The sequence below is a fragment of the Streptomyces sp. NBC_00989 genome (genome assembly GCF_045162655.1).
Taxonomy (GTDB): Bacteria; Actinomycetota; Actinomycetes; order Streptomycetales; family Streptomycetaceae; genus Streptomyces.
In genome coordinates, this window is the sequence record NZ_CP108728.1 from 8923052 (window position 1) to 8980064 (window position 57013).

Here is a 57013-nt window from a genome sequence, read left to right on the forward strand (position 1 = left end):
GACCTCCTCCTCCCGCTCGCCTACGCCCAGGGCGCGGGCCTGCCCTGGGCGGGCGTGTGGCCCCGGCTCGCCTCCGCGCTGACGGGCCGGGACTACCGCGACGACGACATCGTGTGGCTGCGCAAGGCGGCCGGCTCGTACGTCGTCGAGGGCATCGAGAGCGGCGGCTCGGTGTACCGCGTCTACCACCGGGCGCTCGTCGAGTACCTGCGGGAGGGCAGCGACACCGAGACCGTCCAGCGGACCGTGACCGAGGTACTGCGGGACGTCGAACACCCCTACGTCCGCAGGTACTTGGCGCTGCACGCGGCCGAAGGCGCGGTGCTGGACCCGCTGGTGCAGGACGCGGAGTTCGTACTCGGCGCGGAACCGGGCCAGTTGCTGGCCGGCCTGCCGGGGCTGCGCACCGCGGAGGGACGGCGGGCCGGGCAGGCGGTGCGGGACCTGGAGGAGGTGCTGCGGAAGCGGGAGGGGAGCGGCGCGGACCCCGAGGCGCGGGCCCGGCTGCGGCTCGCGGCGGTGTGCCGCAAGGCGGCCACGCTGGCCGACTCCTGCGATATGGGGGAGGGGGAACTGCCCTGGCGGGCGCGGTGGGCGGCGTGGAATCCGCACGAGGGAGCGCGGCGCTACGAGGGCATGACGATCGGGCTCGCGGACGGGCTCGTCGTCCCCGACGTCCGGGGCGCCTGGTACCTCGATCTCACGTCCCGGTTCGGGTCGCGCTGGCAGGACCTGCACGACGGCGGAACCCGGCGGGCGAACCAGCAGACGGTGTGGTGGTACCGCGACTCTCTGACCGCCGTGCCCCAACTGTCCGGAATGGCGGCCGCGTTGTGGGCCGATGGGCATGTCGGGCTCGGGTACCGGCTCGTGAAGACGGAGCATCAGGCGCGCCTGCTCCACCTCTGGTCGGGCATGCGGCGCCAGACCTGGGTGCTCCAGCCCAGCCCCGCCGTCGACCCGCCCAACATGTGGCGCGCCCCCGAATCGGCCGTACAGCTCGTCCTGCTCGGCGGAGCGGACGGCGAGCCGCTCGCCGCCGTACTGCGCCTCCCGCGCGGCCGGCTCCTCGTCTACCGGCTCGGCTCCACCCGGCTCTACCCGCCGCTCACCCGCCGCCAGCGCCGGCCCCTGTGGCGCGGTGAGGCCGAGAAGTGGGCGGAGCGCGCCGACCTGCTCGCGTCCGACCTCGAACTGATCCTGACCCCGGACGACACCGGAACCCGTGTCACCTCGTGCGCGGCCCCCTCCGGGCTGGGCGAGTGGCGGCTCCTGCTGGGCCACGAGGACGGGCGCGTCACCCAATTCGCCCCCCTCACCGGTGAGTTCGAGGACGAGGTGACCACCGGTCACGACGGCTCCGTGACCCATGTCGACCTGGTGACCGACCATCCGCAGGGCAGGTTCGTCGTCACCGCCGGCACGGACCGCTCCGTCCGGCTGTCCTCCCTGACCCGGGGCGTGCCCGTACGGACCCTCCTGGCGGCGGACTCCGCCGTCGTCTCCCTCGCGGTGCGCCGGGTCGGACGGCAGTGGATCGTCGCCGTGGCGACCGTCGACGGACAACTGCATCGCGTGGACCTCGACAGCGGCCGTCCGGTCGGCCTGCCGCTGCGCGTCGAGCGGGGCAGCTCCGTCCGGCTGGAGGTCTTCTCCCTGGGGCCGACGGCCTGTGTGTCCGTCCAGGGTTCCGCGCACGGACTCCAGGTGTACGACCTGGTGACCGGCGACCGGGTCGGCGGCCAGGTCTTCCACCATGCCGCCTCGACGGTCCGCGCGGTGGGCGGCACGGTCTGCGTGGGCGGCTCGGACGGGAACATCCGGTTCTGGCCCACCCCCGACGCGGCCGACTCCGTGCACGTCACCGCACACCAGCGGCGCGTCCTCGCGCTGGGGGAGATCCGCGGTCCCTCGGGCCGCCCCGCCGTCGTCAGCGTCGGCGAGGACCACGAGATCCGCTGCTGGGACCTGGCCCGCCCGCACGAACTGTGGCGCCGCCCGGCACCCGACCCGGGCCCCTGGCAGGTGCCGCTGATCGCCTGCGCCACGACCGGCCGCACCGCCGACGGCCGCGACTACGTGGTCACCGGTGAACACGGCGGACGCGTCACCGTCCTCGTACTGCGGGACGGGCTGCCGGTCGCGGAACAGGAGTTCACCGTCCCCGACATCGTCACCGCGCTGACCACGGGACGCGTCCGAGGGCGGGACGTCCTCGTCGTCGGCACCGACTCCGGCCGCGTCGCCTGCTGGGACGTGGGCGCGGCCCGCATGTTCGTCTACGGCCCGCTCCCCGCCACCCCGGTGTGGACCGGCGCCCTCGCCCTGGCCCCCGACGGTTCCGGGCGCCTGGCCGTCGGCGGCACCGACGGCTCGGTACGCGAGTGGTCGCTGCCGACCTGCCGCCCCCTGACACCGGCCCGCCGCGCGCACCGGGGCCCCGTGAGCGCGCTGGCGTACACCGCGACCGGCCTCGTCGGCTACGGCACCGACACCCGCCTCGTCTCCTACGGCGATGGGTGGGAGCGCCGGATGCCACAGCCCGGCGGCTCGCTGCACGCGACCGGCGCGGGACTCCTGTGCGGGGACGACAGCGGTGACGTCTGGCTGGTGCGGGACACACCGGACGGCCGGAAGGTCACGGAGGCGGTCGACCGGGTGCGGCCCGTGACCGCCGTCGCGGCCGTACTCCTCGACGACGGACTCGCCGTGGCGGCCGCCGGCAGTGACGGCTCCCTCCGGGCCTGGGACGGCGCGCGGGGCACACCGCTGCGCCGGCTGAACCCGGTCGGCCAGGGCGACGCGGCCCAACTGGCCGCCGTGGCCTGGCGTTCTCCCGGCCGGGACGTACGGCCCCGGCTGTTCGCGCGCGGCACGAACGGCCTCCTGCAGTACTGGGACTTCGGCACGGGCGACCCGGTCCGCTCGACGGGCCTGCCGCTGGTCACGCCCGCCCCGCACCACCACGAGGCCGTGCGCCTCGCCGTACTGCCCGACGAGGCAGGGGCGCAGTCCCTGCTGTCACTCGCCGTGTGGGACGAGCAGCATCCCGACGCCACCGGCGGCTACCGGCGCGGGCGGCTCTCCGTCCACGATGTGGCCGAGGGGTCGTTCCTCGACCTGCCGTGCTCCGCCCCCGGCGACGACAGCACGGAGTTCCAGGAGGTCCGCGCGGTCCGCTGCGCCGGCCGGGTGCTGGTCTTCGTGCCGTTCCGGGACGACGTGGTCCGCGTGCTCGACACCACGACCGGACACTGGGCGTCGCTGTGGCTGCGTGACGACTACCTCGTGGACGTCTTCGCCCTGCCCACGCTGGACGACGACGAACTGCTGCTCGTCGGGGGGTACCGCACCAGAATCATCCGCTGGGAGACCCTCCGCCCCCTCTTCACGACGGAGGGGCACCCCGCCCGGCACCGCTCGCCGGGGCGCCGCCGCCTCCCGCACCGCCGCCCCGCCCGCGAACCGGAGGCCGTCCACCAGCACGGGTGGCAGGTAATCGCCGACCGCGCCGCCCTGCTCTCCGGAGGGGACACCTACGCCGTGGCCGGCGACACCGATCTCGCCGTCGTGGGCGCGCGCACCGGCGAGGTCCACCGCGCGCTCGAACTGCCCTCGCCCTGCACCGCCCTCACGGCCGGCCCCCGAGGCGAACTGATCGTCGGCACCCGCAACGGCCTGATCCTCTTCGACTGACTCGGGCTCTCCACCCGGTGATCCCGCGCAGGTTTCCGACGCGACCCCCGTCTCCCCCTCGCCACCCTCCATACCGCTCGGTATGCTCGCCGTCAGAGGCAACGAAGCCCTTGGGAGGCCCCGTGTCCCGCACCGCCCCGCGTATCTGCCCCCTGTGCGAAGCCACCTGCGGGCTGACGCTGACCATCGAGGGCACCCGGGTGACCGGCGCCCGAGGTGATCGCGACGACGTGTTCAGCCGGGGGTTCATCTGTCCCAAGGGCGCCTCCTTCGGCGCTGTCGACAGTGACCCCGACCGGCTGCGCGGCCCCCTCGTGCGCCGGGACGGCGAGCTGCGCGAGGCCACCTGGGAGGAGGCGTTCGACGCGGTCGCGGCAGGCCTGCGCCCGGTCGTCGAGCGGTACGGCCCGCACGCCGTCGGTGTCGTCCTCGGCAACCCCAACGTGCACACGATGGCCGGCGCCCTCTACCCGACCGTCCTGCTCGGCACCCTCGGCACCCGCAGCGTCTTCACCGCGTCCACGGTCGACCAGATGCCCAAACACGTCTCCTGCGGCCTGCTCTACGGCGACGCCAACGCGATCCCGGTACCGGACCTCGACCACACCGACCATCTGCTCCTCATCGGCGCCAACCCCCTTGAGTCCAACGGGAGTCTGTGCACCGCCCCCGACTTCCCCGGCAAGCTCAAGGCGCTCAAGGCCCGCGGCGGCACCCTCACCGTGATCGACCCGCGCCGCACCCGCACCGCCAAACTCGCCGACCGCCACATCGCGGTCCGCCCCGGCGGCGACGCCCTGCTCCTCGCCGCGATGACGTACGTCCTCTTCGACGAACACCTCGTGGACCTGGGGGAGTTGGCCCCGCACGTGGAGGGCGTCGAGGAACTCCGCTCGGCCGTACGGGACTTCACCCCCGAGGCTGTCGCGGGCGCCTGTGACGTGGACGCCGACGAGATCCGTACCCTCGCCCGCGAGCTCGCCGCGGCCCCAACTGCCGCCGTGTACGGCCGTATCGGCAGCTGTACCGTCCCGCACGGCACCCTGGCCAGCTGGCTCGTCGATGTCCTCAACATCCTCACCGGCAACCTCGACCGGCCCGGCGGTGCCCTCTTCCCGCAGGCCGCCACCGACCGGACACCCCGGCCCGCCGGACCCGGCCGCGGGTTCGCGCTCGGGCGCTGGCGCTCGCGGGTGAGCCAACACCCGGAGGCGAAGGGCGAGTTGCCGCTCTCCGCGCTCGCCGAGGAGATCGACACCGCGACCGCCGAGGGCGAACCGATCCGCGCGCTGATCGCCGTCGCCGCCAACCCCGTGCTCTCCGCACCGGACGGCGCCCGCCTCGACAAGGCCCTCGACTCACTGGACTTCATGGTGAGCGTCGACCCGTACCTCAACGAGACCGCGCGCCACGCAGACGTGGTCCTGCCGCCGCCCCCGCCGTCCCAAAGCCCGCACCACGACTTCGCGTTCAACACCCTCGCCGTCCGCAACCAGGTCCGCTACACCCGCCCCGCGATCCCGCTGGAGCCCGGCCGGATGGCCGAGACCGAGATCCTGGCCCGGCTGATCCTCGCCGCGAGCGGCATGCACGGCACCGACCCGGCCGCCGTCGACGCGATGGTCATCGACCAGGCCCTCGGCAAGGCCGTCACGGACCCCAACTCGCCCGTCCACGGCCGCGATCCGCACGAGGTCGCCGCCCAACTCACCGGTGACACCGGCCCCGAGCGACGGCTGGACATGATGCTGCGCCTGGGCCCGTACGGCGACGGCTTCGGCGTACGACCCGACGGGCTGTCGTTGGAGAAACTCCTCGCACACCCGCACGGCATCGACCTGGGCCCGCTCGCCTCCCGCCTGCCGCAGCCGCTCAAGACCCGCAGCGGAAAGATCGAACTGCTGCCGCAGCCGATCGTCGACGACCTGCCCCGGCTCCGGCAGGCGATGAGCGACCGAGCCGACGGGCTCGTCCTCGTCGGCCGCCGCCATCTGCGCTCCAACAACAGCTGGATGCACAACGTGCCCGCCCTCACCGGCGGCACCAACCGCTGCACCCTGCACATCCACCCCGACGACGCCGAGCGCCTCGGCGTGGTCGACGGAGCGCCGGTCCGGGTGAAGGGCGCCGGGGGAGAGGTGACCGCCCCCGCCGAGATCACGGACGGACTGCGGCGCGGCGTCGTGAGCCTTCCGCACGGCTGGGGACACGACCGTCCCGGCACCCGGCTCAGCCACGCCGCCACCGATCCGGGCGTCAACGTGAACCAGCTGCTCGACGGCAGTCAGCTCGACCCGCTGTCGGGCAACGCGGTGCTCAACGGAGTGCCCGTGGAGGTCGCCGCACTCACCACACCGCTGTGACCTGGACTTCTGCGCTTATTGCTCGCGCGTCAACATCTTGTTAACGCAGCTTTGCGCGACCTAACGTCGTCGGACCGCCGTCCCTGGTGGGAGTTCAAAGGCGAACGTTAGGTGTTCCACTCATGCTGACCATCCTCGGCTTCACCATGATCGCGACCTTCCTGGTCCTGATCATGCTGAAGAAGATGTCGCCGATCGCGGCGCTCGTGCTGATACCGGCGCTGTTCTGCGTCTTCGTCGGAAAGGGCGGCAAGCTCGGCGACTACGTCATCGACGGCGTCACCAGCCTCGCGCCCACCGCGGCGATGCTCATGTTCGCGATCGTCTACTTCGGTGTGATGATCGACGTGGGTCTCTTCGACCCGATCGTGCGAGGGATCCTCAAGTTCTGCAAGGCGGATCCGCTGCGCATCGTCGTCGGTACGGCGGTCCTCGCCGCGATCGTCTCCCTGGACGGCGACGGCTCGACCACCTTCATGATCACGGTCTCGGCGATGTACCCGCTGTACAAACGCCTGAAGATGAGTCTGGTCGTGATGACGGGTGTCGCCGCGATGGCCAACGGCGTGATGAACACGCTCCCTTGAGGCGGCCCCACCGCCCGCGCCGCGACCGCCCTCAAGGTCAGCGCCAGCGACATCTTCGTCCCGATGATCCCGGCGCTCGCCGTGGGCATGCTGGCGGTCCTCGTCCTCTCGTACGTCCTCGGCCGCCGCGAGCGCAAGCGGCTCGGCGTGCTGACGCTGGACGAGGTGCTGGTGGAGGAGCCGCAGACCGAGACGGTGCTCGTCGGTACCGGCGCCGGGGACGGCGACAAGCAGGCGCGGAACGGCGGTTCGGGTTCCGGAACCGACGCGGACGCCGAACTCCCCGACGAGGACGAGGGGTTCCAGGGCCTCGACCCCGACCGCCCCACCCTGCGTCCCAAGCTCTACTGGTTCAACGCGCTCCTCACGGTCACCCTGCTCACCGCCATGATCATGGAGTGGCTGCCGATCCCGGTCCTCTTCCTGCTCGGCGCCGCCCTCGCCCTGACCGTCAACTTCCCCCACATGCCCGACCAGAAGGCCCGCCTCGGCGCCCACGCGGAGAACGTCCTCAACGTCTCCGGCATGGTCTTCGCCGCCGCCGTCTTCACCGGCGTGCTCCAGGGCACCGGCATGGTCGACCACATGGCCACCTGGCTGGTCGACAACATCCCCGACGGCATGGGCCCGCACATGGCCTTCGTCACCGGCGTGCTCAGCATCCCGCTCACGTACTTCATGTCGAACGACGGCTTCTACTTCGGCATCGTCCCGGTGCTCGCCGAGGCCGGAAACGCCCACGGCGTCTCGACCCTGGAGATCGCCCGCGCCTCGCTCGTCGGCCAACCGCTGCACATGTCCAGCCCGTTGGTGCCCGCCGTGTACGTCCTGGTCGGCATGGCCAAGGTCGAGTTCGGCGACCACACCAGGTTCGTCGTCAAGTGGGCCGCCCTGACATCGCTCGTCGTCCTCGGGGCAGGAATCCTCTTCGGCATCATCTGACCCGGCATCATCCGACCCACGGGACAAGGGACTTCGTCATGGCGCCCGGCAGGAACCGCGGCTGGCTGCTCCGCCTCGTCATCGCCTTCAGCTTCACGCAGGGGGCGGTGTCGATGGCCCGCCCCGCCGTGTCCTACCGGGCCCTCGCGCTCGGCGCGGACGAGCGGGCGATCGGCGTCATCGCGGGCGTGTACGCGCTGCTCCCGCTGTTCGCCGCCGTACCGCTCGGCCGCCGCACCGACCACGGCCGCTGCGCGCCCCTGCTGCCCGTCGGCGTGGTCCTGATCTCCGGCGGCTGCGCACTGAGCGGACTGGCCGACTCCCTCTGGGCGATGGCGATGTGGAGCGGGGTGATGGGCCTGGGCCACCTCTGCTTCGTGATCGGCGCCCAGTCGCTCGTCGCCCGCCAGTCCGCCCCGCACGAACAGGACCGCAACTTCGGCCACTTCACCATCGGCGCCTCTCTCGGCCAGCTTATCGGTCCCATCGCCGCGGGCGCCCTGATCGGCGGCTCCGACATGGCGGGCACCAGCGCGCTCGCCCTCCTCGTCGCGGGCGCGGGCGCCGCCGTGTCGTTCACGTCGCTGTGGCGCATCGAGGATCGTACGACCGTCAAGTCCCGTACGGAACAAGGCGACCGCGTGCCCATGCGCGGCATCCTGGGCGCCCGGGGCGTACCCGCCGGTATCTTCATCAGCCTCTCCGTGCTGTCCGCGACCGACATCCTCACCGCCTACCTCCCGGTGGTCGGCGAGCACCGGGGCATCGCGCCCTCCGTGATCGGCGTCCTGCTCAGCATCCGCGCGGCGGCCACCATCGCGTGCCGCCTGGTCCTGACCCCGCTGCTCCAACTGCTAGGCCGGGCCGCGCTGTTGACCGCGACCTGTCTTCTGGCGGGCGTCCTGTGCGCGGGCATCGCACTGCCGCTCCCGGTCTGGGCCATCGGCCTGATGCTCGCGATCCTGGGCTTCTGCCTGGGAGTCGGCCAGCCCCTCTCCATGACGACGGTCGTCCAGGCCGCCCCCGACGACGCCCGCTCCACCGCCCTCGCCCTACGGCTCACCGGCAACCGCCTCGGCCAGGTCGCCGCGCCCGCCGGCGCCGGTCTCGTCGCCGGAGTCGCGGGCGTGGCCGCGCCGTTCGTGATGCTCGGCGCGCTGCTGGTGCTGTCGGCGGGGGTCGCGCTGCGCTCACCGGGCGGATCGTCCGAGGGGCGGGCGGCTTCCGGCGGGGTGCGGCGGGCCGGTCCGACCTTGAGCCGGAAGAGCGATATCTAGGGATATCTGACGGCGCGTACGGCGCTGCGCGCACGTTCGACGGGCCGGACGTGAAAGGGAATCAGGTTAAGGAGTAATTCGTACGATAATCACCTGATTCGGAGGGTCGTTCATGCCGACCTCATTCCTGCCCCGTAGAGCCGCCGCCTGGGCGGTTCTCGCCGCCGCGGCGACCGTCGTCTGCGGTGCGCCCGCCGCCGTCGCCGCCCCCGGTGACAACGGAGACGTCAAGATCCACGAGGTGGGCACGCCCTTCACCGACCAGCGCAACCAGCCGAAGGTCTGCGACTTCTACCTCGACGCGTTCAACTTCGACACGGTCCAAGAGGTCACCTGGTCCATCGAGACCCAGCCGTCGATCCCGGGCGGCGCGACCCGTTCCGGCTCCATCACGCTCACGACCGGAACCGGCCACACCATGCCCGTCGCGCAGTTGCCGAACGGCATGTACAAGCTGACCTGGAACTTCGTCGGCGAGAACGGCGCGGGCAAGCACAAGGTCTTCCAGGTCGACTGCCCGTCGTCGCCCGGCGGCACCACCGGCGGCCCGGGCGGCACCGGTGGAGGTACGGGCGGAGGCACGGGCGGTCCCAACGGCGGTCCGCCCGCCGGTGGCGGCGGGCTGGCCCGGGACGCGGCCCTGTCCCCGCTCGCGGGTGCCGCGGCGGTGGGCCTGACCGCGGTCGGCGGGGTGGTCTGGTTCCGGCTGCGTCGCCGTCCCCACGGCGCGTCCTGAGCGGATGCGATGAACTCCAGCAACGCCCCGCGCCCCACGGGGGCGCGGGGCGCTGACACCGTCCGCCGACCCCTCACGGACGGTCAGGGGCCCCCTGGTCGTACCGCCCGCAGGGCGCCGGCCCGCGCTGCCGCCCGCGTGGTGCGGAGCAGCCGACCCTGGCATCGGACGCGCGCCTACCGGCTCACGCGGACCCTCGTGCTGGCCGTCGTGGTGATGGTCGGCGGTGCCCGGTGCGCCGGCGGCGCGGACACCTCCGACCCGGTCCGGGCGGCTCCGTCGGCCAAGGACACCTCCGGTCCGGCCCGGGCTGCTCCGGCGACCCCGGACCACCGCACGGACGCGCGCGGCGGCCAACCGCCGTCCCCCGCACACCCCGTGGCCCGCCGCGGTGGACCGACACCCCCGCCTTCGGCACACCCCGTCGCCCGCCCCGTCCGCCCTGCACCCCCACCCCGCCCCCACACCCTCCCGCGCTCCCGCGCGACCGTCCTCGCCATCCCTTATCTCGACGTCGACGCCCCGGTCATGCCCCTCCGCCTCGGCCACGACCGCCGGATGCCCGCGCCACCCGACGACGACCCGAAACGGGTGGGCTGGTACGCGGACGGGCCCTCCCCGGGCGAGCAGGGCACCGCCGTCGCCGTCGGACACCTCGACACCATGACCGGTCCCGCCGTCTTCGCCGGCCTCGACGAACTGAAGCCCGGCCGCCTGATCGAGGTCGGACGTGCCGACGGCCGGACCGCCGTCTACGCGGTCGACGCGGTGAAGACGTACGAGAAGGCGCACTTCCCCGACCGGGAGGTGTACGGAGCCCGGGGCCGCCCCGAGTTGCGGCTCATCACCTGCGGTGGCAGCTACGACCGCAGGACCGGCTACGCGAGCAACACCGTCGTCTTCGCCCATCTCGCCGAGATCCGGGAGCGCGCCCGAACTGGCTGAAGATGACCGTCCGTTTTCTCACCACCCGGACCGACACGCCCGATCCCGTCCGGTCTCTTCCCCCGGGTGCGCACATTCCGTTAGCTTCCGTGACTCACAAGCCTCGTACGACCCGTACGAGGTGTCCGGATCGCGGAGCACCATCGCCCAAGTGAGCCCCCGGGGGCACTCGTCATGACACGCGCCATCTCCCTGCACGACGTGAGCAAGGCCTACGCGCGAGGCGTCCGGGTGGTGGACCGGCTGTCGCTGGACATCGCGCCGGGGGAGTTCCTCGTCCTGCTCGGGCCGTCCGGGTGCGGCAAGTCGACCGTGCTGAGAATGATCGCCGGCCTGGAGCAGATCGACGAGGGCGTGTTGAGACTCGACGGCGAGTACTCCAACGAACTCGCGCCGTCCGAACGGGACATGGCGATGGTGTTCCAGAACTTCGCCCTCTACCCGAGCATGACCAGCCGCGACAACATCGGCTTCCCGCTGCGCATCGAGACCCCCGGCGAGGACCCGCGCGCCCGCGTGGACGCCACCGCCCGCATGCTGGGCATCGAGGACCTCCTGGAACGCTTCCCCAGCCAGCTCTCCGGCGGCGAACGCCAGCGCGTCGCCATGGGCCGGGCCATCGCCCGCCACCCCTCCGCGTTCCTCATGGACGAACCGCTCTCCAACCTCGACGCGAAACTCCGCAACCACCTGCGCGCCGAAATCTCCTCCCTCACCCGCAAGTTGGGCGTCACCACGGTCTACGTCACCCACGACCAGGCCGAGGCCATGTCGCTCGGCGACCGGGTCGCCGTCCTGCGCGGCGGAGTCCTCCAGCAGGTCGGCACCCCACGCTCGGTGTACGCGCTGCCCCGCAACGTCTTCGTCGCCGCCTTCATCGGCACCCCGCGCATCAACCTCCTGCGCGGCCTGGTCCGGGCCCCGTTGGACGGCGCGATGACCATCAGCCTCGGCAAGCAGTACCTCCGGCTGCCCGAACCCCTGTGCCTGGACCACCAGTTGCTCCGCGTCCAGCAGGGCCGCGAGGTCATCGTCGGCCTGCGCTCCGAGGCCGTGCGCATAGCCAAGCCCGCCGCCGCCCGCGCCGGCGAGGTGGCCATCAGCGGCCTCGTCGAGCACGTCGAGTTCCAGGGCCACGAGGTCCTCGTCCACTTCAACACCGGCTCCCGGCCCGCCGTCGTGCCGGAGTTGGAGGCCCCGCGCCCCGCCCGGCCGGTCCGCCGCCGCCGGCGCGACGGCGGTGTCCTGGACCGGCTGCGTGGACGCGCGGGCGCGCTGCGCACCGGACCGGTCGTCACCCTGGACCACGCGGCCGACGCCGAAACCGACCTCGTACCGCCCGAGGGCCGCCTCCCCGGCGACCTCGTCGTCCGCACCACCCCCGACATCGAACTCCGCCACGGCATGCAGGTCCCGCTCCTCGTCGACATCGCCCACCTGTTCGTCTTCGACCAGCACGGCGAACGGATCTCCCCGGCCCCGGCGCGGCTGCCCGACCTGGACGAGTGACGCCCGGTACGGATAGGTGCATGAACGTGCACTTCACCCGAAACCGGGCAGCCCTCGTGATCGCCGGCCTCCTCCTGACCGCGGCCGCCCCCACCGCCTACGCGAGCCTCGACACGGAAACCGCTCCCGCGCCGACGCGCGGAACGCCGTACGTCGAGACGCAGCTCTTCTTCGGCACCGAGCGGCCGGACGGTGGACCGGCCGTCAGCGACCGGCAGTTCATGGCCTTCGTCGACAAGGAGGTCACGCCGGACTTTCCGGACGGGCTCACCGTGCAGGACGGGCGCGGGCAGTGGCGGGACGCGAACGGTCGGATCGAGAAGGAGCGGTCGTACGAACTGATCCTGCTGTACCCGGTGACGGCGGCGGGTGCGAACGACCGGAAGATCGAGGAGGTCCGGCGGGCGTACGAGAAGGCCTTCGGGCAGGAGGCGGTGGGGCGGGTGGACGACCGGACCCGGGCCGATTTCTGAGGTGCCCGCACCCAGGCGTCCGCGGTCTCCGCGCGTCTGTGACCGAGGGTCCCTGGCGCCGGAAAACTAACATCGCTAGTTTGTGGGGCGGACGACGTAGTCACGCCCGGGAGGCAGCACGATGAAGGCACACGACGGCATGTACATCGACGGCGCCTGGCGCCCCGCCGCGAGCGGGGAGACCATCGACGTGGTGAACCCGGTCGACGAGCAGGTGATCGACCGCGTCCCGGCCGGCACCGCCGCCGACGTCGACACCGCCGTACGAGCCGCCCGTGCCGCCCTCCCGGGCTGGGCCGCGACCCCGCCCGCGGAACGGGCCGCCCGACTCGCCGCGCTGCGGGACGTGTTGGTGACCCGCAAGGACGAGATCGCCGAGACGGTCACCGCCGAACTGGGCTCGCCGCTCGCCTTCTCGCAGGCCGTCCACGCGGGCGTACCGATCGCGGTCGCGGGCTCCTACGCCGAACTCGCCGCGAGCCACGCCTTCGAGGAGAAGGTCGGCAACTCGACGGTCTACCAGGAACCCATCGGCGTGGTCGGCGCGATCACCCCCTGGAACTACCCCCTCCACCAGATCGTCGCCAAGGTCGCCCCCGCCATCGCGGCGGGCTGCACGGTGGTGCTCAAACCCGCCGAAGACACCCCGCTCACCGCCCAGTTGTTCGCCGAGGCCGTCGACGAGGCGGGCATCCCGGCCGGTGTCTTCAACCTCGTCACCGGCCTCGGCCCGATCGCGGGCCAGGCCCTCGCCGAGCACCCGGGCGTCGACCTCGTCTCCTTCACCGGCTCCACGGCCGTGGGCCGCCAGATCGGCGCCACGGCAGGCGCCGCCGTGAAGAAGGTCGCCCTGGAGCTGGGCGGCAAGTCCGCCAACGTCATCCTCCCGAGCGCCGACCTCGCCAAGGCCGTCAACGTCGGCGTCGCCAACGTGATGTCCAACTCCGGCCAGACATGCAGCGCCTGGACCCGCATGCTGGTCCACCGCGACCAGTACGACGAGGCCGTGGAACTGGCCGCGACCGCCGCCGCCAAGTACGGCGACCGCATCGGCCCGGTCGTGAACGCCAAACAGCGGGCGAGGGTGCGGAGTTACATCGAGCAGGGGGTCGCGGAGGGCGCGAGGCTGGTGGCGGGCGGCCCCGAATCCCCATCCACGCAGGGCTACTTCATCACCCCGACCGTCTTCGCCGACGTCACGCCCGACATGACGATCGCCCAGGAGGAGATCTTCGGCCCGGTCCTCTCCATCCTCCGCTACGACGACGAGGACGACGCCGTCCGCATCGCCAACGGCACGGTCTACGGCCTCGCGGGCGCGGTGTGGGCCGGCGAGGAGGCCGAAGCGGTCGCGTTCGCGCGGAGGTTGGAGACCGGGCAGGTGGACATCAACGGCGGACGGTTCAACCCCCGTGCCCCGTTCGGGGGTTACAAGCAGTCGGGCGTGGGCCGGGAACTCGGCGCGCACGGGCTGTCCGAGTACCTCCAGACCAAGTCCCTTCAGTTCTAGACCCCTCAGGAGGCCTCACATGGTTCGCGCCGCCGTACTGCCCGCCGTGGGCGCTCCGCTGGAGATCGCCGAGATCGACCTCCCGGACCCCGGCCCCGGCCAGGTCCGCATCCGCCTCGCCGCCGCCGGGGTCTGCCACTCCGATCTGTCCCTGACCAACGGCACCATGCGGGTGCCGGTCCCGGCGGTCCTCGGCCACGAGGGCGCGGGCACGGTCGTAGCCGTAGGAGAGGGCGTCACCCACGTCTCGCCCGGCGCCCCGGTCATCCTCAACTGGGCCCCGTCCTGCGGTACTTGCCACGCCTGCACGCTGGGCGAGGTCTGGCTCTGCGCCAACGCCCTCAACGGCGCCGCCGACGTCTACGCCCACCGCGGCTCCGACGGCAGCGACCTCCACCCCGGCCTGAACGTGGCCGCGTTCGCCGAGGAGACGGTCGTAGCGGCGTCCTGTGTCCTGCCCCTCCCGGAGGGCATCCCCCTCACCGACGCGGCCCTCCTCGGCTGCGCGGTCCTCACCGGCTACGGCGCGATCCACCACTCGGCGCGGGTCCGGGAGGGCGAGACGGTCGCGGTGTTCGGCGTCGGGGGAGTCGGCCTGGCCACCCTCCAGTCGGCCCGGATCGCGGGCGCCACGACGATCGTCGCCGTCGACGTCTCCCCGGAGAAGGAGGCGTTGGCCCGCGCGGCCGGGGCGACGGACTACGTGGTCGCCTCCGAGAACACGGCCCGGGAGATCCGCGCCCTCACGGGAAAGCAGGGCGTCGACGTAGCCGTGGAGTGCGTGGGCCGCGCGGTCACCATCCGCACCGCCTGGGAGTCCACCCGCCGAGGCGGCCGCACCACGGTCGTCGGCATCGGCGGCAAGGACCAGCAGGTCACCTTCAACGCCCTCGAACTCTTCCACTGGGGACGGACGTTGAGCGGCTGCGTCTACGGCAACTCCGACCCGGCGAAGGACGTGCCGGTGCTCGCCGAACACGTCCGGGCCGGACGCCTGGACCTGGGCGCGCTGGTGACGGAACGGATCGCGCTGGACGGGATCCCGGCGGCGTTCGAGAACATGGTGGCGGGGAAGGGCGGCCGGGCGCTGGTCATCTTCTGAGGGCGGCCGGGGCGCCGGTCACTTCCTGACCGGCGCTTCCTCGGGCGGCTCCGCCACGACCACCGGAGTCGCCCCCGCACCCTTCTCCGCACCCGTCCCCACCGCCCGCGCCCGGGACCGCGACACCGCCACGCCCGCCAGACACAGCACCCCGCCCGCCAGCGTGAGCAGCCCCGGCACCTCGCCGAGCACCAGCCACGACATCAGGACGACCAGCGCGGGCACCGCGTACGTGGTCGCGCCCATCTTGCTGGCGGTCGTCCGGGCGAGGGCGTAGGCCCAGGTGGTGAAGGCGAGGGCGGTCGGGAAGACGCCCAGGTAGACCATGTTGAGGGTGGCGGAGACGGGCGCGTCGCCGGCCTGCTCGACAAGCTGCCCGGCGAACGGCAGACACAGCACCGCCCCGACGAGACACCCGAACGTCGTCACCTGGAGCGCGCTCGCCCGGGCGAGGGCCGGTTTCTGGGCGACGACCCCACCGGCGTACGCGACCGCCGCGAGCAGACACAGCGCCACACCGAGTACGGACGAACCGCCGTCGCCCGACATCGACAGCCCCACGGTCACCGCACCGGCGAACGACACCGCCATCCCCGCGAGCAGCCGCGGCGGCATCGCGTCACCGAGCAGCCGGGAGCCGAGCAGGGCGATGAGGATCGGCCCGATGTTCACGACGAGGGCGGCGGTACCGGCGTCGACCTGCTGCTCGCCCCAGTTCAGGACGACCATGTAGAACCCGAACCACAGCACGCCCGAGATGGCGATCCCCCGCCAGGCGGACCGCGGCGGCACCCCTTCCCGCCGCACGAGGGCGATCACGCCCAGCGCCAGCGCCCCGCTCGCCAGCCGCCCCAGCGCCAGCGCGCCCGGCGAGTAGGCGGACCCCGCACTCCGGATGGACACGAACGCGGAGGCCCACAGCAGGACGGTGACGACAGCGGCTGCGGCGGCTGCCCGTTCGGTACGGAGGAGGGGTTTCGTCATGTCCCGAGGCTAGGCGGCGACGGGTGCGCGGAGCCAGCGGAAATCGGACGCCACGTTCGGGGTGCCGGAAAAATGCCTACGGGGTTAGATTTATTGCCAATGAGGCTTGACGTCGGCTCGGTCGGCGCGGCAGAGTCCGGCACACGTGCCGACAGCCCGACAGGTGAGGACGGTCCGATGAGCCACCACTCCGTACCGAGGCAAGTGCACCGCCTGTGGTCGACCGAGCACGAGCCCGTGCTGGAGGTCGAGGACGGCGACACCGTGTCGTTCGACCTCACCGAGGCCACGGACGGACAGTTCGACACGACGTCGACCGTCGGGGCGGTAGCCGGCTTCGACTGGGACCGCGTCTACCCACTCGCCGGCCCGATCATGGTCAGGGGCGCAGAACCGGGCGATGTCCTGGAGGTGGAGTTCCTGGAACTCCGGTCGGTCGACTGGGGCTGGACGGCCGTACTCCCCGGACTCGGCCTGCTCACCGAGGACTTCCCCGACGCACACCTCCACCTCTGGGACCTGACCACCGGAGACACGACCAACTTCCTGGACGTGGCGGACATCCCGATCCGCCCCTTCTGCGGGGTAGCTGGGGTCTGCCCGGACGTCACCGAACCCCAAAGCGTCCTGCCCCCGGGCCACTTCGGCGGCAACGTCGACTGCAAGGACCTGGTCGTCGGCACCAAGCTCTACCTCCCGGTCCAGGTCCCCGGTGCCCGCCTCAGCCTCGGCGATCCCCATGCGGCCCAGGGCGACGGCGAGTTGTGCGTCAGCGCGATCGAGGCGTCCCTGTCGGGCGCGGCCCGCATCCGCCTGCACAAGGACCGGCGAATACCGGCGCCCCAATTCGAGACGACGGGCCCCCTCCGCCCGGACACCGACCGGGCCGGCCATTACGCCACGATGGGCGTGGCCCCCGACCTCATGCGGGCGGCCCAGGACGCGACCCGAGCCATGATCGACCACCTCGGCACCCGCTACGGCCTCGCCCCGATCGACGCCTACGTCCTGTGCAGCGTCGCCGTAGACCTGAGAATCACCGAGGTGGTGGACGCCCCCAACTGGATAGTCACGGCCCAGCTACCCAAGGCGATCCTCCGCGCACGATGAAAACAAGGGGCGCGTTACTTTTTTTAGGGGCGCGGGGCTGTGTCTATTTGCGGCTCCGTCGCGTGCGCGACCAGCCGCGACGGGCCGCCACGAGACAGACGACGGAACCTAACCGGCACGCCGCATCCCCTCGAACTGCCCGGCCAACCCATCCAGCAACGCGGCAAGCCCCACCTCGAACGCCCGCTCGTCGACCTTCTCCTGCTGCTCGGCAAGAAGATGCGCCTGCCCAAGATGCGGATAGTCAGCGGGGTCGTACGCACTCTCGTCGTCCACGAACCCCCCAGCGAACGACCCCAACGCGGACCCCATGATGAAGTACCGCATCAACGCCCCGATGGACGTGGCCTGAGCCGCAGGCCACCCCGCGTCAATCATCGCGCCGTACACGGCATCGGCAAGCCGCAACCCGGCCGGACGGCGTCCCGGCCCGGTCGCGAGCACCGGCACGATGTTCGGATGGTCACGGAGCGCGGACCGGTACGACACGGCCCAGTCATGCAGCGCCGTACGCCAGTCCCGTCCGTCCGAGAACATCGACAGATCGACCTGCGCGCTCACCGAGTCCGCGACGGCCTCCAGAATCTGGTCCTTCGTGCGGAAGTGGTTGTAGAGCGAGGGTCCGCTCACCCCCAGCTCCGCGGCGAGCCGACGCGTGGAGACGGCCGCCAACCCCTCCGCGTCCACCAGCACGCGGGCCGTCTCGACGATCCGGTCGGTGCTGAGGAGGGGCTTGCGCGGTCGGGCCATGGCGCACATAGTAGGGCTGCGAGAGTCAAACTAGCAGTGCTAATTTAAATGTGCAGCAATCGCTGTACGGCCTTTCACTTGGGGTGACGCGCGATGAACCTGGGACTGAGCGAGGAGCAGGAGGCCGTACGGCGGCTCGCCAAGGACTTCGTGGACCGCGAGATCGCCCCGCACGTGATCGCCTGGGACCGGGCCGAAGAGGTCGACCGCTCGATCGTGAAGAAGCTCGGCCAGGTCGGCTTCCTGGGACTGACCATCGACGAGGAGTACGGCGGCTCGGGCGGCGACCATCTCGCGTACTGCCTGGTCACCGAGGAACTCGGGCGCGGGGACTCCTCCGTGCGCGGGATCGTGTCCGTGTCGCTGGGGCTCGTCGCCAAGTCGATCGCCGGCTGGGGGAGTGAGGAGCAGAAGCGCCGCTGGCTGCCGGGGCTCACCTCCGGCGAGTACGTGGGCTGCTTCGGGCTCACCGAACCCGGCACCGGTTCCGACGCCGGCAACCTCACCACCCGTGCGGTCCGCGACGGCGACGACTACGTCGTCAACGGCACCAAGATGTTCATCACGAACGGCAGTTGGGCCGACGTCGTACTCCTCTTCGCGCGCTCGACCGACGCCCCGGGACACAAGGGCGTTTCCGCCTTCCTCGTGCCGACCGACACCCCAGGCCTGACCCGCCGCACCATCCACGGCAAGCTCGGTCTGCGCGGTCAGGCCACCGCCGAACTCGTCCTGGAGGACGTCCGTGTCCCCGCCTCCGCGATGCTCGCCCCCGAGGGCAAGGGTTTCGCGGTCGCCATGTCGGCGCTGGCGAAGGGGCGGATGTCGGTCGCGGCGGGCTGCGTCGGCATCGCTCAGGCCGCGCTCGACGTGGCCGTCCGCTACGCCGGTGAGCGCGAGCAGTTCGGCAAGCCCATCGCGCAGCACCAGCTCGTCCAGGAACTGATCAGCGACATCGCCGTCGACGTGGACGCGGCCCGCCTGCTGACCTGGCGGGTCGCCGACCTGATCGACCGGGGCCTGCCCTTCGCCACCGAGTCCTCCAAGGCCAAGCTTTTCGCCTCGGAGGCGGCCGTCCGCGCCGCGAACAACGCGCTCCAGGTTTTCGGCGGCTACGGCTACATCGACGAGTACCCGGCGGGCAAGCTGCTGCGCGACGCCCGCGTGATGACCCTCTACGAGGGCACCAGCCAGATCCAGAAACTGCTCATCGGGCGGGCGCTGACGGGCGTTTCGGCGTTCTGAGACGGGGGTCCCTCCCGGAGAAGGTCCTTTCTGAGTACGTGAGTTGAGTATCCGCGCGGATGTGGCGAGGCCCACGTCCGCCGCATCGTGGACCCATGAGTGACACACCGGTCAAGCAGCAGACCACGGCCGCCTATCACGGCCAGGCCGTCGCCTCTTTCGCGATCGCCCTGGCGGCGACCGCCATCGGCATCTTCCAGCTCGACGCCGACACCTGGGTACGGGCCTTTCTCGGCATCGCCGTCCTCTACTTGGTCACCTCCGCCTTCACGCTCGCCAAGGTGGTCCGCGACCGCCAGGAGGTCGGCCAGATCGTCAGCCGGGTCGACCAGGCCAGGCTGGAGAAGCTCCTCGCCGAGCACGACCCCTTCGAAAAGCTCTGAGCGGGCAGACTAAGCGCTCGCTCAGGTTCGGCGGTATGGTGGAGCCCATGCCATCGAGGGGCATCGAGAGGGGTTCACGAGCGATGAGTACGGCGGAGGAGACCACCGCGGGCGACCCGCAGGCCTGGGCGGAGGTCACGCCCGACGCGGCCCGGCGACTGCTGATCGCCGCAGTGGAGGCCTTCGCCGAGCGCGGCTACCACGCGACGACCACCCGGGACATCGCAGGCCGTGCCGGGATGAGCCCGGCCGCGCTCTACATCCACTACAAGACCAAGGAAGAGCTGCTCCACCGCATCAGCAGGATCGGCCACGAGAAGGCCCTGGACATCCTGCGCACGGCGGCGGGGCGCGAGGGCAGCGCCGCCGAGCGGCTCGCCGACGCCGTCAGCTCCTTCGTGCGCTGGCACGCGGGCGGGCGCACCACCGCGCGGGTCGTGCAGTACGAACTGGACTCGCTCGGCCCGGACGCCCGCGCCGAGATCCTCGCGCTGCGCCGGCAGGTCGACGCCGAGGTGCGCGGGATCGTCGAGGACGGGGTCGCGGACGGCTCCTTCGACGTGCCGGACGTGAAGGGCACGACCCTCGCGATCCTGTCGCTGTGCATCGACGTGGCCCGCTGGTTCAGCCTCGACGGCCCCCGGACGCCCGACGAGGTCGGTGCGCTGTACGCCGACCTCGTGCTGCGGATGGTGGGGTCCAAGTAGCCGTAGAACCAGGGGTGTTGGTTCTACGGCAACGGCGTCAGAGGTGTCAGAGGTAGTAGCGGGACACCGACTCGGCCACGCACACCGGCTTGTCGCCGCCCTCGCGCTCCACGGTGAAGGCGACTGTCACCTGGACGCCGCCCGGTACGTCGTCGACGCCGGAGATCTTCGCGGTGGCGCGCAGCCGGGAGTCGACCGGCACCGGGGCGGGGAAACGGACCTTGTTCGTCCCGTAGTTGACGCCCATCTTCACGCCCTCGACCTTGATCAGCTGCGGTCCGAAGAGCGGGAGCAGCGACAGGGTGAGGTAGCCGTGCGCGATGGTCGTCTTGAACGGTCCGGCCGCTGCCTTCTCCGGGTCGATGTGGATCCACTGGTGGTCGCCCGTCGCGTCCGCGAACAGGTCGATCCGCTTCTGGTCGATCTCCAGCCAGTCGGTGTGCCCCAACTGCTCACCGACCGCCGCCCGCAGGTCGTCGACGGAGGTGAAGATCCTCGGCTCTGCCATGTCCTGTCCCGGCCTCTCGCGTCATCCAGCGTCATCGCATACCTAAGCAACTGCTTAGCATGGTCGGATGCGGGGCCGCTGTCAACGGACCGCGGGTGTGACGCGATGGGTAGGCTCTGACAGGTGCCTCAGATCCCCGAGAAGATCCACGAGCTGACGGTCGGCCAACTCGCCGCACGCAGCGGAGCCGCCGTCTCCGCCCTGCACTTCTACGAGGCCAAGGGCCTGATCGGCAGCAGCCGCACCACGGGCAACCAGCGCCGGTACACCCGCGACACCCTGCGCCGGGTCGCCTTCGTGCGGGCCGCCCAGCGCGTCGGCATCCCGCTGGCCACCATCCGCGAGGCGCTCGCCGAACTCCCCGAGGAGCGCACCCCGACCCGCGAGGACTGGGCCCGCCTCTCCGAGGCCTGGCGCTCCGAACTCGACGAACGCATCAAGCAGCTCAACCGCCTCCGCGACCACCTCACCGACTGCATCGGCTGCGGCTGTCTGTCCCTGTCGGCCTGCGTCCTGTCCAACCCGGACGACGTGGTCGGCGAACGCGGCGCGGGTTCACGCCTGATGACGGAGCCGAGGGAACGCGCGCCCCGGGGCAGGTGGACGGGCGCCGGCCCCGAGGCGCGCGGCTGAGGGCGACGCGGTGGGGCGTCACTCGTACTCGGTGCCGCCCTTCCGCGTCAGATACGCCGGGCTGACGGCCTTGGCGATCGCCCGTCCACCGGTCACCGCGCTGTACCGCTCCGTCGCCGGACGGATCACGACCCCCTCCCGCAGATGCAGCCCCCGCCCCGACAGGGTCTCCCGCCCGCTCGCGACCTCCAGCACCCGCTCGATGTCGTACGGCCCCTCGTACAGCCGTGGCACCAACGGCAGCTCCCCGTCGAGCAGTTCGGCCAGTTCGGCCGCTTCCAGCCAGCGGACGACACCGTCGATCTCCGCGGACACGTCGAACACGGCGTACCCGAGCGTCTCGCGGCGCCCGTCCGCGCCGTACGTCAGGTCCTGCACGCCCGCGCCGTACACCTCGCCGAAGATCCCGACCCGGCGCGCGCCGAGCCGCTCGGCGAGCCGGGCGGCGGCCTCGGGGACACCGTGGCCGCGGACGGCCCGCCAGTACAGATTGCGCGGATCCTCTTTCAGGGCGAGGGACTTGGCGCCGAAGCCCTTCGAGGAGACCTGTACGCGACCACCCTCGGCCTCGGCCTCGCCCTCGTTCTCGTTGTCGGCGAAGTAGGTCAACAGGCAGGCGGAGCCGTGCAGTTTCTCGGTCAGGACCACAGCCTCGCCCGGTTCGAAGATGCCGGGAAACCGCTGGATGTTCTCGATGTCGACCCAGGGCAGCAGATCGGGCGCGGACTCGACGTCACCGTTCATCGTGGGCGGGATCGGCGGCACCCACTTGACGATGCCGAGCCGCTCCGCGAAGTCGGTACCGTCCAGGGCGGCCCGGGCCAGATCGACGTCCGCGAGGGCCTCCGGCCGGCACACGATGCCCTGCGACAGCTCACCGCGCAGCCGCACCGCCCTGACCCGGTCCGCGTTGCTCCCCGCGAGGCGCCCGGTGAGGCCCAACTCCTCGATCAGTCCGGCCGGGAGCACGGACTGCTCGGGGATGTAGACGGCGGTCTCACCGGTGCGGAACGCGCCCTTGGCGACGACGGCTCGATACAGGCCGACCTGGGCCAGTTCGAGGGCGTCGGCGTTCGGGTGTTCATGGACGGTCAGCACTTCGGCGGTGACGCGCAGCGTCGACATCGGGACTCCTCGGGTTCCTCAGTTGGGTTTCATCGCCCTCAACTGTCCTGATGGGAAAGGGGTGGAGCGACCGATTATGCGGCTGCTAGCTTCGGGATCCATGCCCCTGTCGCCGGCGCTCACCACCGCCCTCGCTGATATCGACACGGTTTTCAACGGTTTCGCGAGTCCGGGGGAGACCGGCTGCGGCTTCTGTCACGTGCCCGAGGAGACCGCGTATCTGCGCACGCCGTACACCCGCGTGCCGCTGGACGTGGTGCGGTACTACCTCTTCGAGGTGCCCGACCACTTCGAGGACCACCCGGCCGCGATGCGACGCCTGCTGCCGCAGGCCGCACGGGCGATGGCCGAGGGCACCCTGGGCTCGATCGGCTACGGCGCCCATGGGCTGAGCCGGGTGGACTGGCGTTCCTGGCCGGCCGACCAGGCCACCGCGATCGAGGACTTCCTGCACGCCTGGTGGCAGGACACCCTCACCTTGCCCGAGCCGCCCTACGCCATCGACGACACCTTCGAGACCTGCGTCACGATCGCCGGAACCGTGACTCCGTTCCTGGACGGGTGGGTCCGGAACCCCGTCGCGGACGCACACCTGGCGCGCTGCGCCGTCACCTGGCTCTACGACCTGCTGTCCGACTCCTCCCCGTTCTGGTGGTGGTCCGACGAGGGCGAGGACTCCGGCGTGGCGGATCTCCGCATCTGGCTGTCCGGCCCCGGTGCCGTCCGCCTCCATGCCCAGGGCGAGGCCGACCTCGCCGTACAGGCCGAACTCCTCGCCCTGCCCTACGACGAGCGCTGGGCCCACCCGTACTGGACCAGCCCCTCGGCGACCAACTGAGCGTTGGACACCGCCCGTTGCCCGTCCGGCAGGAACAACGTGTCCTCCAGGCCGATGCGCGTCGCGAGCCCGAGCCGCCCCGCGAGCCGGAGCACCGGCCAGGCGCCGCCTTCCTCGCCGTGCAGCAGCACCGGACGGCCGTGACCGGTGTCGAGGTCGGTGAGAAGCGCACGCGCGGACGCCTCGGCGGTGTCCGCATCCGGGTCCGTCACCTCCGCCAGGACGCGCAGCACCTTCGCGCGGAGCGGTGAGACGGCGAACCGGGCGGCGCCCTCCGTGCCCGACCAGATGCCCGCCTCCACACCGACGCCCCGGTCCAGCAGGGCCGCCGCGACCTCCTCGGCACCCGGCTCGTGCCAGTTGACCGAGGCGTGGTCGGGCAGCACCGTCCACCCGCGCACCCGCTCCACCCGTGCCACAGGCGACGGTTCGGCCCAGGCGCCCGTGGTCACACCGACCGGCACGGACACCCGCGCCCGTATCGCGTCCAGCGTCACCGCGAGGACGCGCGGCGACAACGTGTCCCCTCCGCAAGGGGACTTGGGATGGAGGTGGACATCCGTGGCCCCCGCCGCGACAGCCTCCACCGCGGCATCGGCCAACGCCCCGGGCGAGACCGGTACCATCCAGCCGTCGGCGACCCCACGGGCCCCGTTGAGACAGACCTGCACCATGCCTCGATGGTGCCACCGGCCACTGACAACCGGTCTCTCAGCCCAACCTCCTTGTCCTGCCCCTCATCCCCACACCCAGCGGATCCCCACCCGACAGGGCCCCGCGCCCAACGCCACCGCATGCACCGACCCCGACGCGTCCACCCGGAGCCGTTGCTCGCGTGGTCGCCCGGCGCGGGGATAGGGGTCGAGGCCGTTCGTGCGGAAGGAGTAACACGTGCGCGGCAACGCCTCCTTGGCGAAGCGGACCTCCAGGAGGTGTTCGCGCATCGGCACGTGGATCGTGGTCTCGGCGCGCTGCGAGTACGGGCGTGGGTCGCGGTGCTCGACCGTGTAGTCGACGATCACGGTCTCGCCGCGCGCCAGCGGGCGGTCGAAGAGCAACTCGGCCGCCACCAGGCCCTCTTGGGGGAGTTCCAGGACCGTGCCGAGCCGGGCCGGTGCCGCCAGGCGGAAGTGGGGCAAGGGGCCCGGCGCGTCGAGGCGGTACAGGGCGATCCAGCGGTCCGCGCCGTCCACCTCGGCGCGCAGCAGACGGCGGCTGGTCATCGACCGCACCCGGCGATCGGCGCCCACGTCCACCCGGTTGTGGCAGCTGAGCCGGGTCAGGCTGTCGTCCCAGCGGGTGTCCAGCGCGGCGAGGGCGGCGGTGAGGTCGTGGTGGTCCGACCAGGCCCGGGCGAGATCGGGGTGGTCGCCGTCCGGCGGGAGCCACCGCCCCCTCGGCCGGGGCGGGCCGAGCAGGCCGGTCAGCGCGCCGGGCGGCAGCCGTAGGACGTCTTCCAGTACGGCGAGCGCCGCCAACGACCGTTCCCGTTCGGGCTGGTAGCGGCCGGACTGCCAGGAGCTGAGCGTCGCCGACGCCACCGGGGTGCCGCGGCGCAGCAGCCGGTCCTGGAGCCGGTCCAGGCTGAGGCCGCTGGCCGCGATGGCCGCGCGCAACGCCTCGTGGAACGGCATCGTCCCGGGTCCGGAGGGCGCGTACTCCGGTCTGGAGGGCGGCGCGTTCTCCGGTGTGGACGTCACGTACCCCGGTCTGGAAGTCACGTACCCCAGCTCAAGTCACGGTGGCTGTGGGGCGGAAGACCGTTGCCCTGAAGTTTGGTCAGTCTTGCCCGGCGATTGATCAACCTTGAACGAACCTGTGAGATTTCCCGGGTGTTGCGCCGCCAATTCCCGCAAGACTGAAGGGCTTTGTCCGTCTTGCCATGCCCATGAAGCCTCGCGGAAGCTGCTGTGCACTGCCGTCACGGCAGCCCCCCACCCCTCGAATGACGGAGAGTCATGTCCGCGAGATCTTCCGCCGGGTTCGTACTCGTCACCGCCGCCGCCCTCACCGCCGCCCTCGCCACCCCCGCGCTCGCGGCCGCCCCGAGCGCCGCGCACACCCCGGCCCAGCTCACCCAGGCCATAGCGAGCCACGAGAGCCACACGCTGCACGGGCTCGCGAAGCCCGGCAAGGTCAACGCCACCGTCTCGTCCACCAACTGGTCCGGCTACGCGGCCACCGGCGCGACCGGCGCGTACACCTCGGTCACCTCGTCCTGGACCCAGCCGAGCGTCAGCTGTGGCTCGGCGACCACGTACTCCTCGTTCTGGGTCGGCCTCGACGGGTACAGCAACTCCGCGCTGGAGCAGACCGGTACGGAGGCCGACTGCATCGGCGGCAAGGCGACCTACGGCGCCTGGTGGGAGGTGCTGCCCGCCTCCGAGAGCGCGTACTCCGGCGTCACGGTCAAGGGCGGCGACAAGTTCACCGCGACGGTGACCTACTCCGGCTCCACCTTCACCATGACCCTCGCCGACTCCACCGAGGGCTGGACGAAGACGACCACGCACGCCGGCTCGTCCGGCTTCAAGAACGCCTCCGCCGAGGTCATCGCCGAGGCACCCGAGGTCGGCGGCTCGGTCGCGAGCCTCGCCAACTTCGGCACCGTGAACTTCACCGGCGCCAAGGCCGACGGCAGCAACCTCGACACCTTCTCGCCGAACGAGATCGTCATGACCAAGAGCAGCAGCTCGGCCGTACGGGCCCAGCCGGGCTCGATCTCCGGCGGGAGTTTCTCCGACGCCTGGAAGGCCAACTGACGCCTGCGGCAAACCTGTTGCGCACCGCTTCGGGGCTGTCGACGGAACGCCGTCGGCAGCCTCCGCCGTTGCACCGGCAAGCGCAAACCGGTTGGGCCGACCCGGGTCGGCCCGAGCCGAATGAGGGGGTGCGGCATCCCCGGCGCACCCCTGGCGCCCTTCTTCGATTCGCCCGGTTCAGGCCGACATGAGCAGCCGTCCGCGCCTGGCGTACGCCAGGGCCTCGGGCGTGAGCACCGGACGCGGCACGACGATGCCGCAGTCCGTGCAGACCGGGCCCGAGGAGGGTTCGTGGGCCAGGTCGTACCTCCACAGGAGGCGCTCCCCGGCGCACACCGGGCACACGGAACCCGGTTCGCGCTCCAGGGCGGCGATCAGCCGTCGCAGCACCTCGGCCAGTGGTTCATGGGGGTGGAGGCGTGGGTCGTCGCACCAGGCGACGCCGAAGCCGCCCCAGGTCAGCCGGTGCCAGTCGTCCACGGTGCCCGGGCGGCGGAGCCCGTCGTGCTTCTCCTTCTTGCGGCGTTCGGCGAACCCGGCCTCGTAGGCGAGCCAGACCTTGCGCGCTTCCTCCAGCTCGTCCAGTGCGGCCACGAGCCGCGCCGGGTCGGGGGAGCGGTCCTCGGGTCCGAACCCGGCCCGGGAGCTCAAGTGGTCCCAGGTCGCCCTGTGTCCATAAGGGGCGAACCGCTCAAGGCACTTGCGCAGCGAGTAGCGCCGCAGCGCCAGATCGCACCGAGGGTCTCGCACCTGTCTCGCCAGACTCCGGAAACCGGCCATCGCCCTGCACCTCCGTCACACCTGCACCTGTACTTCGGTCACCTCGGCGTCGTCGTACGGACGTCGCCGAATAGACGTATCGACAAGCGATTTGGCTCCATCCGATTTCCGATGACATCCATAAGTCCCTTGCCCCGATCCAAAACTTGACGCATGTTCATCTTCAATCTCGGGGATACCGGCGGTAACGTCCCGCACCACCCCCGTCGGTAGGAGCTGCCATGCCACGGCGCACCCCGCGTAACTTGCTCGACAGACTGAGAACTCCCGGCAGATTCCCGGGGTTCCTGAAGACCGCATCCGTATGCGCCCTTATTGCCGCCCTTTTGTCCCCCCTTGCCCAGGGGACGGCAGTGGCCGCGACGGCGTCGAACGACTACTGCGGCGGCCAGTGCTCGGACATCCTCCCGGCCGGCGAGAACGGCAACGCCACCCTCGCCCAGATTCTCCTCAACCAGGTTTTCGGCTCCCAGCCCAGCCATGCGGAGGATCAGCTCGGCCCCTACGCCAACCTGGCCACGGGCGCTTCCACGCTGACCGACGCGAAGATCAACACCTTCTTCAACGACGCGTCGTTCGGGGTGGCCTCCGACCAGATCGCCTCGACCGAGAACCCGAGCGGTCGCACCGACGTGAAGATCGTCCGTGACAAGGCGACCGGTGTGCCGCACATCACAGGCACCACGCGCTACGGCACCGAGTACGGCGCCGGTTACGCGGCGGCCGAGGACCGGCTGTGGCTGATGGACGTCTTCCGGCACGTCGGACGCGGCCAGCTGACCACCTTCGCCGGCGGCGCGGCCTCCAATCAGGGCCTTGAGCAGGAGTTCTACCGCAACGCCCCGTACACCGAGGCCGAGTTGCAGTCCCAGATCGACAACGCCGTCGCCAACAACGGCACCCGCGGCCAGCAGGCACTCGACGACGCCAACGCCTATCTGGCCGGCATCAACGCCTACATCGACGCCTCGGACAGCGGTCGTTACTTCCCCGGCGAGTACGTCCTCACCGGCCACAAGGACTCGATCACCAACGCCGGCACGATCGACCACTTCAAGATCACCGACCTGGTCGCGCTGGCCTCCGTCATCGGCACGCTCTTCGGCTCCGGCGGCGGCGGCGAGGTCAACAACGCGATCTCCCTGCTCGCCGCCCAGGAGAAGTACGGCGTGGAGCAGGGCACCAAGGTCTGGGAGTCCTTCCGCGAACGCAACGACCCCGAGGCCGCGCTCACCCTCCACAACGGCGAGAGCTTCCCGTACGCCACCAAGCCCACCACCGCCCAGGGCGAGGCACTCCCGGACGCCGGTTCGGTGACGACCGAGCCACTCGTCTACGACGCCACGGGCACCGGCGCCAACCAGAGCGCCTCCGCCGCCTCCGCCGCGGCGACCGCGACCGCCCTCAGCTCCGCCAAGCGCGGGATGTCCAACGCCCTTGTGGTGAGCGGCAAATACACCGCGAGCGGCCACCCGATCGCCGTCTTCGGACCCCAAACCGGCTACTTCGCACCGCAGTTGCTCATGCTCCAGGAGATCCAGGGCCCGGGCATCAGCGCCCGCGGCGCCTCCTTCGCCGGCCTGAGCATGTACGTCGAACTCGGCCGCGGCCAGGACTACTCGTGGTCCGCCACGACCTCCGGCCAGGACATCATCGACACGTACGCCGTTGAACTCTGCCAGGACGACTACCACTACCTCTTCCACGGCACCTGCACGGCCATGGAGGAGATCGAGCAGAAGAACTCCTGGACGCCCACCACGGCCGACGGCACCGCCGCGGGGTCGTACACGATGAGGGTGTGGAAGACCGAGTACGGACCCGTCGAGTACCGGGCGACCGTCGGCGGGAAAAAGGTCGCCTACACCACCCTGCGCTCCTCCTACATGCACGAGGCCGACTCGATCATCGGCTTCCAGATGCTCAACGACCCGGACTACGTGAAGAGTCCGCAGACCTTCCAGAGCGCCGCCCAGCACATCAACTTCACGTTCAACTGGTTCTACGCCGACTCCTCGCACACCGCGTACTACAACAGCGGCAACAACCCGGTGCGGGCGAGCGGTGTCGACTCCGAGTTCCCGGTCTGGGGCCAGGCCGCCTACGAGTGGAAGAACTGGGACCCCACCACCAACACGTCCGACTACACCCCGGCCTCGGCGCACCCCAACTCCGTCGACCAGGACTACTACATCTCCTGGAACAACAAACAGGCCCTCGACTACACGACCGCGAGCTGGGGCGACGGGTCCGTCCATCGCGGCAATCTCATCGACGACCGGGTGAAGAAACTCGTCGCGGCCGGCGGGGTCACCAGATCCTCGCTGGTGAAGGCGATGTCCGACGCCTCGCTCACCGACCTGCGCGCCGAGGACGTCCTGCCCGACATGCTGAAGGTGGTCAACAGCAGCACGGTCACCGACACCACCGCCGCCGCGGCCGTCACCAAGCTCCAGACCTGGCTCACCGCCGGCGGCAAACGCACCGAGACCTCGGCAGGCTCCAAGGCCTACGCCAACGCCGACGCCATCCGGATCCTGGACGCCTGGTGGCCACTGCTGGTGAAGGCCGAGTTCCAACCCGGCCTTGGTGACACCCTGTACACCGCGTTCACCAACAACCTGTACATCGACGAGACCCCGTCGGCCGCCCATGGCCCGACCGGGTCGCACGCCGGAAGCTCCTTCCAGTACGGCTGGTGGAGCTACGTCGACAAGGACCTCCGGTCGGTGCTCGGGCAGACCGTGTCCGGACCGCTGGCCCAGCAGTACTGCGGCGGCGGCAGCCTCAGCGCCTGCCGGGACATCCTGATCAGCACGCTGAAGACGGCGGCCGGCACCAGCGCGTCCACGGTCTACCCCGGGGACACCCTGTGCTCGGCGGGCGACCAGTGGTGTGCCGACTCGATCGTCCAGCGGACACTCGGCGGCATCAAGCACTACAACATCAGTTGGCAGAACCGGCCCACCTTCCAGCAAGTGGTGGAGTTCACCTCACACCGCTGACACCCGAGCGGCGGCGGGCCGGTCGATCCGGCCCGCCGCCAGCACCACCCGGGCGAGTTCCGGGTGCACGATGTCGCCGTGCGCGCCTGTCGGCGGCTCGCCGTGGCACACCACCGCACAGGCGTCGACGTTCACACAACCCGACGTCGGAAGCGGGGAGTCGATGGCCTCGGCCAGGCTCAGCGAACGGGTGCCCGGCACCCCCTGCACCCCGTCGTGGCCCAGCGCGCCCCACTTGTCGCCCAGCACCCGGCCGATGTCGACGGCGGCGAACGAACAGTCGTCGTCCGCCATCCGCGAGGCCAGCGGATAGATCGTGCCGAGCGCCGAGTCGCAGTGCGAGTAGCAGCACACCAGCGGCCCGTCGACCCGGTTCTGCTGGCCCTGAAGCACACCGCCGGTACGCGGGTCGTCCGGCAGCCGGGCCGCGAACGCGTAGTGGGAGAAGGCCCCTTGGAGCAGCGTCACCGACTTGACCGAGCGCACCCCTTCGGGCAGACCCCGTAGCGCGAACGACACCAGGCGCCCGCCGAAACTGTGCCCCACGAGATGCACCCGCGCCTCCGGCGCCACCGCCGCGAGCCGCCCGATCACCGGGCCCAGACCACGCTCGCCGACCGTGCCCGCGCGTCTCTTCATCGCGAAGTACGCCGCCTGCCGCAGCAGCTCCCGCGCGCCCTTCCAGGGGTTCGGCAGCGCGAACTCCGTTACGGAGCCCGGAGATCGAGGAGCCGCGAGGTGGGCCAGCGCCTGCGCGAACTGCTCGCACACCTCGGCCGTACAGCCGACCGCGAACATCCGCGGCTCGCACTGCGGCACCCCCTCCGCCAGCGTGTCCGCGCCGAACAACGCCTGCGGCCCCGGCGGCACCATCTCCACCAGCATTCGCACCAGCCGCCCGAACTCCTCCAACTCGGCGTCCTGGGGTGGCTGTTGGTCCAGCATCCGGGCGATCTGGTCGATCACCGGCGCCTTGCCGGGGAAGGCGTCGAGGAGCGCGTGCCGGGTGCCGGCGTCGAGCGCGGGCCGCGTCAACTCGGCTACCGCCGCTGACGATTGGGGGAAGTCCGGAATCGGCTGGTCCGGGAACTCCATGGATGGCCAGATCACGCCCACGTACCCGATCCTCGCCTTCGGTGCGAGGCGCGGAATCGGGGCGAAGAAGCGGCTGTAGAGCCGGGTCGCGCCGGCGCGCTGGTTGTTCCACCCGTGCGAGAAGACGATCAGGTCACCGACCCCGCGCTGCCGCACCTCGCGCAGCAGCCGGTCGCGTTCTCCCTGGTCGACGTCTCCGTCGGCGTCGAAGGTCAACTCCCAGTAAGGGCTCACGCTCATCGCCGGATCCGTCATGACCGGCCTCCTCGTCCCCCGTAGTGGTGCGATGTGGGCGCATCGTCCCGCTACCGGTGAAGATTGGCCATACGTCGCGAGTCACTTGTAGAGGAGGTATTCAGTTCGAACCCGCCGGAAGGCCCGCAACTCCTCCTGCCAGCCCGCCACCACCTCGTCCGTGCCCGCGCCCGCGTCGATCGCCGTCCGCACCCGGGCGGACCCGGTGAGCTTGTCGATCCAGTTGTCGGAACGCCAACCGAAGCCGCTCCAGACCTTCTTGGCGGTCACCAGCAACGCGATCCCGGTGCGCACGGGGTCGTACGCGGCCCGGTCGTGGAGGTGGATCTGGACCCCGCCGACCGTCTTGCCCTGGAACTTGGAGAAGGTGGGCGCGAAGTACGCCTCCCTGAAGTGCACGCCGGGCAGCCCGAGTTGATTCACCGCGGCCGCCCAACGCCCGTCGATGCCCTCCGCGCCGAGCAGTTCGAAGGGCCGGGTGGTGCCGCGGCCCTCGGACAGGTTCGTGCCCTCGAAGAGACACGTCCCCGAGTACACGAGCGCGGTGTCCGGCGTCGGCATGTTGGGGCTCGGCGGCACCCACGGAAGCGACCAGGCGTCGTAGAACTCCGACCGCTTCCAGCCCGTCATCAGTACGGTCTCCAGCGGTACGGGCTTCGTCAGGAACTCCCCGTTGAACAGCCGGGCCAGCTCGGCGACCGTCATGCCGTGCGCCTGCGCGATCGGCTGCCGGCCGACGAAGGTCGCGAACTCCCGGTGCAGGACCGGGCCTTGGGCGCTGCGGCCGGTCACCGGGTTGGGGCGGTCGAGGACGACGAAGCGTTTGCCGGCGAGCTGGGCCGCCTCCATGCAGTCGTACAGGGTCCAGATGTACGTGTAGAAACGGGCGCCGACGTCCTGGATGTCGAAGACGACGGTGTCCACGGCGGCGGTCCTGAAGATGTCGGCGAGTGGCCGGCCGCTCTTCAAGTACGTGTCGTAGACAGGGAGTTTGGTGGCCGGGTCGGTGTAGTAGCCCTCGGAGCCGCCGGCTTGTGCGGTGCCCCGGAAGCCGTGTTCGGGGCCGAAGACCGCGGTGAGGTTCACGTGGGGGCTTGCGTGCATGACGTCGACGATGTGGTGGGCGTCTCTTGTGATGCCGGTGGGGTTGGTGACGATTCCGATGCGTTGGCCGTTGAGCTGGGTGTAGTCGTTTGCGGTTAGTTGTTCGAAGCCGGTGCGGAGGATGCGGGGCTTGGTGGTTGCCGGGGTGAGGGTTGCCGCCGGTGCCGATGCCAGGAGGGTTCGTCTTGTGAGGGGCATGCGGGCACGGTATGAGCTTCCGCATGTGGTTCGTAGGGTGCGCGCCGTATGTGGCTGGTCGCGACCGCGCGGCGGAGCCGCATATTGATACAGCCCCGCGCCCCTGAGGGAAACTGCTCTTCCGGTGTTACATACCGACCGGTTAGTCTGGCTTGGCAGTGGAGCCGCAGTCGAAGGAGACCGATGGTGGAAGCCGTTCAGGGTGCCGGGGTAGTCGTCACGGGGGCCGGGGGTGGCATCGGGGCTGCGCTCGCGCGGCGGTTCGCTGCCGAAGGGGCCCGGGTCGTGGTGAACGACCTGGATGCCGACCGTGTGAAAGCCGTCGCCGATGAGATCGGGGCGATCGCCGTACCCGGGGATGCCTCGGCCGTCGTCGGTGCGGCCCGGGACGCTCTCGGCGGGACCGTCGACATCTACTGCGCCAACGCCGGGGTCGGCTCCGGCGGGTCGGAGGCGGCCGGAGAGGACGTCTGGGCGCTGGCCTGGGACGTGAACGTCATGGCCCATGTGCGGGCCGCCGAGGCGTTGATCCCGGGGTGGCTGGAGCGGGGCGGCGGGCGGTTCGTGTCCACCGTGTCCGCGGCCGGGCTGCTCACCATGATCGGGGCCGCGCCCTACAGCGTCACCAAGCACGGTGCGTACGCCTTCGCCGAGTGGCTGTCCCTGACGTACCGGCACCGGGGGATCAAGGTCCACGCGATCTGTCCGCAGGGTGTCCGAACCGACATGCTGGCCGCCACCGGCAGCGCGGGTGACCTGGTGCTCCAGCCGACCGCGATCGAGCCCGATGCCGTCGCCGACGCTCTGATGAAGGGGATCGAGGAGGAGCGGTTCCTGATCCTGCCGCATCCTGAGGTCGCGGGTTATTACCAGGCCCGGGCCACCGAACCGGATCGCTGGCTGACCACCATGAACCACATCCAGCAGAAGTGGGAGGCCGGAGAGTGACCGACTCCCTGTATGCCGCCAAGCCCTGGGTTGCGCTGCTCAACGAGGCCCAGCGTGGGCCGATCAGTCCGGATGACTCCCTGGTGCACGCCCTGCGCCGGGTGGTCGGTGAGACTCCCGACCGGACCTTCCTCACCTACTTCGACGGTCGGCTCAGCTATCGCGAGGTCGACGAGCTGAGTGACTCCGTCGCCGGGTATCTGGCCGCGCGGGGGCTTGAGCAGGGTGACCGGGTCGCCGTGCTGCTCCAGAACTCGCCGCACTTCGTGATCGCGCTGCTCGGTGCCTGGAAGGCGGGCGCGATCGTCGTGCCGGTCAACCCGATGTACAAGTCGGGGGAGGTCACCCACGTCCTGCGGGACGGTGAGGTGGCCGCGCTGATCTGTACCGACCGGGCCTGGGAGTCGTATCTGCGCGAGACGGCCACGGCGGTTGAGGAGAGCGGGTCTCCCGTGCGGATCGTGCTCACCGCGTGCGAGTTGGATTTCCAGACCCGCAACGACGCGCGCGTGCTCACCTTCGAGCGGCTCCCGCAGGCCGCCGACGCCGAGGACCTGGTGGCCGTGGCGAAGGCGGGGCACAAGGCGCCCGACGGGCGTGAACTGGCCCCTGCGGACATCGCGTTGATCAGCTACACCTCGGGGACGAGCGGTGCCCCGAAGGGTGCCACCAACACCCACGCCAACATCCTGTACAACGCCGAACGGCAGCGGACCGGGCTCGGACTGCCGGACGCGCCCGTCTACTTCGCGATGGCGCCGCTGTTCCACATCACCGGGATGGTGTGCCAGCTGGGCGCGTCGCTCGTCAGCGGTGGCTCGCTGGTGCTGGTGTACCGCTTCGAGGGCGGGGTCGTGCTCGACGCCTTCGCCGAGCACGGGCCGCACTACACGGTCGGCCCGTCCACCGCCTTCATGGCGCTCGCCGCGCACCCGGGCGTCACCCCGGACCACTTCGCGTCCTTCCGGAACATCTCCTCCGGCGGTGCCCCGGTGCCGCCCGCCCTGGTGGAGAAGTTCCGGGCCGGCTTCGGGCCGTACATCCGCAACGGCTACGGCCTCACCGAGTGCACCGCGCCCTGCGCCTCCGTACCGCCCGACCTGGAGGCGCCCGTCGACCCGGCGTCCGGGACGCTGGCCGTGGGCGTGCCGGGGCCCGACACCGTCGTACGGATCGTCGACGACCTGGGCGGCGAGGTGCCGTTCGGGGAGCAGGGCGAGATCGTCGTACGCGGGCCGCAGGTCGTGCCCGGGTACTGGCGGCGGCCCGAGGCCACCGCCGAGACCTTCCCGGACGGCGAGCTGCGCACCGGTGACATCGGGTTCATGGACGCGCAGGGCTGGCTGTACGTCGTCGACCGCAAGAAGGACATGATCAACGCGTCCGGCTTCAAGGTGTGGCCGCGCGAGGTCGAGGACGTGCTGTACACCCACCCGGCGGTGCGCGAGGCGGCCGTCGTCGGGGTGCCCGACGGGTATCGCGGCGAGACCGTGAAGGCGTACATCAGTCTCCGTCCGGGCGCCGAAACCGACCCCGATGAATTCGCCGTGTACTGCAAGGAGAGACTGGCCGCCTACAAATACCCCCGCCAGGTGGAGATCCTGCCCGACCTGCCGAAGACGGCAAGTGGGAAGATCCTCCGGCGGGAACTGCGTTCCCGGTCGCACGACAGCGAGTGAACAGCCAGAAAAGGCAGGTGGCGGCAGTGCCCAGGACGACCGACGGAGACGGGGCTCCCGTTCCGCAGCGGCTCCTCGCCGCCGCCACCAGGCTTTTCGCCGAGCAGGGCTACGACCGCACCTCGGTGCAGGAGATCGTCGAGGCCGCGGGCGTCACCAAGGGGGCGCTGTACCACTACTTCGGCTCCAAGGACGACCTCCTGCACGAGGTGTACGCGCGCGTGCTGCGCGTCCAGCAGGAGCGCCTGGAAGTGTTCGCGAACGCCGACGAGCCGATCGAGAAGCGGCTGCGGGCCGCCGCCGCGGACGTCGTCGTGACGACGATCGACAACCTCGACGACGCGTCGATCTTCTTCCGCTCCATGCACCACCTGAGCCCGGAGAAGAACAAACAGGTGCGCGCCGAGCGCCGGCGCTACCACGAACGCTTCCGCGGCCTCGTCGAGGAGGGCCAGCGCGCGGGCGTCTTCTCCACGGCGACCCCGGCGGACCTCGTCGTGGACTACCACTTCGGCTCGGTCCACCACCTGTCGACCTGGTACCGCCCCGGCGGCCCCCTCACGCCCCAGGAGGTCGCCGACCACCTGGCGGACCTGCTGATGCGGGCGCTGCGGCCGTAACACGCCCTCACGCGTCCGGTGGGTGGGCGAGCCCCGCCTCCCGGGCCCAGGCCGCCGCCTGCGCGCGGTCCGTGACGCCCAGCTTGGCCAGGACCGCCGACATGTGGTTGCTGACCGTCTTCGGGGACAGGCCCAGGCGGGTGGCCACGACCGAGTTGGGCTGGCCGTCGGCGATCAGCGCGAGGACGTCCCGTTCGCGCGGGGTGAGCGTCGGGCACGGGTCGGGGCGGTCCGGAGGCCTGCTGAGCTGACCGAGCACACGCCTCGCGACACCGGGTCCGAAGATGGCCTCGCCCGCGGCCACCGCCCGGATCGCCCGGACGATCTCGTCCTGGCCCGCGCCCTTGAGGACATAGCCCAGGGCGCCCGCCCGCATCGCGGCGAACACCGAGTCGTCCTCCTCGACCATGGTGAGCATCAGCACGGCCACCCGGGGTGCCACCCGGCCGATCTCCCGGGTCGCCTCGATGCCGTTCAGGTCGGGCATCCGGATGTCCATCACCACCACGTGCGGGCGCAGGGTCACCGCCGCCCGTACCGCCTCCCGCCCGCTCGCGGCGACCCCGACGACCCGCACACGCGGAGTCCCGTCCCGCACCGACTCCAGGAGCGCGGCCAGCCCGGTACGGACCACGGGATGGTCGTCGGCGAGCACGACCCGCAACGCGTCCCCGTCGTCCGCACCCCCAGGAACCAGCCCCATCACATCGCCTCTCCCAACGGCAGCGTCGCCACCACCCGCCCCCGCCCCGCCACACACCGGCCGCCCAGCTCCGCCGCGCGCTCCTGCATCGACGTGATGCCCACGCCCGGCGTCCACGCGGTCTCCTCGTCCACCGGCGAACCGTCGTCGCACACCTCCAGGCGCAGCCCGTCGCCGATCTCGATGTGCAGGTCCACGTGGGAGGCCCGGGCGTGCCGGGCCGCGTTGGTCAGCGCCTCGATCGCGATGCGGTACGCGGCCACCTCGACGGCGGCGGGCAGCGCGGGCAGCCGCTCCGGCGCCCGGACCCGCACCTGGATCTCGGTGCCGTCCGCCCGCCAGGACAGCCGCACCGCACGCTCCCGCAACGCGCCCAGCAGCCCCAACTGGTCCAGATCCGGCGGCCGTAGCCCGTCCACAAGGCGGCGCACCTCCGCGACCGCGCCCCCGACCTCCGACCGCAACTCGGTGAGCAGCGCCGCCGCCCGCTCCGGATCGAACGTGAGCAGATTGCGGACGGCGTCGGCCTGGAAGGCGGCTCCGGCGAGGGTGGGCCCGAGCCCGTCGTGCAGATCGCGGCGGATCCGGCGCCGCTCCTCCTCGCGCGCGGCCACGATCCGCTCCCGGGAGTGCTGGAGCTGCCGGGTGAGGTCGGTGGCGTGCAGCGCGGCGGCCAGCGGTACGGCGAGCAGCTCCAGGACCGCCAAGTCGGCCGTGGCGGGCTGCTGTTCGCCGGGGCGCAGCCCGATCACCAGCGCGCCGACGGTCCGGCCGTCGTAGTCCAGCGGTATGGCGTGGATGTGTTCTCCCGGTTCGCCCCAACTCCCGTCCGTCACCCCGGACTTCGACTCCACGCACACATACGGCAGCCGCAGCGCCTCGCCCACCGCCTCCGGGACCGCGCCGACGCCGGTGCCGGCCAGCCGCTCGCCGATGCGGGAGACCGCGCGCACCGGATCGTGCCGGTCGCCGTACAGGGCGCGGTCGACCATGTGCTGGAGGAGACGGCGGGCCGGTTCGAAGGCGGCGGCGAGGGTGACGGTGACCAGGGCCGGGCCGAGCAGCGAGGGGTCGGGGTTGAGGAGGGCCTGGACGAAGGTGACGAGCCCGACGTAGGCGACGGCCACCCCGACCGTGAGCGCGCCGTAGAGCAGGCTGCGGGAGACGACGAGGCGGATGTCGAGCAACTCCTCACGCACCACGGCGATCATGATGGCGGTCGGCAGGAACAGGGTGCAGCACGAGGTGTAGACCGCCGGGAAGCCCAGGATCTGGAGGGCCACGCTCAACGCCAGCGGCAGCATCCCCGCGATCAGCCACAGCAGCCGGCGGCGGTCCTGCTCCCCGCCGCGCCGGTAGCGGACGGACATGGCCCCGAACACCGCCGCCAGCACCAGGCAGGCCTTGGCGGTCTCGATGTCGCGCAGCGCGGACATCCAGCCGTCCGGCACCGGGAGGTACGACGGCTGGGCCGGTGTGTCGCGGAACAGCCCCCAGTCGTCCCGCGCCCAGACCGCGAAGTCGAGCGGGGCGGACAGGAGTTGGGCGACCAGGGCCCAGCGCCAGCGGCGGTCGGGCAGCCGGCCGTCGGGGAACAGGAAGAACACGAGGACGAACGCCGTGGAGCTGCCGAGGATCCAGGTGTGGCGGCCGACGGTCGTCAGCGCGTGCAGCAACTCGGGGGACCAGCCCAGCCGTAGCCCCTCGACGGCCAGCCCGATCGACATCCCCGTGAACGCGTGGCCCAGCCCGTAGGCGATCAGCAGCCAGCCGATGGGATTGCGCGGCCGGTGCAGCGCGATCACCGTGCCGCAGACCGGGTAGGCGAGGCCGACCGCCAGGTCGACGACCATGTCGTAGCGGACCACGTCCGCCGCGGAGACCCCGGCCGCCGCCAACGCGACCGCCCCGACGGCCACTTGGAGTGCCGCCAGCCCCAGCAGTACGTACGCCGTCGCCGTACGTGGCCGGGTGCGCCCGTCGCGGTCGTCCATGCGTCCCATCGTGGGGGCGCGGCGCCCGGGTGTCCCGGGAACGCTTCCCGGTCCACCCGGGAGAGGTCCCCGGCGCCGCCCGAGGGCTTCCCCTCAACTCCCGGCCCCGGTCGCCGTGATGCTCGTAGCAGCGGAACGGCGGCCACACCGCCGGACCGACCGACAGGAACCAACGGGGGAAACACCATGCTGTCAACGAAGCGGCGCCTGACCGGCGTCGTCCTGGGCTCCCTGCTCGCTCTCGGCGGCACGGCGGCGGTGCCGGCCGCCGCGCAGACACCGGCGCGGGCCGCGTGCGGTATCTCGGTCAACGAGCCGCACATCTACCAGCGTTGGAGCGCGCTCGGCGGAGCCTCCGGCTGGCTTGGCTGCCCGACCAGCGGCACCAGGGACGTGTACCTGAACAACGTGTACGCCGGGAAGCGCCAGTACTTCACCTACGGCACCGCCACCTGGTCGCCGCGCCAGGGCTCGAACATGGTCGTCGCCGCGTGGGAGGACCGCGGCTACGCCTACTTCAACTGGGGCACGACGGCCCCGGAGCACCGCTACGACAGGTTCCTGGTCCGCTGGACCAGCGCCTCCGACCCCGGGGGCACCCAGCGCGAGTTCGGCGGCGGGACGGCCGGCCGGATCCGGGTGCTGGAGCGGAACACCGGCGCCTACGTCTTCACCGTCGAGGGCTGCGACGTCGGCACCTTCGGCCACACCTGCCGCCAGGGCTGGACGCTGAAGGCGAGCACGCCCAACTGACCACTCACCTCGGGGGAACGGGGCTGGAGGGGTGCGACCACCCTTCCAGCCCCTCGTGGTGCTACAGGTACTTTTTCAACTCCCGCCGCGCCAGCGACCGTTGGTGCACCTCGTCCGGGCCGTCGGCCAGCATCAGGGTGCGGGCGCTCGCGTACAGCTCGGCCAGCGGGAAGTCCTGGCTCACACCGCCCGCGCCGTGCAGCTGGATCGCGCGGTCGAGGATGCCGACGACCGTGCGGGGTGTGGCGATCTTGATGGCCTGGATCTCCGCGTGGGCACCCTTGTTGCCGACCGTGTCCATCATCCAGGCCGTCTTCAGGACCAGCAGCCGCAGCTGCTCGACGGCGACCCGCGCGTCCGCGATCCAGTTGTGGACGACGCCCTGTTGGGCCAGCGCCTTGCCGAACGCGACGCGGGAGACGGCCCGTTGGCACATCAGCTCGATCGCCCGCTCGGCCATACCGATCAGCCGCATGCAGTGGTGGATACGGCCCGGACCGAGCCGCGCCTGGGCGATGGCGAAGCCGCCGCCCTCCTCGCCGATCAGGTTGGTCACCGGCACGCGCGCGTGGTCGAAGACGACCTCGGCGTGGCCGCCGTGGGAGTGGTCCTCGTAGCCGAAGACCCGCATCGCGCGCTTGACCGTGACGCCCGGGGTGTCGCGGGGAACGAGGATCATGGACTGCTGGCGGCGGATGTCGGCGCCGTCCGGGTCCGTCTTGCCCATCACGATGAAGATCTTGCAGTCCGGGTTCATCGCCCCGGAGATGTACCACTTGCGGCCCGTGATGACGTAGTCGTCGCCGTCCCGCTCGATGAGCGTGGTGATGTTCGTGGCGTCCGAGGAGGCGACCTCGGGCTCCGTCATCGCGAACGCCGAGCGGATCTCACCGGCCAGCAGCGGCTCCAGCCACTGCTTCTTCTGCTGCTCGTCGCCGAACTGGTACAGCACCTCCATGTTGCCGGTGTCCGGCGCCGCGCAGTTCAGCGCGGTGGGCGCCAAGTGCGGGGAACGGCCGGTGATTTCGGCGAGGGGCGCGTACTGGAGGTTGGTCAGGCCGGCGCCGTACTCGGAGTCCGGGAGGAAGAGGTTCCACAGGCCCTGCCTGCGTGCCTCCGCCTTCAACTCCCCTACGACGGCAGGGGTGTCCCAGGGGGACGCGAGCTGGGCGCGCTGTTCCTCGGCGACGGGCTCGGCCGGGTAGACGTACTCGTCCATGAAGGCCAGGAGCTTGGCGCGCAGTTCCTCGGTGTGTGCGTCGAACGCGAAGTCCATGGTGGATCAGCCCTCCTGAAGGGTGGTCAGGCCGTGCTCGATGAAGACGGGAACCAGCTCGCCGATGCGGTCGAAGCCGCGGCCGACCGTCTGGCCCAGGGTGTAGCGGTAGTGGATGCCCTCCAGGATCACGGCGAGCTTGAACCACGCGAACGCCGTGTACCAGGCGACCGCCGACACGTCGCGGCCCGAGCGCGCGGCGTACCGCTCGATCAGCTCGGCCGGGGTGGGGTGTCCGGGGGCCGAAGCGGTCGTGGAAATGGGGGAGTTGGGGAGGTCCAGCGGCATGCTGTACATGACGAGGAGACCCAGGTCGGTGAGCGGGTCGCCGAGGGTGGACATCTCCCAGTCGAGGATCGCCTTGATCTTGTCGTCCGCGCCGATCAGCACGTTGTCCAGGCGGTAGTCGCCGTGCACGACCGCCGGTGCGGGGGAGTCGGGGAGGCGGCGGCCGAGGGCCGCGTGCAACTCCTCGACGCCGGCCAGCTCGCGGTTGCGGGAGGCGTCCAACTGCTTGCCCCAGCGGCGCAGTTGGCGGTCCAGGAAGCCCTCGGGGCGGCCGAAGTCCGCGAGACCCACCTCGGCGGGGTCCACCGCGTGCAACTCGACCAGCGTGTCCACCAGTTCGAGCACCGCGCCCCGGGTGCGCTCGGGGCCGATCGGGGTGAGCTCGTCGGCGGTGCGGTACGGCGTGCCCTCGACGAACTCCATGACGTAGAACGGCGCCCCGAGCACCTCGTCGTCCTCGCACAGGAGGATGGGCTTCGGCACCGGCACGTTCGTCGGGTGCAGGGCGCTGATCACCCGGTGCTCGCGTCTCATGTCGTGCGCGGTGGCCAGCACGTGGCCGAGCGGGGGGCGCCGTACGACCCACTTCGTGGTGGAGTCGGTGACCGCGTAGGTGAGGTTCGACCGTCCGCCCTCGATCAGCCGGCCGGACAGGGCGCCGGTCACCAGACCGGGCCGCTCGCGGTCGAGCAGCCCGCGCAGCCGGTCCAGATCGAGTCCGGGCGGGTGGTCGGGGCTCATACATCACTCCTACGAATGGAGGAACACGTCTTCACCCATCATGCCGACCGGTCGGTATGTCGTCCAGTAGGGGAGTGAAACGTGACCGGGGCCACCATAGGCCGACAGCTCCCCGCGCCGGGCGACGGGGAGCTGTGCGTCAGTGGTTCCAGGCCGTTCCCGGCCGTGGGTGTCGGCTCAGTGGTCGTCCCAGTGTCCGTCGTGCAGGGCGTGGCGGTGGCCGTCGTGCACGTAGTCGACGTGGTCGCCGTGCAGGACGCTCTCGTGACCGCAGTCCTGGCCGTGCTGGTGCGCGTGCTCCTGGTGGGCGACGTGGCCGCCGGGCTCGCACTCGTCCCAGTGGCCGCCGTGCTCGCGGTGCAGGTGGCCGTCGTGCGCGTAGTCGACGTGGTCGCCGTGCGGCACCGTGGCGTGTCCGCAGTCCGGGCCGTGCGTGTGGGTGTGGGAGGAGTGCTCCAGGTGAAGGGTGGTCATGGTGCTCACCTTCGGAAGTGCGGGCTGTGACGACGGACAGGCTGCCACGGGAATCGCCCATATCGGGTGATCCGGGGCGCGTGGCGCCGGGAGTTGGGGGCGGTGGGTTCGCCCGCGGGTATGTGGGTTGTTCGCCCGCGGGCATGTGGGTGGGGCGGGGTCGTGGCGGTACGGCGAGCCCACCGCTGGTCGGGCCCCTCCGGTGTTGCCACAGCTGGACGGGTTGGTGCCGGGTACGCGGCGGCCCGCGCCTCAGTACACGAGCACCGCCGCGCACACCGCCACTGCCACCGTGCACAGCATCGCCGTCACGGCGTGCCGTGGGGTCAGGGCCGGGGGGATCCCGCCGGCCGCGAGGGTACGGATGCGGCGGTGGGCCACTGCCAGGAAGCCCAGCCAGAGTGCGCAGCACAGGGCACAGATGACCACGCCCTCGATCTGTACGCCGCCGTGCAGGGCGGATTTCGCGGCGAGGACGGCGGCGACCGTGCTCGACAGGGTCGTACGCCGCCAGGCCAGTCGGGTCCGTTCGGGTTGCAGGCCCGGGTCGCGGTCCTGCGCCGGGGGCCTGGTCACCCTTCCCATCCGGCGAGTACGACGACGACCATCGCCACGGCCACGATCGCCACGGCGATGCTCAGCAGTGCCGGGAAGCGGGACACCGGCAGATCCTCGCCCCGGCGCATCGCCCGCTCGCAGCGCACCCAGTGGTTGACCGCGCGCAGCGAGCACAGGACGCCCGCCGCGAGCAGCGCGAGGGCCAGCCCTACCCGTACGCCCCAGCGCAGATCCGGCAGGAACTGGTCCACCGCGAAGCCCCCGCCGATCAGCGCGAGCGCGGTGCGCAGCCAGGCCAGGAAGGTGCGTTCGTTGGCCAGCGAGAAACGGTAGTCGGGTGTGGCGCCTTCCTCGCTGATGTGCTGGGGCTCGAACCACAGCCGGACGTTCCGTGCAAAATCGATCACGGGAAGGACCCTATCCGGCTCTTTCTCCCCGGTCCTTCCGGTGCGCCTTGAGTCTGTCGTAGGCCGCCACGCCGTCCGGCACCCACTCCCACTCGGCCATACGCTGCTCGATCTCCTCGTCCTCCAGGAAGTCGTGCCACGCGACCTCCTCGACCTGCGGGCTGACCGGCAGCTCGCAGCGGACCTCGTACACCGCCGACCACCAGGTCTGCCCGGCCCCGTCGTCGTACAGGAACTTGAAGAGGAATGTGGGGTGGGGCAGGCCGGATACCCCTAGTTCCTCCTCGGCCTCGCGGAGTGCCGCGTCGTCGTAGGACTCGCCCGCGCCCACCACTCCGCCGACGAACATGTCGTAGAGGGAGGGGAAGACGAGTTTTGTGGGGGTGCGGCGGTGGACGAAGACCTGGCCGTGTGCGTTGCGGGTCTGGATGAAGACCGCGCGGTGGCGCAGGCCCTGTGCGTAGGCCTCGCCGCGGGGGGACTGGGTGATGACCTGGTCGTTCTCGTCGACGATGTCGAGGAGTTCGTCAGCTGGGTTCATGTCCCCATCAAACAGGGGGCGGTCGTCAGTGCGGCTGGAGGGCCGGTGCGGGCTTCGGCTTTGTCGTGCCGCGGGGCATCGCGGGGTGCATGCCGAGGAGCAGGATGCCTACGACGATTCCGGCCAGGCCCACCGCCTCCCAGGCCAGCGCGCCCGTGTCGGCGTGCAGGCGGTCGCCCAGGAAGCCCACCCCGCAGATGATCCCGGCGAGTGGCTGGGCCGCGGTGAGGGCCGGCAGGGACATGCGCAGGGGGGCTGTCTCGAAGGCGCTCTGTACGAGGACCAGGCCGGTCACGCCGAGGGCGAGCACGCCGTACGGCTGCCAGCCCGTGAGGAGTTCGGTGAGGCCGCCCTCGGTGAAGCGCTGGCCGCTGACCCGGGTGAGCGCGTCCTGCACGCCGTAGAGAAGGCCGGCCGCCAGGGCCAGCAGGACCGGGCCCGAGCTGAGGCGGGAGCGTTTGGCGTACGTCGTGAGGAGGAGGGCGAGGCCCACCATCGCGCCGATGATCAGCCAGTGACGGAAGGGGTCCGTGACCGGCGTTCCGCTGCGTGGTTCGCCCGCGACGATGAAGGTCGTGACGCCGCCCGCGAGGAGTGCGAGGCCTGCCCAGCCCTGTCGGCCCAGGGACTGTCGGGTCTGCTTGCGGGAGAGTGCGAGTGCGAAGAGGAGGTTCGTCGCGAGGAGGGGTTCGACGAGGGAGACCTCGCCGTTGCTGAGCGCTATCGCGCCGAGCACCATGCCCGCGATCATCAGGCCGATGCCGCCGAGCCAGCGCGGTACCCGCATCAGGTCGAGGAGCAGCCTGGGGGAGAGGAAGTCGCTCAGGGGTGCCTGCTGGGCCACGTTCTGCTGGAGCACGAACCCGAAGCCGAGGCAACAGGCGGCACTCACGGAGAGCATCAGAACCAGAAGGGACACGCTGCGTACCTCGATCGTCAGGCCGGGCTACGGGATGCGTTTGGGCGACTGTAGCGCCCCAGGGCCCGGCTTGCCCCTGGGAGTACCCGGAAGCGGGTGGTCGATCCGGTCACGATGCTCTGACGACCGTGGGCACGATCGGAGGCTGCGGCGGGACCGTGCTGCCATGGTCCGTCGCCGCGCGCCCGAGCGCCATGGCGTACGCCACACCGATGACCCGCGAACGCTTGGGAGCGTACCGCCCAGGGTAGGGGATGGTGCCACAAGTGCCTTTTGTGCAACGGAAGTTGACAGGTGTAACAGCCGTACGGCACTTGACGTGAAGTATTGGTGGAGGGTTTGCTGTGCGTGATCGGCCGATGGCAGGTCGATGTCCCGCAGCGTCGCGTGAGGATCGTGAGGAATACCCGGGTGTCCCCACCCCCGCCACCCCTCGGACGCCGTCACAAGCGAGCCTCCCAGGCCTTCGACGCCGCGCTCGACGACGGTGAACTCGTCGCCGCGCGGGCCGCGTTGGCGCAGGGACGCTGGCAGGCGGCGCGTGGCCTGCTCGCCCAGACGGGCGACGATTGGGACCTTCGCGCCCACCGGGTCACCGTTCTCGCCCTGGAGTCCTACACCGCCGCCTGGGCCCGCGACTGGCTGCTCGCCGAACCCGAGTCCGGCGATGCCTCCGTCCTGCTCGCCGTGGCCCTTGTCCAGCGTGTGCTGGCGGGCAAGGAGAAGCCGGTCCGCGCCCGGGACGCCTGCCGTGCGGCGTCGGCCCGGCTGCCCGACGACCCGACGCCGTGGCTCGGACTGCTCCTCCTGGAGCACAGCCTCGGCACCGACGAGGGAGTCGTCCAGCTCTTCGACGAGGTCCGCCACCGCTACGCCGACCATCACCACGCCCACCATCTGATGGTGGCCCGGCTCGCGGAGCGCCGCGCCGAGGCGGGCGTCGACCCGCTGCACGAGGTCTACGACTTCGCCTACTGGGCCGCCGAACAGGCCCCCGCCGACTCCCCGCTCGCCATCCTGCCGGTCATCGCGCACGCCGAGCGCTACCGCGTGCTGGCCGCCGCCGGCCTCGAACCCGCCGACCCCGCCGCCTCCGGGCACTGGACCGGACGCCGGGCCCGGCAGGTCATGAAGGCCGCCTTCGACTGGTGGCTGGAGTGGGAGCACGAGGGCCATCCGCGCCGCCTCGTCGACCTCAACTTCCTCGCCCACGCCAAGTCCTGCGAGGGACGCGGCGCCGAGGCTGCCGCCCTGTTCCACCGCATCGGGGAGCACCCCACCCCGGCCCCGTGGTCCTACCCGGACCGCGACCCGCTCACCGCCTTCCGTGCCGCACGCGACTGTGCGCTCGGGACGTCGTAACGCCCCCGTACCAACGACTCGGCAGCGATGCGACGCACCCGTCGCAACGCCGCCGTAGCGAAGTAACGCGACCGTAGCAACGCTCCCGTAGCGACCCCGAAAGGACGTTCCCGCCATGACGACGGGCAGTTCCAGAACGAGCAGCGCCACCTCGGACGGCGGCGGTATCAGCACCTTCAGGGGGCAGGAGCGCGCGCTGCGCGCCGACCGCCTCGGCACCGGGGGCCTGCTGCTCTCCGTGCTCGCCGCGACCGCGCCCCTCATGGTGGTCGCGGGTGTCATGCCCACCACATTCGCGGTGATGGGCATCGAGGGGCAGCCGCTGCTCTTCGTCCTCCTCGGTGTGGTCCTGGTCCTCTTCAGCGTCGGCTACGCCGAGATGAGTAGACACGTCCACAACGCGGGCGCCTTCTACGCCTACATCTCCCGCGGCCTCGGCGGCACCGCCGGCGCGGCCGCTGCGCTGGTGGCGCTCGTCGCCTACAACGCCCTCCAGGTCGGCATCTACGGCATCTTCGGCTTCGAGGTCTCCGGACTGTTCTCCACCTACGCCGATGTTCAAGTGGCCTGGTGGATACCGGCGTTGGCGGCCGTGCTCGCCGTCGGCGCGCTCGGCTGGCTGAAGATCGACGTCAACGCGCGCGTGCTCGGCGTCCTGCTGGTCATCGAGGTCGCGCTCGTCGTCGTCTTCGACATCGCGGCCGTCGCCGACCCGGCCAAGGAGGGCCTGTCCCTGCACGCCTTCAACCCGGACACCCTTAGCGGCGCCGGCGTCGGCACCGCCCTGTGCTTCTGCATCGCCGCGTTCCTCGGCTTCGAACAGGCCCCGGTGTACGCCGAGGAGACCAGCCGCCCGCACATCCTGGTGCCGCGCGTGATGTTCCTCGCGGTCGGCGGCGTCGCCGTCTTCTTCGCGCTCAGCTGCTGGGCGCTCACCGTCGCGGCGGGGCCCTCGCAGATCATCGGCGTCTCCCAGAAGCAGAGCGCCGGCCTGCTCTTCTACCTCACCGAAGCCCGGCTCGGCGGCACCTTCACCGACGTGCTCCACGTCCTGTTCGTCACCGGCATGTTCGCGGCCATGCTCAGCTTCCACAACGTCGTCGCCCGCTACGCCTTCGCCATGGGCCGCGAGGGCCTGCTGCCGTCCGCCTTCGGCCGTACGACGAGCGGGAGCGGCGCCCCCGGCACCGGCTCGCTGCTCCAGACCGCCGTGTCCGCCGTGATCGTGATCGCCTTCGCGATCGCCGACGACAAGCCCACCGGCGACCCCACCGAACCCGTCCTGCACCTGTTCACCTGGTTCGGCAACATCGGTGCCCTCGGCGTGATCCTGCTGATGGCCGCCGCCTCCCTCTCGGTGATCGTCTTCTTCGCCCGCCGCGGCTCCGCGGCCGCCCAGGCCTGGCGCCTGGTCACCTCCGCGCTGGCCGGCCTCGCGCTCGTCGGCATCGCCGTCTACACGGTCAAGGACTTCGACGTCCTGGTCGGCGCGGGCCCCGGCTCGTCCCTGAGCTGGATCCTGCCCGGCATCATCGGCCTCGCCGTCATCATCGGCCTGGCCCAGGGCCTGCTCCTGCGCTCCCGCAACCCCGAGGCCCACGCCCGCATCGGGCTCGGCAACGAGGCGTTCCAGCTGGAGAAGGCGGCGGGGGAGACGCCGTAGGAACCTGTCGTTGCTGAGAAGCACGTAAGAAGTGGTTACGGAAGTCTGACGGGCACCCGCGATCCCTGGCCGCGCCGGGGTCGCGGGTGTTCGAATGACTGCGTGAACCCTGAACAAGCCGAGCCCGAGGGTGCGGAGAAGGCGGAGGGCCGGCCACTAGGCCGCCGGGTCCTCCTGGGCACCCTCGGCCTGGGCGCCCTCGGCGTCGTCGCCGCGCCCGCCCTGCAGAAAGGCATGGAGGGCTTCCTCGGTGCCGTCTCCGGCAAGGACCCCACCGGGCTGACCGGACTGCTCCCGAACGGCGGCGGCTTCCGCTACTACTCGGTCACCGCCTCCGTGCCGAACAAGAACGCCGAGAACTACCGCCTGACCGTCGACGGGCTGGTCGACAAGCCGGCGTCCTACACGCTCGCCGACCTGCGCGCGTTGCCGCAGACCCGGCTGGTCAAGGACGTCCAGTGCGTCACCGGCTGGCGGGTCCCCGGGACCCCCTTCGAGGGGGTGCGCCTGTCCCGGCTCCTGGACGCCGCGGGAGTGCGCGCCAAGGCCGGGGCGGTGCGCTTCACCTGCTTCGACGGCGCCTACACGGAGAGCCTCACCCTCGACCAGGCCCGCCGCTCGGACATCCTGGTCGCGCTGCGCATGCAGGACAAGCCGCTGGGCCACGACCACGGCGGCCCGGTCCGCCTCTACGTGGCACCCATGTACTTCTACAAGTCCGCCAAGTGGCTCTCCGGCATCACGGTCACCGAACACGTGAAGCCCGGCTACTGGGAGGACCGGGGCTACGACGTCGACGCCTGGGTCGGCAAGTCGAACGGACGCGACGATGACCCTACGAGCTGAAGCCCACGCCCCGCGGACGGAGCCGTCGGCCCGCGTCCGCCGCTTCGGCCGCGCCGAACGCTGGGTGCACCGGACCACGGCCCTGCTGATGGGCATCTGCGTGTTCACGGCGGCCTGCCTGTACATCCCGGCGTTCGCCGAACTGGTCGGCCGCCGTGACCTGGTCGTCCGTATCCACGAGTGCGCCGGACTCGCACTCCCCGTGCCCGTCCTGATCGGCCTGGTCTCCCGCGGTTTCCGCGTCAACCTCGGCTTCCTCAACCGCTTCGGCCCGCACGACCGCGTCTGGCTGCGCGGCGCCCTGATGCGCGACAAACGCCGGTCGGCGCGCCCGGCGGGCAAGTTCAACGCCGGCCAGAAGATCTACGCCAACTGGATCGCCGGCGCCACCCTGGTGATGCTCGGCACGGGCCTGATGATGTGGTTCACCCACCTCACCCCGATCCAGTGGCGCACCAGCGCGACCTTCGTCCACGACTGGCTCGCCCTGACGATGGGCATCGTCCTGGGCGGCCACATCGGCATGGCGCTGGGCGACCCGGAGGCCAGGGCGGGCTTGCGCACGGGCTCGGTGAGCCGGGACTGGGCCAAGCGCGAACACCCGCTCTGGAAGCCGTAGTTGAGGCCTTGCATGTAGTGGTTGAAGCCTTGGGCGTAGTGGTTGAGGCTTGGGGCGGCGTGCTGGTCGCCCCCGCTCAGCCCCCGAAGTCCAGCAGCACCTTGCACGACCGGCTCCGGTCGGCCGCCAGCGCGAACGCCGACTCCGCCTCGCGCACCGGCACCACCGCACTCACCAGAGCGTCGAACGCGGGCTCCACGGCGAGGAGTTGGAGCGCGTCGTTGAACTCCTCGTCGAAGCGGAACGCCCCGCGCAGCTCGATCTCCCGGCTGACGACCAGGTTCCCCGCGAAGGGACTCTGCCCCGGCGGCAGCATCCCGAGCTGGACGACGACCCCGCCCCGCCGCACGAGCCGCAGACAGGTGTCGAGTCCGGCCGCGACCCCGGACGCCTCGACGGCCACGTCCACCTCGGACGGCCACCCGGAGTCGTCCCGGTCGTCGGCCCGTACGACGGTGTCGGCGCCGGCCGCGGTGGCGTACTCCAGGGCCGCAGGGAGCAGGTCCGTGACCGTCACGTGTGCCGCGCCGGCCGCCTTCGCCGCCGCGACGACCAGACAGCCGATCGGGCCCGCGCCGGTGACCAGCACATGGCGCCCCCGCACGTCCCCGGCCCGGCGTGCGGCGTGCAGCGCGACGGAGAGCGGTTCGGCGAGAGCGGCCCGGCGCAGCTCAAGGCCCGCCGGGATCGCCCTCAACTGCTCGGCCGGGACGGTGACTTGGGCCGCGAAACCGCCCTGCACGTGCGGGAAGCGGGCCGCGCTGCCCAGGTACGCGGTGTCCCGGCACACGTTGCGCCGCCCGTCCACGCACTCGGGGCACACCCCGCACGGCGTGGCCGGGTGCACGGCAACCGCCGTACCAGGGACGGGACCTGTGGCCCCGGGGCCGTAGGACACGACCGTGCCGACCACCTCGTGGCCGAGCAGCATCGGTTCCTTGAGGCGGAAGTCGCCGACGCCGCCGTGGCGCCAGTAGTGGAGGTCGGAGCCGCAGACGCCGCCGTAGCGGACGGCGACCAGGGCCTGGCCGGGGCCGGGCTCCGGGACCGTCAACTCCTCGACGCGCAGGTCGTCCTGACCGTGGATCACACAGCCCAGCATGTCCGGCACGATGATGTCCCCTTTCACAGCACGCTCGTCATGCCGCCGTCGACGTACAGGATCTGTCCGCTCACGAAGTCCGCGGCGGGCGACGCCAGGAACAGCACCCCGCCCACCAGGTCCTCCGTACGGCCCCAGCGGCCGGCCGGGGTCCGCTTGCGCACCCAGGCGCTGAACTCCTCGTCCTGGACGAGGGGTCGGGTGAGTTCCGTCTCGATGTAGCCCGGTCCCAGGCCGTTGACCTGGACACCGGACGGGCCCCAGTCCGCGCACATGCCCTTGGTGAGCATCTTCAACGCGCCCTTGGTGGCCGCGTAGGGCGCGATGCCGGGGCGGACCACCTCGCTCTGCAGCGAGCAGATGTTGATGATCTTCCCGTGGCCGCGTTCCGTCATCCGGCGGGCCGCCTCGCGGCCGACCAGGAACGCGCTGGTGAGGTTGGTGTCGATGATGCGGTGCCAGTCGGAGTCGGTGAACTCCAGGAGTGGGGCGCGCAGTTGCATGCCCGCGTTGTTGACGAGGATGTCGAGCGGACCGACCCGCTCCTCGACCTCCGCGATTCCGGCGGCGACTGACGGACCGTCGGTCACGTCGAAGGCCGCCGTGTGGACGTCGCCGGACAGTTCGGCGGCGGCCTTGGTGAGGCGTTCGCCGTCCCGTCCGTTCAGGACGACCGTGCAACCGGCCTCCAACAGGCCCTGGGCGAGGGCGAGTCCGATGCCCCGGCTGGAACCGGTGACCAGGGCCGTACGGCCACTGATGTCGAAAAGAGGATGACTCATTGCCGTACCCCTAGATGATCAGCGAGAGGAGGAGGACCAGTCCGCCGGCGACGACCGAGATGATCGTCTCCATGACGGACCAGGTCTTGAGGGTCTGGCCGACACTCAGGCCGAAGTACTCCTTCACCAGCCAGAAACCGGCGTCGTTGACATGGCTGAAGAAGAGCGAGCCCGCGCCGATCGCCAGCACCAGCAGGGCGGTGTGGGTGCTCGACATGTCGGCGGCCAGCGGGGCGACCAGACCGGCCGCCGAGATGGTGGCCACCGTCGCCGAACCGGTCGCCAGCCGGATCGCCACCGCGATCAGCCAGGCCAGCAGCAGCGCCGGGATCGACCAGTCCTTGGAGATGTCCAGGATCATCTGACCGACACCGGAGTCGATCAGCGTCTGCTTGAAACCGCCGCCCGCGCCGACGATGAGCAGGATGCCCGCGATCGGCATCAGCCCCTTCTCGACGGTCGAGGACAGCCGCTCCCTGGTGAACCCGGCCGGGCGGCCCAGCGTGAACATGCCGACGATGACCGCCGCGAGCAGCGCGATCAGCGGCGACCCGATGACGTCGAACACGCGCTGAACGGTGTGCTCGGGGTCGTCCACGACGATGTCCACCAGCGCCTTGGAGAGCATCAGCACGACCGGCAGCAGGATCGTGGCGAGGGTCGCGCCGAAGCCGGGACGCTTCTCCAGGTCCTCGGACGGCCGGGCCGGGATCATCCGCTCGGGGGCCTGGACGTCCACCCAGCGGGCGGCGACCTTCGAGAACAGCGGGCCCGCGATGACGACGGTCGGGATGGCGACCAGCACGCCCAGCGCGAGGGTCAGACCGAGGTTGGCCTTGAGCGCGTCGACGGCGACCAGCGGCCCGGGGTGCGGCGGAATGAGGCCGTGCATGACCGACAGGCCCGCCAGTGCCGGGATGCCGATCCGCATGAGCGAGTAGTTGCCGCGCTTGGCGACCATCAGGACGACCGGGATCAGCAGCACGATGCCGACCTCGAAGAACAGCGGCAGCCCGATCACCGAGGCGATCAGCACCATCGCCCACGGCATCGACCGGGGACTGGCCTTCGCGAGGATCGTGTCGACGATCTGGTCCGCGCCGCCCGAGTCGGCGAGCAGCTTGCCGAGGATCGCGCCCAGCGCGATCAGCACGCCCACGCCGGCGACGGTCGAACCGAGTCCGGTGGTGAAGCTGGTGATGGCCTTGTCCAGCGGCGCCCCGGCGAACGCGCCGAGCGCGAGCGAGCCGATGGTCAGCGCCAGGAAGGCGTGCATCTTGAACTTGGTGATGAGCAGGACGATGACGGCGATGCCCGCCAGTACGGCGATGCCCAGCTGAGCGTGGCCGGCCGAGGTGATGGGCTCGACGGGGTCCGCTGCCAGCATCTCGACGCTGAGTCTGGTCACGGTGAATTCCTTGCGGATACGGGGAGGTGGGGTGACAGGCGGTACTTGGGAGGTACTTGAGGTATTAGGCGGTACTCGAGGTACTAGGAGGTCGGCTCGGGGACTTGCGCGAGCGCGGCCGTCGCCCGCTCGGCGATCTGCTCCGGGCTGCCGCCGACATCCACGGCGACACCCGCCTCGTCGGCCTCCAGCGGCTGGAGCGTGGCGAACTGCGAGTCGAGCAGCGCGGTCGGCATGAAGTGCCCGTGCCGGTGCGCCATCCGGTCCTCGATGAGGGCGCGGTCGCCGGTGAGGTGGACGAAGACGACCCCGGGAGCGGCGGCCCGCAACCGGTCGCGGTACGACCGCTTCAGCGCCGAACTGCTCACCACCCCGCCGAGCCCCGCACGCCCGTGCGCCCAGTCGCCGATGGCGTCGAGCCACGGCCACCGGTCCTCGTCGGTCAGCGGGACACCGGCCGACATCTTGGCGATGTTGGCCTGCGGGTGGAAGTCGTCGCCCTCGGCGTACGGAACGCCGAGCCGGGCCGCGAGCAGGGGACCGATGGTGGTCTTCCCGGTGCCCGCTACGCCCATGACCACGACGACATGGGGGGTACGCATCGCTGCCTCACTGTCTCCGTCGACACCTGATGTCGAACCCACTGAAACCGATTAGGTACGACGAATTCAAGAGTCTGTGACATATAAGTCTGACTTTTTGGTTCCGTGATGTGCCCCGTACGCTGAGTGCATGACCACTCCGGGCCGCGGGCTGCACGGCCGCGTACTCGACTCCCTCGGCCCCGCCATCACCGCGGGCGAGTACCCGCCGGGCAGTGTCCTGCGCACGGACGAGCTCGCCAAGGACTTCGAGGTCTCCCGCTCCGTGATGCGCGAGGCGGTCCGCGTCCTCGAATCCATGCACCTGGTCGAGTCCCGCCGCCGCGTGGGCGTCACCGTCCGGCCCAAGGCCGCGTGGAATGTCTACGACCCGCAGGTCATCCGCTGGCGCCTGGCGGGCGCCGACCGCCCGCAGCAACTGCGCTCACTCACGGTGCTGCGCTCCGCGGTCGAACCGATCGCGGCCGGCCTCGCCGCCAAGTTCGCCACGGCGGAGCAGTGCGCGGAACTCACCGAGTGCGCGATCGGCATGGTCGCCAACTCACGCGGCCACAAACTGGAGGCCTACCTCGTCCACGACGTGGCCTTCCACCGGGTGATCCTCGCCGCCTCCGGCAACGAGATGTTCGCCCGCCTGGGCGACGTCGTCACCGAGGTCTTGGCGGGCCGCACCCACCACGAGGTCATGTTCGAGGACCCCGACCCGGCCGCCGTCACCCTGCACGTCCAGGTCGCGGAGGCGGTCCGCGAGGGCGACGCCCTCCGCGCGGAGACCCTGACCCGCGAGATCACGGTCGGCGCCCTTCAGGAACTGGACATCCTGGCCCCGTAGGGCCTCAGTCCTCGATGAACTCCCCGTCGAGGTACACCCACGCCCCGTCGACCCGCTCGAACCGGCTCCGCTCATGAATCGCACCGCCCCGGTACGAGGCCCGGAACGTCACGGTCCCCGCGGAGTGGAACGCCGAGCCGCCTCCCGTTTCGAGGATCTCCAGCCCCGTCCACCGCATCCCCGGATCGAGATCGAGGGGCTCGGCGGGCCGCGTGCGCGGATGCCAGGTGCGCAGCAGGTAGGGCGCGTCCAGCCGTACGAAGGCGGTGTAGCGCGAGCGCATCAATGCCTCGGCGGTGGGGGCGGGGGCGGGGCCTGAGTGGTAGCGGCCGCAGCAGGTGTCGTAGGGGGTGGGGAGGCCGCAGGGGCAGGAAGGCGCGCTCATGACGGCAATTGTGCCCGCTCGCGCGAACCCCTCAGACCGCGATCCCCGTCTCGGCCGAAGGCATGGGCGGCAACCGCGTCCCATAGACCCACGCCTCGAAAAGCTGGTCCAACGACTCGGAAGTGAACCGGGACGCGTGAGACGTGAACGTCGCTGTCGTCACCGTCCCGTTGCGGTGCTGGTTGGCCCAGCCGCGCAGCATGCGGAAGAACGCGATGTCGCCCAGCGCGCAGCGCACCGCGTGGACGGTGACGCCGCCGCGTTCGTAGAGGCGGTCGTCGAACATGGACTTGCGGCCGGGGTCGGCGAGCCGCAGGTCCTGGGGGAGCGTGGAGAGCAACCGGTGCGCGGCGGCGGCGTGTTGATGGGCCGTACGGCCGCCCGAGCGCTCGGACCAGAGCCACTCGGCGTACTTGGCGAAGCCCTCGTTCAGCCAGATGTGGCGCCAGTCGGCGATCGAGACGCTGTTGCCGAACCACTGGTGCGCGAGTTCGTGCGCGACGAGCCGTTCCGAACCCCGGGCCCCGTCAACGTGGTTGGCGCCGAAGAGGGACAACCCCTGTGCCTCGACGGGGACATCGAGTTCCTCTTCCGTCACGACGACCGCGTACTCGTCGAAGGGGTAGGGCCCGAACAGGTCCTGGAACAGTTCCATCATCGCGGGCTGTCGCGCGAAGTCCCTTGAGAACTCCGGGAGTAGGTCCGACGGGATGTGCCCGTGCTGCGGGACCCCGCCCAGACCCGGGTCGCCCAGCAGCACCGTCTGGTACTTCCCGATCGACAGCCCGACCAGATAACTGGACGTCGGCGCCGACTGCTCGTACACCCAAGTGGTCGTAGAAGCCTTGGTAGTTCGCGTGAGGAGGCGGCCGCCCGCGACCACCGCGTACGCGGACGGCGTGGTGATCGAGATCTGGTACGACGCCTTGTCGGCGGGCCGGTCGTTGCACGGGTACCAGGACGGCGCCCCGATCGGCTGGCTCGCCACCAGCGCGCCGTCGGTCAGCTCCTCCCAGCCGAGCCCGCCCCAGGGGCTGGCGACCGGCTTGGGGTTGCCCGACCAGTGGACCTCCACGGTGAACGCGGCACCGGCCCGCAGCGGCTTCGCGGGCCGGACACGGAGTCGGCCGCCGCGGTGCGTGTAGTGCGGCTGGCGGCCGTCCACCCGGATCCGGCCGATCTTGAAGTCGCCCAGGTTCAGCTGGAATTCGGGCAGCGGCGCACGGCCCGCTATGGCGTTGATACGGGCCGTGCCGGAGAGACGGTTGGGGCCGGGGCGGTAGTCCAGCGCGAGCTCATAGCGGTGCACCCGGTAGCGGGCATCGCCGTTTGCCGGGAAATACGGGTCCGGACCCGCCGCCTGCTGAACGGTCACTGCTGCGTCTGCTCCCTGCGCTGTGCTCGTATCTCGTACCCGTGCACCGCCCTCCGAAGCCGACGCCGCGTGACCTGTGTTCAGGGTCGCCATGACTCGATCGGATTGCCCAGCCAGCGGGTGTCGTCCGGGACGGACTCCGCCGCCATCACGAGCGATGCGGGGCCCAGAGTGGTGCGCGCCCCGACCTCGCTGCCGGGCAGGACGATTCCGCCAGGACCCAGCGTCGCGCCCTCACGGAGGACCACAGTATCCGTCCGCAAGATCCGGTCGTGGAAGAGGTGGGTCTGGAGCACACAGCCGCGGTTCACCGTCGTGGCGTCCTCCAGGGTCACCAGGTCGGTCTCCGGCAGCCAGTAGCTCTCCACCCACACGCCCTTGCCGATGTGCGCCCCGAGCCCGCGCAGCCAGGCCGTCAGCACCGGTGTACCCGGCACGGAACCGGCCAGCCACGGCACCGCCACGACCTCGACGAAGGTGTCCGCCAGCTCGTTGCGCCACACGTAGCCACTCCACAGCGGGTGCTCGGCACCGCGGTGCCGCCCCACGAGGGTCCACTTGGCGATGATCGAGATCAGTCCGGCCGCAGCGCCCACCGCCAGCAGCACGAGCCCCGACAGCAGCGGCGCCCACACCCCGAGCGCGCACAGCGCGGCCACCGTCAGAACGGCCAGCCCCGCCGAGCAGAACACCGGCACGATCCGGCACAGCTCGACCAGACCGCGCGCCCACAGCAGCTTGGCCGGCGGGTCGTACGTCCGGCTCTGGTCGCCGCCGCTCGTGCTGCGCGGCAGCTTCACCGGCGGCAGTCCCAGGTACGACGTGCCCTTCTTCGCCTTCTTCGGCGTCGCCGACAACACCCCGACGAGCCCGCCGTCCGGCACGCTCCGCCCGGGCGCGGTCATCCCGGAGTTCCCGAGGAACGCCCGCCGCCCGATCTCGGCCCGCCCGATGTGCACCCAGCCGCCACCGAGTTCGTACGGCGCGGTCAACGTGTCGTCGGCCAGGAACGCACCCTCACCGACGGTCGTCAGGCTCGGCAGCGCGAGCACGGTCGACACCTCGGCACCGCGCCCGATCCGCATCCCGAGCAGCCGCAGCCACACCGGCGTGACGAGCCCGGCGTACAGCGGGAACAGGGTCTCGCGGGAGAGGTCCATGAGCTGCGTCACGGTCCACGCCTGCCAGCCGATCCGGCTGTGCGTCGGGTGCGTACCCTCCCGCAGCCTCAGGCTGAGCAGTCGTACACCGATCAGAATCAGTAGCGCGTACGTCAGCCCGAAGGCCAGCGTCGCCGGGACCAGCGCGATCGCCGCGCCCCGCAGGGCCTCGCCGAGACCGTCACCGGGCGCGATGAACGCGCTCGCCACCAGCAGTGCTACGGCACCGGAGACCACGGGGAGCATGGTGAGCGCGAAGCCCGTCACGCCGTACATCACCCGCCAGTAAGTGCCACGCTGCGGGCGCTCCTTGGGCCAGTTGCGCTTGGCCTTGCCGAGCTTGACGGCGGGCGC

The 57013-nt window shown here is 71.1% G+C and carries 51 protein-coding genes and 1 pseudogene (2 of these 52 cut by a window edge); 27 read left to right on the top strand and 25 right to left on the bottom strand.

Annotated elements, in window-relative coordinates; all coding sequences use genetic code 11:
* The 10 genes and pseudogenes from OG714_RS40090 to OG714_RS40135 form a co-directional block, all read left to right on the top strand.
* Positions 1–3696, top strand: partial view of a caspase family protein gene (locus tag OG714_RS40090; RefSeq protein WP_406128494.1) — the 3' portion only. 1734 nt of this gene lie to the left of the window's left edge; only the last 3696 of its 5430 coding nucleotides appear in the window; the start codon falls outside the window, past its left edge; it ends in the stop codon at positions 3694–3696.
* A 122-nt stretch (positions 3697–3818) separates the two neighbouring features.
* A complete protein-coding gene (locus OG714_RS40095; RefSeq protein ID WP_406128495.1) occupies positions 3819–6059 on the top strand; it encodes a molybdopterin oxidoreductase family protein in 2241 nt (746 codons plus the stop codon).
* Positions 6060–6181: 122 nt separating this feature from the next.
* A pseudogene (locus tag OG714_RS40100) lies at positions 6182–7588 on the top strand (CitMHS family transporter).
* A 38-nt stretch (positions 7589–7626) separates the two neighbouring features.
* Positions 7627–8865, top strand: coding sequence for an MFS transporter (locus tag OG714_RS40105; RefSeq protein ID WP_406128497.1), 1239 nt, complete (start codon positions 7627–7629; stop codon positions 8863–8865).
* 112 nt (positions 8866–8977) lie between these two features.
* The gene (locus OG714_RS40110; protein ID WP_406128498.1) at positions 8978–9601 is read left to right on the top strand and encodes a hypothetical protein; all 624 of its coding nucleotides are present in this window, start codon (positions 8978–8980) and stop codon (positions 9599–9601) included.
* 9 nt (positions 9602–9610) lie between these two features.
* Entirely contained in the window at positions 9611–10546 is a 936-nt protein-coding gene (locus tag OG714_RS40115) for a class F sortase (protein ID WP_406128500.1), read from the top strand.
* A gap of 174 nt (positions 10547–10720) precedes the next feature.
* Positions 10721–12055, top strand: coding sequence for an ABC transporter ATP-binding protein (locus tag OG714_RS40120; protein WP_406128502.1), 1335 nt, complete (start codon positions 10721–10723; stop codon positions 12053–12055).
* A gap of 20 nt (positions 12056–12075) precedes the next feature.
* Positions 12076–12528, top strand: a complete 453-nt coding sequence (locus OG714_RS40125) for a DUF3574 domain-containing protein (protein ID WP_406128504.1) — start codon at positions 12076–12078, stop codon at positions 12526–12528.
* A gap of 121 nt (positions 12529–12649) precedes the next feature.
* A complete protein-coding gene (locus OG714_RS40130) occupies positions 12650–14038 on the top strand; it encodes an aldehyde dehydrogenase family protein (protein WP_406128506.1) in 1389 nt (462 codons plus the stop codon).
* A gap of 19 nt (positions 14039–14057) precedes the next feature.
* Positions 14058–15140 (top strand): Zn-dependent alcohol dehydrogenase, encoded by a 1083-nt coding sequence (locus OG714_RS40135; RefSeq protein ID WP_406128507.1) that lies wholly within the window; start codon positions 14058–14060, stop codon positions 15138–15140.
* An 18-nt stretch (positions 15141–15158) separates the two neighbouring features.
* On the opposite strand, the gene OG714_RS40140 is transcribed toward OG714_RS40135, so the two are convergent.
* Positions 15159–16124, bottom strand: coding sequence for a DMT family transporter (locus OG714_RS40140; protein ID WP_406128509.1), 966 nt, complete (start codon positions 16122–16124; stop codon positions 15159–15161).
* 177 nt (positions 16125–16301) lie between these two features.
* Here OG714_RS40140 and OG714_RS40145 point away from each other — a divergent pair, with 177 nt between their 5' ends.
* A complete protein-coding gene (locus tag OG714_RS40145; protein ID WP_406128511.1) occupies positions 16302–17234 on the top strand; it encodes an acetamidase/formamidase family protein in 933 nt (310 codons plus the stop codon).
* A 108-nt stretch (positions 17235–17342) separates the two neighbouring features.
* Here the strand turns inward: OG714_RS40145 and OG714_RS40150 are convergent, their stop codons facing one another.
* Complete coding sequence (locus OG714_RS40150; RefSeq protein WP_406128513.1) at positions 17343–17984, bottom strand: TetR/AcrR family transcriptional regulator; 642 nt, start codon at positions 17982–17984, stop codon at positions 17343–17345.
* Positions 17985–18077: 93 nt separating this feature from the next.
* On the opposite strand from OG714_RS40150, the gene OG714_RS40155 reads away from it, so the two are divergent.
* The 3 genes from OG714_RS40155 (at position 18078) to OG714_RS40165 (ending at position 20319) form a co-directional block, all read left to right on the top strand.
* The gene (locus tag OG714_RS40155; RefSeq protein ID WP_406128515.1) at positions 18078–19229 is read left to right on the top strand and encodes an acyl-CoA dehydrogenase family protein; all 1152 of its coding nucleotides are present in this window, start codon (positions 18078–18080) and stop codon (positions 19227–19229) included.
* Between the two features lie 95 nt (positions 19230–19324).
* A complete protein-coding gene (locus OG714_RS40160) occupies positions 19325–19612 on the top strand; it encodes a YiaA/YiaB family inner membrane protein (protein WP_406128517.1) in 288 nt (95 codons plus the stop codon).
* A gap of 83 nt (positions 19613–19695) precedes the next feature.
* Complete coding sequence (locus OG714_RS40165) at positions 19696–20319, top strand: TetR/AcrR family transcriptional regulator (RefSeq protein WP_043681459.1); 624 nt, start codon at positions 19696–19698, stop codon at positions 20317–20319.
* Between the two features lie 46 nt (positions 20320–20365).
* On the opposite strand, the gene OG714_RS40170 is transcribed toward OG714_RS40165, so the two are convergent.
* Positions 20366–20827 (bottom strand): MaoC family dehydratase, encoded by a 462-nt coding sequence (locus OG714_RS40170; protein ID WP_406128518.1) that lies wholly within the window; start codon positions 20825–20827, stop codon positions 20366–20368.
* A 123-nt stretch (positions 20828–20950) separates the two neighbouring features.
* On the opposite strand from OG714_RS40170, the gene soxR reads away from it, so the two are divergent.
* The gene (soxR, locus tag OG714_RS40175) at positions 20951–21460 is read left to right on the top strand and encodes a redox-sensitive transcriptional activator SoxR (RefSeq protein ID WP_406128520.1); all 510 of its coding nucleotides are present in this window, start codon (positions 20951–20953) and stop codon (positions 21458–21460) included.
* 18 nt (positions 21461–21478) lie between these two features.
* Here soxR and OG714_RS40180 read toward each other — a convergent pair whose 3' ends face one another.
* Complete coding sequence (locus OG714_RS40180) at positions 21479–22585, bottom strand: RNA ligase (ATP) (protein WP_406128522.1); 1107 nt, start codon at positions 22583–22585, stop codon at positions 21479–21481.
* A 100-nt stretch (positions 22586–22685) separates the two neighbouring features.
* On the opposite strand from OG714_RS40180, the gene OG714_RS40185 reads away from it, so the two are divergent.
* Positions 22686–23423, top strand: a complete 738-nt coding sequence (locus OG714_RS40185) for a hypothetical protein (RefSeq protein WP_406128524.1) — start codon at positions 22686–22688, stop codon at positions 23421–23423.
* Here the strand turns inward: OG714_RS40185 and OG714_RS40190 are convergent.
* Together OG714_RS40190 and OG714_RS40195 are read right to left on the bottom strand one after the other, a co-directional pair.
* Complete coding sequence (locus OG714_RS40190; RefSeq protein WP_406128526.1) at positions 23369–24097, bottom strand: 3-keto-5-aminohexanoate cleavage protein; 729 nt, start codon at positions 24095–24097, stop codon at positions 23369–23371. The two genes, OG714_RS40185 and OG714_RS40190, sit on opposite strands and share 55 nt — an antisense overlap.
* 63 nt (positions 24098–24160) lie before the next feature.
* The gene (locus tag OG714_RS40195; RefSeq protein ID WP_406128527.1) at positions 24161–25123 is read right to left on the bottom strand and encodes a hypothetical protein; all 963 of its coding nucleotides are present in this window, start codon (positions 25121–25123) and stop codon (positions 24161–24163) included.
* A 258-nt stretch (positions 25124–25381) separates the two neighbouring features.
* Here OG714_RS40195 and OG714_RS40200 point away from each other — a divergent pair, with 258 nt between their 5' ends.
* Positions 25382–26185, top strand: a complete 804-nt coding sequence (locus tag OG714_RS40200; RefSeq protein ID WP_406128529.1) for a G1 family glutamic endopeptidase — start codon at positions 25382–25384, stop codon at positions 26183–26185.
* Between the two features lie 177 nt (positions 26186–26362).
* On the opposite strand, the gene OG714_RS40205 is transcribed toward OG714_RS40200, so the two are convergent.
* A complete protein-coding gene (locus tag OG714_RS40205; protein ID WP_406128531.1) occupies positions 26363–26965 on the bottom strand; it encodes a hypothetical protein in 603 nt (200 codons plus the stop codon).
* 221 nt (positions 26966–27186) lie between these two features.
* On the opposite strand from OG714_RS40205, the gene OG714_RS40210 reads away from it, so the two are divergent.
* Positions 27187–29970, top strand: coding sequence for a penicillin acylase family protein (locus tag OG714_RS40210; RefSeq protein ID WP_406128533.1), 2784 nt, complete (start codon positions 27187–27189; stop codon positions 29968–29970).
* Here the strand turns inward: OG714_RS40210 and OG714_RS40215 are convergent.
* Together OG714_RS40215 and OG714_RS40220 are read right to left on the bottom strand one after the other, a co-directional pair.
* Entirely contained in the window at positions 29959–31320 is a 1362-nt protein-coding gene (locus tag OG714_RS40215; RefSeq protein ID WP_406128535.1) for a serine-threonine protein kinase, read from the bottom strand. The two genes, OG714_RS40210 and OG714_RS40215, sit on opposite strands and share 12 nt — an antisense overlap.
* A gap of 81 nt (positions 31321–31401) precedes the next feature.
* On the bottom strand, positions 31402–32622 hold the full coding sequence (locus tag OG714_RS40220) for an exo-beta-N-acetylmuramidase NamZ domain-containing protein (protein WP_406128536.1): 1221 nt from the start codon (positions 32620–32622) through the stop codon (positions 31402–31404).
* 183 nt (positions 32623–32805) lie between these two features.
* On the opposite strand from OG714_RS40220, the gene OG714_RS40225 reads away from it, so the two are divergent.
* From OG714_RS40225 to OG714_RS40235, 3 genes are read left to right on the top strand one after another with little or no spacing between them, the layout of a single operon-like run.
* On the top strand, positions 32806–33570 hold the full coding sequence (locus OG714_RS40225; protein WP_403590295.1) for an SDR family oxidoreductase: 765 nt from the start codon (positions 32806–32808) through the stop codon (positions 33568–33570).
* Positions 33567–35249 (top strand): class I adenylate-forming enzyme family protein, encoded by a 1683-nt coding sequence (locus tag OG714_RS40230; protein ID WP_406128538.1) that lies wholly within the window; start codon positions 33567–33569, stop codon positions 35247–35249. The genes OG714_RS40225 and OG714_RS40230 overlap by 4 nt, the downstream gene beginning before the upstream one ends.
* A gap of 26 nt (positions 35250–35275) precedes the next feature.
* Positions 35276–35869 carry a TetR/AcrR family transcriptional regulator gene (locus OG714_RS40235; RefSeq protein ID WP_327405218.1) on the top strand — a complete coding sequence of 198 codons (594 nt, stop codon included), beginning with the start codon at positions 35276–35278 and terminating at the stop codon, positions 35867–35869.
* A 7-nt stretch (positions 35870–35876) separates the two neighbouring features.
* Here OG714_RS40235 and OG714_RS40240 read toward each other — a convergent pair whose 3' ends face one another.
* Both OG714_RS40240 and OG714_RS40245 read right to left on the bottom strand, forming a co-directional pair.
* Positions 35877–36572, bottom strand: a complete 696-nt coding sequence (locus OG714_RS40240; protein ID WP_406128540.1) for a response regulator — start codon at positions 36570–36572, stop codon at positions 35877–35879.
* Positions 36572–38566 (bottom strand): sensor histidine kinase, encoded by a 1995-nt coding sequence (locus tag OG714_RS40245; protein ID WP_406128542.1) that lies wholly within the window; start codon positions 38564–38566, stop codon positions 36572–36574. Before OG714_RS40245 ends, OG714_RS40240 begins: the two co-directional genes overlap by 1 nt.
* Positions 38567–38752: 186 nt before the next feature.
* Between OG714_RS40245 and OG714_RS40250 the strand changes: the two genes are divergently transcribed.
* A complete protein-coding gene (locus OG714_RS40250) occupies positions 38753–39319 on the top strand; it encodes an LGFP repeat-containing protein (protein WP_406128544.1) in 567 nt (188 codons plus the stop codon).
* A gap of 61 nt (positions 39320–39380) precedes the next feature.
* Here OG714_RS40250 and OG714_RS40255 read toward each other — a convergent pair whose 3' ends face one another.
* The 7 genes from OG714_RS40255 to OG714_RS40285 all read right to left on the bottom strand — a co-directional run bounded on the left by OG714_RS40255 (position 39381) and on the right by OG714_RS40285 (position 44523).
* Complete coding sequence (locus OG714_RS40255; protein WP_406128546.1) at positions 39381–40595, bottom strand: acyl-CoA dehydrogenase family protein; 1215 nt, start codon at positions 40593–40595, stop codon at positions 39381–39383.
* A 6-nt stretch (positions 40596–40601) separates the two neighbouring features.
* Complete coding sequence (locus OG714_RS40260) at positions 40602–41624, bottom strand: phosphotransferase family protein (RefSeq protein WP_406128547.1); 1023 nt, start codon at positions 41622–41624, stop codon at positions 40602–40604.
* 177 nt (positions 41625–41801) lie between these two features.
* On the bottom strand, positions 41802–42098 hold the full coding sequence (locus OG714_RS40265) for a hypothetical protein (protein ID WP_406128549.1): 297 nt from the start codon (positions 42096–42098) through the stop codon (positions 41802–41804).
* A gap of 252 nt (positions 42099–42350) precedes the next feature.
* Positions 42351–42683 (bottom strand): DUF202 domain-containing protein, encoded by a 333-nt coding sequence (locus tag OG714_RS40270; RefSeq protein WP_406128550.1) that lies wholly within the window; start codon positions 42681–42683, stop codon positions 42351–42353.
* Positions 42671–43063, bottom strand: coding sequence for a YidH family protein (locus tag OG714_RS40275; protein ID WP_406128552.1), 393 nt, complete (start codon positions 43061–43063; stop codon positions 42671–42673). Before OG714_RS40275 ends, OG714_RS40270 begins: the two co-directional genes overlap by 13 nt.
* Positions 43064–43073: 10 nt before the next feature.
* Positions 43074–43604: an NUDIX hydrolase gene (locus OG714_RS40280; RefSeq protein ID WP_406128554.1), complete on the bottom strand. Its 531-nt coding sequence runs from the start codon at positions 43602–43604 to the stop codon at positions 43074–43076.
* A gap of 25 nt (positions 43605–43629) precedes the next feature.
* Positions 43630–44523, bottom strand: a complete 894-nt coding sequence (locus OG714_RS40285; protein WP_406128556.1) for a DMT family transporter — start codon at positions 44521–44523, stop codon at positions 43630–43632.
* Positions 44524–44934: 411 nt separating this feature from the next.
* Between OG714_RS40285 and OG714_RS40290 the strand changes: the two genes are divergently transcribed.
* The 4 genes from OG714_RS40290 (at position 44935) to OG714_RS40305 (ending at position 49013) form a co-directional block, all read left to right on the top strand.
* Positions 44935–45885: a hypothetical protein gene (locus OG714_RS40290; protein ID WP_406128558.1), complete on the top strand. Its 951-nt coding sequence runs from the start codon at positions 44935–44937 to the stop codon at positions 45883–45885.
* A gap of 115 nt (positions 45886–46000) precedes the next feature.
* On the top strand, positions 46001–47548 hold the full coding sequence (locus OG714_RS40295; RefSeq protein ID WP_406128559.1) for an APC family permease: 1548 nt from the start codon (positions 46001–46003) through the stop codon (positions 47546–47548).
* Between the two features lie 102 nt (positions 47549–47650).
* The gene (locus OG714_RS40300) at positions 47651–48394 is read left to right on the top strand and encodes a molybdopterin-dependent oxidoreductase (protein ID WP_406128561.1); all 744 of its coding nucleotides are present in this window, start codon (positions 47651–47653) and stop codon (positions 48392–48394) included.
* Positions 48378–49013: a cytochrome b/b6 domain-containing protein gene (locus OG714_RS40305; protein WP_406128563.1), complete on the top strand. Its 636-nt coding sequence runs from the start codon at positions 48378–48380 to the stop codon at positions 49011–49013. Before OG714_RS40300 ends, OG714_RS40305 begins: the two co-directional genes overlap by 17 nt.
* Positions 49014–49089: 76 nt before the next feature.
* On the opposite strand, the gene OG714_RS40310 is transcribed toward OG714_RS40305, so the two are convergent.
* From OG714_RS40310 to OG714_RS40325, 4 genes are all read right to left on the bottom strand, one after another.
* On the bottom strand, positions 49090–50115 hold the full coding sequence (locus tag OG714_RS40310; protein ID WP_406132118.1) for an L-idonate 5-dehydrogenase: 1026 nt from the start codon (positions 50113–50115) through the stop codon (positions 49090–49092).
* Positions 50116–50138: 23 nt separating this feature from the next.
* Positions 50139–50897, bottom strand: a complete 759-nt coding sequence (locus OG714_RS40315) for an SDR family oxidoreductase (protein WP_406128565.1) — start codon at positions 50895–50897, stop codon at positions 50139–50141.
* A gap of 10 nt (positions 50898–50907) precedes the next feature.
* On the bottom strand, positions 50908–52305 hold the full coding sequence (locus OG714_RS40320) for a GntP family permease (protein ID WP_406128566.1): 1398 nt from the start codon (positions 52303–52305) through the stop codon (positions 50908–50910).
* 83 nt (positions 52306–52388) lie between these two features.
* Positions 52389–52907, bottom strand: a complete 519-nt coding sequence (locus OG714_RS40325) for a gluconokinase (protein ID WP_406128567.1) — start codon at positions 52905–52907, stop codon at positions 52389–52391.
* 130 nt (positions 52908–53037) lie between these two features.
* Between OG714_RS40325 and OG714_RS40330 the strand changes: the two genes are divergently transcribed.
* Entirely contained in the window at positions 53038–53739 is a 702-nt protein-coding gene (locus tag OG714_RS40330; protein WP_019059159.1) for a FadR/GntR family transcriptional regulator, read from the top strand.
* 4 nt (positions 53740–53743) lie between these two features.
* On the opposite strand, the gene OG714_RS40335 is transcribed toward OG714_RS40330, so the two are convergent.
* The 3 genes from OG714_RS40335 to OG714_RS40345 all read right to left on the bottom strand — a co-directional run.
* Positions 53744–54124 carry a YchJ family protein gene (locus OG714_RS40335; RefSeq protein WP_406128569.1) on the bottom strand — a complete coding sequence of 127 codons (381 nt, stop codon included), beginning with the start codon at positions 54122–54124 and terminating at the stop codon, positions 53744–53746.
* Between the two features lie 31 nt (positions 54125–54155).
* Positions 54156–55499 (bottom strand): M1 family metallopeptidase, encoded by a 1344-nt coding sequence (locus OG714_RS40340; RefSeq protein ID WP_406128571.1) that lies wholly within the window; start codon positions 55497–55499, stop codon positions 54156–54158.
* A gap of 80 nt (positions 55500–55579) precedes the next feature.
* On the bottom strand, positions 55580–57013 hold the final stretch of the coding sequence (locus OG714_RS40345; RefSeq protein ID WP_406128573.1) for a Pls/PosA family non-ribosomal peptide synthetase. 2433 nt of this gene lie beyond the right edge of the window; only the last 1434 of its 3867 coding nucleotides appear in the window; its start codon lies beyond the right edge, outside the window; its stop codon occupies positions 55580–55582.

Bases quoted from the DNA above. Each gene is read 5' to 3' on its own strand.
- OG714_RS40135 (WP_406128507.1), top strand. From the start codon at position 14,058: ATGGTTCGCGCCGCCGTACTGCCCGCCGTGGGCGCTCCGCTGGAGATC.
- OG714_RS40180 (WP_406128522.1), bottom strand. From the start codon at position 22,585: ATGTCGACGCTGCGCGTCACCGCCGAAGTGCTGACCGTCCATGAACAC.
- OG714_RS40220 (WP_406128536.1), bottom strand. From the start codon at position 32,622: ATGCCCCTCACAAGACGAACCCTCCTGGCATCGGCACCGGCGGCAACC.
- OG714_RS40150 (WP_406128513.1), bottom strand. From the start codon at position 17,984: ATGGCCCGACCGCGCAAGCCCCTCCTCAGCACCGACCGGATCGTCGAG.
- OG714_RS40205 (WP_406128531.1), bottom strand. From the start codon at position 26,965: ATGGCCGGTTTCCGGAGTCTGGCGAGACAGGTGCGAGACCCTCGGTGC.
- OG714_RS40245 (WP_406128542.1), bottom strand. From the start codon at position 38,566: ATGGACGACCGCGACGGGCGCACCCGGCCACGTACGGCGACGGCGTAC.
- OG714_RS40315 (WP_406128565.1), bottom strand. From the start codon at position 50,897: ATGAGTCATCCTCTTTTCGACATCAGTGGCCGTACGGCCCTGGTCACC.
- OG714_RS40335 (WP_406128569.1), bottom strand. From the start codon at position 54,124: ATGAGCGCGCCTTCCTGCCCCTGCGGCCTCCCCACCCCCTACGACACC.
- OG714_RS40165 (WP_043681459.1), top strand. From the start codon at position 19,696: ATGAGTACGGCGGAGGAGACCACCGCGGGCGACCCGCAGGCCTGGGCG.
- OG714_RS40215 (WP_406128535.1), bottom strand. From the start codon at position 31,320: ATGACGGATCCGGCGATGAGCGTGAGCCCTTACTGGGAGTTGACCTTC.
- OG714_RS40130 (WP_406128506.1), top strand. From the start codon at position 12,650: ATGAAGGCACACGACGGCATGTACATCGACGGCGCCTGGCGCCCCGCC.
- OG714_RS40210 (WP_406128533.1), top strand. From the start codon at position 27,187: ATGCCACGGCGCACCCCGCGTAACTTGCTCGACAGACTGAGAACTCCC.
- OG714_RS40265 (WP_406128549.1), bottom strand. From the start codon at position 42,098: ATGACCACCCTTCACCTGGAGCACTCCTCCCACACCCACACGCACGGC.
- OG714_RS40305 (WP_406128563.1), top strand. From the start codon at position 48,378: ATGACCCTACGAGCTGAAGCCCACGCCCCGCGGACGGAGCCGTCGGCC.
- OG714_RS40140 (WP_406128509.1), bottom strand. From the start codon at position 16,124: ATGACGAAACCCCTCCTCCGTACCGAACGGGCAGCCGCCGCAGCCGCT.
- OG714_RS40310 (WP_406132118.1), bottom strand. From the start codon at position 50,115: ATGCTGGGCTGTGTGATCCACGGTCAGGACGACCTGCGCGTCGAGGAG.
- OG714_RS40240 (WP_406128540.1), bottom strand. From the start codon at position 36,572: ATGGGGCTGGTTCCTGGGGGTGCGGACGACGGGGACGCGTTGCGGGTC.
- OG714_RS40125 (WP_406128504.1), top strand. From the start codon at position 12,076: ATGAACGTGCACTTCACCCGAAACCGGGCAGCCCTCGTGATCGCCGGC.
- OG714_RS40280 (WP_406128554.1), bottom strand. From the start codon at position 43,604: ATGAACCCAGCTGACGAACTCCTCGACATCGTCGACGAGAACGACCAG.
- OG714_RS40260 (WP_406128547.1), bottom strand. From the start codon at position 41,624: ATGAGCCCCGACCACCCGCCCGGACTCGATCTGGACCGGCTGCGCGGG.
- OG714_RS40185 (WP_406128524.1), top strand. From the start codon at position 22,686: ATGCCCCTGTCGCCGGCGCTCACCACCGCCCTCGCTGATATCGACACG.
- OG714_RS40325 (WP_406128567.1), bottom strand. From the start codon at position 52,907: ATGCGTACCCCCCATGTCGTCGTGGTCATGGGCGTAGCGGGCACCGGG.
- OG714_RS40115 (WP_406128500.1), top strand. From the start codon at position 9,611: ATGAACTCCAGCAACGCCCCGCGCCCCACGGGGGCGCGGGGCGCTGAC.
- OG714_RS40200 (WP_406128529.1), top strand. From the start codon at position 25,382: ATGTCCGCGAGATCTTCCGCCGGGTTCGTACTCGTCACCGCCGCCGCC.
- OG714_RS40255 (WP_406128546.1), bottom strand. From the start codon at position 40,595: ATGGACTTCGCGTTCGACGCACACACCGAGGAACTGCGCGCCAAGCTC.
- OG714_RS40190 (WP_406128526.1), bottom strand. From the start codon at position 24,097: ATGGTGCAGGTCTGTCTCAACGGGGCCCGTGGGGTCGCCGACGGCTGG.
- OG714_RS40145 (WP_406128511.1), top strand. From the start codon at position 16,302: ATGAGCCACCACTCCGTACCGAGGCAAGTGCACCGCCTGTGGTCGACC.
- OG714_RS40170 (WP_406128518.1), bottom strand. From the start codon at position 20,827: ATGGCAGAGCCGAGGATCTTCACCTCCGTCGACGACCTGCGGGCGGCG.
- OG714_RS40225 (WP_403590295.1), top strand. From the start codon at position 32,806: ATGGTGGAAGCCGTTCAGGGTGCCGGGGTAGTCGTCACGGGGGCCGGG.
- OG714_RS40250 (WP_406128544.1), top strand. From the start codon at position 38,753: ATGCTGTCAACGAAGCGGCGCCTGACCGGCGTCGTCCTGGGCTCCCTG.
- OG714_RS40330 (WP_019059159.1), top strand. From the start codon at position 53,038: ATGACCACTCCGGGCCGCGGGCTGCACGGCCGCGTACTCGACTCCCTC.
- OG714_RS40110 (WP_406128498.1), top strand. From the start codon at position 8,978: ATGCCGACCTCATTCCTGCCCCGTAGAGCCGCCGCCTGGGCGGTTCTC.
- OG714_RS40295 (WP_406128559.1), top strand. From the start codon at position 46,001: ATGACGACGGGCAGTTCCAGAACGAGCAGCGCCACCTCGGACGGCGGC.
- OG714_RS40120 (WP_406128502.1), top strand. From the start codon at position 10,721: ATGACACGCGCCATCTCCCTGCACGACGTGAGCAAGGCCTACGCGCGA.
- OG714_RS40105 (WP_406128497.1), top strand. From the start codon at position 7,627: ATGGCGCCCGGCAGGAACCGCGGCTGGCTGCTCCGCCTCGTCATCGCC.
- OG714_RS40270 (WP_406128550.1), bottom strand. From the start codon at position 42,683: ATGGGAAGGGTGACCAGGCCCCCGGCGCAGGACCGCGACCCGGGCCTG.
- OG714_RS40160 (WP_406128517.1), top strand. From the start codon at position 19,325: ATGAGTGACACACCGGTCAAGCAGCAGACCACGGCCGCCTATCACGGC.
- OG714_RS40155 (WP_406128515.1), top strand. From the start codon at position 18,078: ATGAACCTGGGACTGAGCGAGGAGCAGGAGGCCGTACGGCGGCTCGCC.